The 57,671-nt window shown below is 34.4% G+C and carries 52 protein-coding genes and 2 tRNA genes (1 of these 54 only partly in view); 33 read left to right on the top strand and 21 right to left on the bottom strand.

Going from position 1 to position 57,671, the window contains the following annotated elements:
- Nucleotides 1-983 carry the 3' portion of a phosphoglucosamine mutase gene (gene glmM, locus VJJ03_RS03000; protein WP_323973735.1) on the top strand. It extends 403 nt beyond the left edge of the window, so only the last 983 of its 1,386 coding nucleotides appear in the window; the start codon falls outside the window, past its left edge; its stop codon occupies nt 981-983.
- 11 nt (nt 984-994) lie between these two features.
- Nucleotides 995-1,342, top strand: coding sequence for a DUF488 domain-containing protein (locus tag VJJ03_RS02995; RefSeq protein ID WP_009745817.1), 348 nt, complete (start codon nt 995-997; stop codon nt 1,340-1,342).
- A 130-nt stretch (nt 1,343-1,472) separates the two neighbouring features.
- Here VJJ03_RS02995 and pckA read toward each other — a convergent pair whose 3' ends face one another.
- The 12 genes from pckA to VJJ03_RS02935 form a co-directional block, all read right to left on the bottom strand.
- Complete coding sequence (pckA, locus tag VJJ03_RS02990) at nt 1,473-3,047, bottom strand: phosphoenolpyruvate carboxykinase (ATP) (protein ID WP_323973733.1); 1,575 nt, start codon at nt 3,045-3,047, stop codon at nt 1,473-1,475.
- A 192-nt stretch (nt 3,048-3,239) separates the two neighbouring features.
- Nucleotides 3,240-3,905 (bottom strand): outer membrane beta-barrel protein, encoded by a 666-nt coding sequence (locus tag VJJ03_RS02985; RefSeq protein ID WP_009745819.1) that lies wholly within the window; start codon nt 3,903-3,905, stop codon nt 3,240-3,242.
- Nucleotides 3,906-3,965: 60 nt separating this feature from the next.
- Entirely contained in the window at nt 3,966-5,957 is a 1,992-nt protein-coding gene (locus VJJ03_RS02980) for a TonB-dependent receptor (RefSeq protein WP_323973730.1), read from the bottom strand.
- A 9-nt stretch (nt 5,958-5,966) separates the two neighbouring features.
- Nucleotides 5,967-6,878, bottom strand: a complete 912-nt coding sequence (locus VJJ03_RS02975) for a hypothetical protein (protein ID WP_323973728.1) — start codon at nt 6,876-6,878, stop codon at nt 5,967-5,969.
- A gap of 120 nt (nt 6,879-6,998) precedes the next feature.
- Complete coding sequence (locus VJJ03_RS02970; RefSeq protein ID WP_040358059.1) at nt 6,999-7,376, bottom strand: hypothetical protein; 378 nt, start codon at nt 7,374-7,376, stop codon at nt 6,999-7,001.
- A gap of 15 nt (nt 7,377-7,391) precedes the next feature.
- Nucleotides 7,392-8,345 (bottom strand): signal recognition particle-docking protein FtsY, encoded by a 954-nt coding sequence (ftsY, locus tag VJJ03_RS02965; protein WP_009745823.1) that lies wholly within the window; start codon nt 8,343-8,345, stop codon nt 7,392-7,394.
- Nucleotides 8,346-8,354: 9 nt separating this feature from the next.
- Nucleotides 8,355-9,494 (bottom strand): AAA family ATPase, encoded by a 1,140-nt coding sequence (locus VJJ03_RS02960; protein ID WP_009745824.1) that lies wholly within the window; start codon nt 9,492-9,494, stop codon nt 8,355-8,357.
- Nucleotides 9,495-9,506: 12 nt separating this feature from the next.
- Nucleotides 9,507-10,190: a tRNA (guanosine(37)-N1)-methyltransferase TrmD gene (trmD, locus tag VJJ03_RS02955; RefSeq protein ID WP_323973726.1), complete on the bottom strand. Its 684-nt coding sequence runs from the start codon at nt 10,188-10,190 to the stop codon at nt 9,507-9,509.
- Nucleotides 10,191-10,811: a hypothetical protein gene (locus VJJ03_RS02950; protein WP_009745826.1), complete on the bottom strand. Its 621-nt coding sequence runs from the start codon at nt 10,809-10,811 to the stop codon at nt 10,191-10,193.
- 247 nt (nt 10,812-11,058) lie between these two features.
- A complete protein-coding gene (locus VJJ03_RS02945) occupies nt 11,059-11,412 on the bottom strand; it encodes a winged helix-turn-helix domain-containing protein (RefSeq protein WP_009745828.1) in 354 nt (117 codons plus the stop codon).
- A gap of 131 nt (nt 11,413-11,543) precedes the next feature.
- Nucleotides 11,544-13,445 (bottom strand): class II glutamine amidotransferase, encoded by a 1,902-nt coding sequence (locus tag VJJ03_RS02940; RefSeq protein WP_323973724.1) that lies wholly within the window; start codon nt 13,443-13,445, stop codon nt 11,544-11,546.
- A gap of 2 nt (nt 13,446-13,447) precedes the next feature.
- On the bottom strand, nt 13,448-14,377 hold the full coding sequence (locus tag VJJ03_RS02935; protein ID WP_323973722.1) for a PfkB family carbohydrate kinase: 930 nt from the start codon (nt 14,375-14,377) through the stop codon (nt 13,448-13,450).
- 336 nt (nt 14,378-14,713) lie between these two features.
- Between VJJ03_RS02935 and VJJ03_RS02930 the strand changes: the two genes are divergently transcribed.
- Nucleotides 14,714-17,086, top strand: a complete 2,373-nt coding sequence (locus VJJ03_RS02930; RefSeq protein WP_323973720.1) for an outer membrane beta-barrel family protein — start codon at nt 14,714-14,716, stop codon at nt 17,084-17,086.
- Between the two features lie 132 nt (nt 17,087-17,218).
- Nucleotides 17,219-17,338 carry an IS1 family transposase gene (locus VJJ03_RS11485; RefSeq protein WP_416377841.1) on the top strand — a complete coding sequence of 40 codons (120 nt, stop codon included), beginning with the start codon at nt 17,219-17,221 and terminating at the stop codon, nt 17,336-17,338.
- A gap of 84 nt (nt 17,339-17,422) precedes the next feature.
- Here VJJ03_RS11485 and VJJ03_RS02925 read toward each other — a convergent pair whose 3' ends face one another.
- Together VJJ03_RS02925 and ansB are read right to left on the bottom strand one after the other, a co-directional pair.
- A complete protein-coding gene (locus tag VJJ03_RS02925; protein WP_009745901.1) occupies nt 17,423-18,607 on the bottom strand; it encodes a porin in 1,185 nt (394 codons plus the stop codon).
- Nucleotides 18,608-18,696: 89 nt separating this feature from the next.
- Nucleotides 18,697-19,752 (bottom strand): L-asparaginase 2, encoded by a 1,056-nt coding sequence (ansB, locus tag VJJ03_RS02920; protein WP_009745900.1) that lies wholly within the window; start codon nt 19,750-19,752, stop codon nt 18,697-18,699.
- A 489-nt stretch (nt 19,753-20,241) separates the two neighbouring features.
- Between ansB and VJJ03_RS02915 the strand changes: the two genes are divergently transcribed.
- Both VJJ03_RS02915 and VJJ03_RS02910 read left to right on the top strand, forming a co-directional pair.
- On the top strand, nt 20,242-21,351 hold the full coding sequence (locus VJJ03_RS02915) for a hypothetical protein (RefSeq protein WP_323973717.1): 1,110 nt from the start codon (nt 20,242-20,244) through the stop codon (nt 21,349-21,351).
- The gene (locus tag VJJ03_RS02910) at nt 21,351-21,941 is read left to right on the top strand and encodes a hypothetical protein (RefSeq protein ID WP_009745898.1); all 591 of its coding nucleotides are present in this window, start codon (nt 21,351-21,353) and stop codon (nt 21,939-21,941) included. Before VJJ03_RS02915 ends, VJJ03_RS02910 begins: the two co-directional genes overlap by 1 nt.
- Nucleotides 21,942-22,025: 84 nt before the next feature.
- Here VJJ03_RS02910 and VJJ03_RS02905 read toward each other — a convergent pair.
- A tRNA-Ser gene (locus tag VJJ03_RS02905) sits at nt 22,026-22,110 on the bottom strand.
- 223 nt (nt 22,111-22,333) lie between these two features.
- Between VJJ03_RS02905 and pncB the strand changes: the two genes are divergently transcribed.
- The 4 genes from pncB (at nt 22,334) to VJJ03_RS02885 (ending at nt 26,796) form a co-directional block, all read left to right on the top strand.
- Nucleotides 22,334-23,521: a nicotinate phosphoribosyltransferase gene (pncB, locus tag VJJ03_RS02900; protein ID WP_009745897.1), complete on the top strand. Its 1,188-nt coding sequence runs from the start codon at nt 22,334-22,336 to the stop codon at nt 23,519-23,521.
- A 238-nt stretch (nt 23,522-23,759) separates the two neighbouring features.
- Complete coding sequence (gap, locus tag VJJ03_RS02895; RefSeq protein WP_009745895.1) at nt 23,760-24,761, top strand: type I glyceraldehyde-3-phosphate dehydrogenase; 1,002 nt, start codon at nt 23,760-23,762, stop codon at nt 24,759-24,761.
- A 103-nt stretch (nt 24,762-24,864) separates the two neighbouring features.
- A complete protein-coding gene (locus VJJ03_RS02890) occupies nt 24,865-25,725 on the top strand; it encodes an N-acetylglucosamine kinase (RefSeq protein ID WP_323973715.1) in 861 nt (286 codons plus the stop codon).
- 21 nt (nt 25,726-25,746) lie between these two features.
- Nucleotides 25,747-26,796, top strand: coding sequence for an FAD-dependent oxidoreductase (locus tag VJJ03_RS02885; RefSeq protein ID WP_323973713.1), 1,050 nt, complete (start codon nt 25,747-25,749; stop codon nt 26,794-26,796).
- Nucleotides 26,797-27,187: 391 nt separating this feature from the next.
- Here the strand turns inward: VJJ03_RS02885 and VJJ03_RS02880 are convergent, their stop codons facing one another.
- Together VJJ03_RS02880 and dnaA are read right to left on the bottom strand one after the other, a co-directional pair.
- The gene (locus tag VJJ03_RS02880) at nt 27,188-27,652 is read right to left on the bottom strand and encodes a low molecular weight protein-tyrosine-phosphatase (protein ID WP_323973833.1); all 465 of its coding nucleotides are present in this window, start codon (nt 27,650-27,652) and stop codon (nt 27,188-27,190) included.
- Nucleotides 27,652-29,079 (bottom strand): chromosomal replication initiator protein DnaA, encoded by a 1,428-nt coding sequence (dnaA, locus tag VJJ03_RS02875; protein WP_009745891.1) that lies wholly within the window; start codon nt 29,077-29,079, stop codon nt 27,652-27,654. The genes VJJ03_RS02880 and dnaA overlap by 1 nt, the downstream gene beginning before the upstream one ends.
- Before the next feature lie 159 nt (nt 29,080-29,238).
- On the opposite strand from dnaA, the gene VJJ03_RS02870 reads away from it, so the two are divergent.
- Nucleotides 29,239-29,643, top strand: coding sequence for an acyl-CoA thioesterase (locus tag VJJ03_RS02870; protein ID WP_009745890.1), 405 nt, complete (start codon nt 29,239-29,241; stop codon nt 29,641-29,643).
- On the opposite strand, the gene VJJ03_RS02865 is transcribed toward VJJ03_RS02870, so the two are convergent.
- A complete protein-coding gene (locus VJJ03_RS02865) occupies nt 29,630-30,226 on the bottom strand; it encodes a thymidine kinase (RefSeq protein WP_009745889.1) in 597 nt (198 codons plus the stop codon). The two genes, VJJ03_RS02870 and VJJ03_RS02865, sit on opposite strands and share 14 nt — an antisense overlap.
- A gap of 64 nt (nt 30,227-30,290) precedes the next feature.
- Here VJJ03_RS02865 and VJJ03_RS02860 point away from each other — a divergent pair, with 64 nt between their 5' ends.
- Nucleotides 30,291-30,884: a hypothetical protein gene (locus VJJ03_RS02860; RefSeq protein WP_009745888.1), complete on the top strand. Its 594-nt coding sequence runs from the start codon at nt 30,291-30,293 to the stop codon at nt 30,882-30,884.
- A complete protein-coding gene (rsmI, locus tag VJJ03_RS02855) occupies nt 30,884-31,555 on the top strand; it encodes a 16S rRNA (cytidine(1402)-2'-O)-methyltransferase (protein WP_323973710.1) in 672 nt (223 codons plus the stop codon). Before VJJ03_RS02860 ends, rsmI begins: the two co-directional genes overlap by 1 nt.
- A gap of 58 nt (nt 31,556-31,613) precedes the next feature.
- Here rsmI and fbp read toward each other — a convergent pair whose 3' ends face one another.
- Entirely contained in the window at nt 31,614-32,630 is a 1,017-nt protein-coding gene (fbp, locus tag VJJ03_RS02850) for a class 1 fructose-bisphosphatase (protein ID WP_009745886.1), read from the bottom strand.
- A gap of 169 nt (nt 32,631-32,799) precedes the next feature.
- Between fbp and VJJ03_RS02845 the strand changes: the two genes are divergently transcribed.
- The 18 genes from VJJ03_RS02845 to VJJ03_RS02760 all read left to right on the top strand — a co-directional run bounded on the left by VJJ03_RS02845 (nt 32,800) and on the right by VJJ03_RS02760 (nt 52,770).
- Complete coding sequence (locus tag VJJ03_RS02845; RefSeq protein ID WP_009745885.1) at nt 32,800-33,570, top strand: TatD family hydrolase; 771 nt, start codon at nt 32,800-32,802, stop codon at nt 33,568-33,570.
- Between the two features lie 58 nt (nt 33,571-33,628).
- Nucleotides 33,629-34,756, top strand: a complete 1,128-nt coding sequence (locus VJJ03_RS02840; RefSeq protein WP_009745884.1) for a 1-acyl-sn-glycerol-3-phosphate acyltransferase — start codon at nt 33,629-33,631, stop codon at nt 34,754-34,756.
- A complete protein-coding gene (locus tag VJJ03_RS02835; RefSeq protein WP_009745883.1) occupies nt 34,753-35,784 on the top strand; it encodes an asparaginase in 1,032 nt (343 codons plus the stop codon). The genes VJJ03_RS02840 and VJJ03_RS02835 overlap by 4 nt, the downstream gene beginning before the upstream one ends.
- A 69-nt stretch (nt 35,785-35,853) precedes the next feature.
- Nucleotides 35,854-35,941, top strand: a tRNA-Ser gene (locus VJJ03_RS02830).
- A gap of 38 nt (nt 35,942-35,979) precedes the next feature.
- Nucleotides 35,980-36,696: a MotA/TolQ/ExbB proton channel family protein gene (locus VJJ03_RS02825; RefSeq protein WP_009745882.1), complete on the top strand. Its 717-nt coding sequence runs from the start codon at nt 35,980-35,982 to the stop codon at nt 36,694-36,696.
- Between the two features lie 25 nt (nt 36,697-36,721).
- Nucleotides 36,722-37,138 (top strand): hypothetical protein, encoded by a 417-nt coding sequence (locus VJJ03_RS02820; protein WP_009745881.1) that lies wholly within the window; start codon nt 36,722-36,724, stop codon nt 37,136-37,138.
- Between the two features lie 2 nt (nt 37,139-37,140).
- Nucleotides 37,141-37,770 carry an ExbD/TolR family protein gene (locus VJJ03_RS02815; protein ID WP_009745880.1) on the top strand — a complete coding sequence of 210 codons (630 nt, stop codon included), beginning with the start codon at nt 37,141-37,143 and terminating at the stop codon, nt 37,768-37,770.
- A 5-nt stretch (nt 37,771-37,775) separates the two neighbouring features.
- Complete coding sequence (locus VJJ03_RS02810) at nt 37,776-38,258, top strand: ExbD/TolR family protein (protein WP_009745879.1); 483 nt, start codon at nt 37,776-37,778, stop codon at nt 38,256-38,258.
- Between the two features lie 112 nt (nt 38,259-38,370).
- A complete protein-coding gene (locus tag VJJ03_RS02805) occupies nt 38,371-39,588 on the top strand; it encodes an exonuclease subunit SbcD (protein WP_323973707.1) in 1,218 nt (405 codons plus the stop codon).
- A complete protein-coding gene (locus tag VJJ03_RS02800; protein ID WP_323973705.1) occupies nt 39,588-42,638 on the top strand; it encodes an SMC family ATPase in 3,051 nt (1,016 codons plus the stop codon). Before VJJ03_RS02805 ends, VJJ03_RS02800 begins: the two co-directional genes overlap by 1 nt.
- 66 nt (nt 42,639-42,704) lie before the next feature.
- On the top strand, nt 42,705-43,181 hold the full coding sequence (locus VJJ03_RS02795) for a CYTH domain-containing protein (RefSeq protein ID WP_009745876.1): 477 nt from the start codon (nt 42,705-42,707) through the stop codon (nt 43,179-43,181).
- A 93-nt stretch (nt 43,182-43,274) separates the two neighbouring features.
- Nucleotides 43,275-43,550 carry a co-chaperone GroES gene (locus tag VJJ03_RS02790; RefSeq protein WP_009745875.1) on the top strand — a complete coding sequence of 92 codons (276 nt, stop codon included), beginning with the start codon at nt 43,275-43,277 and terminating at the stop codon, nt 43,548-43,550.
- 19 nt (nt 43,551-43,569) lie between these two features.
- The gene (gene groL, locus VJJ03_RS02785) at nt 43,570-45,198 is read left to right on the top strand and encodes a chaperonin GroEL (protein ID WP_009745874.1); all 1,629 of its coding nucleotides are present in this window, start codon (nt 43,570-43,572) and stop codon (nt 45,196-45,198) included.
- Nucleotides 45,199-45,430: 232 nt separating this feature from the next.
- Nucleotides 45,431-49,888 carry a DNA polymerase III subunit alpha gene (gene dnaE / locus VJJ03_RS02780; RefSeq protein WP_323973703.1) on the top strand — a complete coding sequence of 1,486 codons (4,458 nt, stop codon included), beginning with the start codon at nt 45,431-45,433 and terminating at the stop codon, nt 49,886-49,888.
- A 192-nt stretch (nt 49,889-50,080) separates the two neighbouring features.
- A complete protein-coding gene (locus VJJ03_RS02775) occupies nt 50,081-50,275 on the top strand; it encodes a hypothetical protein (protein ID WP_323973701.1) in 195 nt (64 codons plus the stop codon).
- Between the two features lie 177 nt (nt 50,276-50,452).
- Nucleotides 50,453-51,391, top strand: coding sequence for a tetratricopeptide repeat protein (locus VJJ03_RS02770; protein ID WP_323973699.1), 939 nt, complete (start codon nt 50,453-50,455; stop codon nt 51,389-51,391).
- Nucleotides 51,392-51,634: 243 nt separating this feature from the next.
- Nucleotides 51,635-52,249: a hypothetical protein gene (locus VJJ03_RS02765; protein ID WP_323973697.1), complete on the top strand. Its 615-nt coding sequence runs from the start codon at nt 51,635-51,637 to the stop codon at nt 52,247-52,249.
- Nucleotides 52,246-52,770: a hypothetical protein gene (locus VJJ03_RS02760; protein WP_323973695.1), complete on the top strand. Its 525-nt coding sequence runs from the start codon at nt 52,246-52,248 to the stop codon at nt 52,768-52,770. The genes VJJ03_RS02765 and VJJ03_RS02760 overlap by 4 nt, the downstream gene beginning before the upstream one ends.
- 181 nt (nt 52,771-52,951) lie before the next feature.
- Here the strand turns inward: VJJ03_RS02760 and VJJ03_RS02755 are convergent, their stop codons facing one another.
- Both VJJ03_RS02755 and VJJ03_RS02750 read right to left on the bottom strand, forming a co-directional pair.
- Nucleotides 52,952-54,244 carry a glycosyltransferase gene (locus VJJ03_RS02755; protein ID WP_323973830.1) on the bottom strand — a complete coding sequence of 431 codons (1,293 nt, stop codon included), beginning with the start codon at nt 54,242-54,244 and terminating at the stop codon, nt 52,952-52,954.
- Between the two features lie 19 nt (nt 54,245-54,263).
- Nucleotides 54,264-55,181, bottom strand: coding sequence for a UDP-3-O-(3-hydroxymyristoyl)glucosamine N-acyltransferase (locus tag VJJ03_RS02750; RefSeq protein ID WP_323973693.1), 918 nt, complete (start codon nt 55,179-55,181; stop codon nt 54,264-54,266).
- 203 nt (nt 55,182-55,384) lie between these two features.
- Here VJJ03_RS02750 and VJJ03_RS02745 point away from each other — a divergent pair, with 203 nt between their 5' ends.
- Together VJJ03_RS02745 and ftsA are read left to right on the top strand one after the other, a co-directional pair.
- The gene (locus tag VJJ03_RS02745; RefSeq protein WP_253908266.1) at nt 55,385-56,104 is read left to right on the top strand and encodes a cell division protein FtsQ/DivIB; all 720 of its coding nucleotides are present in this window, start codon (nt 55,385-55,387) and stop codon (nt 56,102-56,104) included.
- Between the two features lie 76 nt (nt 56,105-56,180).
- Nucleotides 56,181-57,599 carry a cell division protein FtsA gene (gene ftsA / locus VJJ03_RS02740; RefSeq protein ID WP_040358411.1) on the top strand — a complete coding sequence of 473 codons (1,419 nt, stop codon included), beginning with the start codon at nt 56,181-56,183 and terminating at the stop codon, nt 57,597-57,599.
- The last annotated feature ends 72 nt before the right edge of the window (nt 57,600-57,671 follow it).

The raw sequence follows: 57,671 nt of genomic DNA, 5'->3' as shown, positions 1-57,671 counted from the left end.
GAATCACTCAAGAAAATGATTTTTCCTTTGCATCAGTAGATCATTTAGGTAAACTCTCCAATGATGATCGGTATATTGACCTTCATATAGAAAAAGTGCTTGCCTTACCATTGGTTACTCCCGAAGCTATACAGAAAAAGAAATTCCGTGTGGTAGTGGATGCGGTTAACTCCACCGGTGGGATTGCCATTCCAAGACTCTTGGAGCGATTGGACGTAGAGGTTATAAAGCTCTATTGTGAGCCTAACGGACACTTCCCGCACAACCCTGAGCCCTTAAAGGAACATTTAGGCGACATCTGCAAAAAAGTGGTAGAAGAAAAAGCAGATTTTGGTATTGTGGTGGATCCTGATGTGGATAGACTTGCTTTTATCACTGAGCAAGGAGAAATGTTTGGTGAAGAATATACCTTGGTAGCCTGTGCCGATTATGTGCTAAGTAAAACTAAAGGTAATGTAGTCTCTAACCTCTCCTCCTCACGTGCTTTACGTGATATTGCTCAAAAATATGGGGTAACTTACTCTGCTGCTGCTGTAGGAGAAGTAAATGTAGTTACTGAAATGAAACGCATTGGTGCTATCATTGGCGGAGAAGGCAATGGAGGCATTATCTATCCTGAATTGCACTACGGACGCGATGCTTTAGTAGGGGTTGCTTTATTCCTTTCCCTCTTAGCCGAGAGAGATAACAGCGTAAAGGATCTTAGGGAAAGCTATCCTGCTTACTTTATGAGTAAAAATAAAATACAACTCACCGAGCACATCAATCCTGATCTTATCCTCAAGGAAATGGAACAGAAATACATTGGAGAACAAATAACCACTATTGACGGATTGAAAATTGATTTTCCTGAAAGCTGGGTACACCTGAGAAAGTCCAATACAGAACCTATTATCCGTATCTATACTGAGGCTAAGACTCAAGAAGAAGCTGACCAATTAGCTCAGCGTTTTATTAAGAAAATAAAGAATATTATAAACTAAAAAAAGAGATTATGGAAATTCAACTAAAACGTATTTATCAGGCTCAAGAAGAATCAGATGGTTTTCGTATTTTAGTGGATAGGATTTATCCGCGAGGCATTAAAAAAGAAGATCTACAGGTGGACTTATGGGACAAAGAAATAGCTCCCTCCTCTACACTACGTAAGAGTTTTCATACTACTGGTGATTTTGAAACTTTTAAAGAAAGCTATTTGAAGGAACTCGCTTTAAATAAAAAAATACCAGAGTTTCTACAACTAATAAGGAAAGAACCTAAAATCACTCTTCTTACAGCAAGCAAGGATGTTAATCACTGTCAGTTACCTATCCTAAAGGAGTTTATAGAGAAGAATTTATAACTTTCTAGCTTTCTTTTACTCCTTCTTTGCTCTATATATAAAAAAGAAACAAAAGAGGCTAGCTCGTGGAAGCTAACCTCTTAAAAATCAATAAAGCCAATTAAATACTTATAAATTAGGCAACAAAATTTTACAATTTAGGAGCTCCTTTAAGTACTTCTGCATCGGCACCTGCTTCAAATTTCTTAAAGTTTTCTACGAAAGCCTCTGCCAATTCTTTAGATTTAGCAGCAAACTGAGCTTTATCTTCCCATGTGTTCTCAGGATTAAGAATGCTCTGGTCTGATACAGTTGCACAACTTTGAGGTACTTGAAAACCAAAGATAGGTAATTCTTTGAATTCTACTTTATTGAGTTCTCCTGTAAGAGCAGCAGTAATAAGAGCGCGTGTATCTTTCAAGCTACAACGTTTCATTTTTCCGTTATATCCTGTATTAACAAGCCATACATTTACTCCTGATTCTTTAATTTTTCCTGCTAACATCTTTCCATATTCTGCTGGGTGCAAAGGCATAAAAGCAGCACCAAAACAAGCAGAGAATGTCTTTTGTGGAGTAGTAATACCTACCTCTGTACCTGCCACTTTGGAGGTATATCCAGATATAAACTGATAAGCAGCTTGGTTAGGAGTAAGCTTAGAAATAGGAGGAAGTACTCCATAAGCATCAAAAGTTAAGAAGAAAATGTTCTTTGGATTGTGTCCTATAGAACCCGGTTGAATATTAGCAATATGATAAATAGGGTAAGAAACACGAGTATTTTCAGTAATATCGGTACGAGAGAAATCCACTACCCCCTTATCATCCATAATTACGTTTTCAAGGATAGCACCTTTTTTGATAGCACCGAAGATTTCAGGTTCTTTCTCTGCAGTAAGGTCAATTACTTTTGCATAACATCCCCCTTCAAAGTTAAATACTGTATTTTCAGGAGTCCAACCATGTTCATCATCTCCAATTAAGTGACGATTTGGATCTGCTGAAAGAGTAGTTTTACCTGTCCCTGAAAGTCCAAAGAAAATAGCTGTATCTCCATCTTTTCCTACATTGGCGGAGCAGTGCATAGGCATTGTATTTCTAAATACAGGAAGCACAAAGTTCATTGCAGAGAAGATACCTTTTTTGATTTCCCCTGTGTATCCTGTACCTCCAATAAGAACAATCTTACGGGTGAAGTTTAGGATAGCGAAGTTCCCTTGACGAGTGCCATCTACAGTAGGATCAGCAAGGAAGCTAGGAGCATTAATCACCAACCAATCTTCTTTGAAACTAGCCAGTTCGCTGTCTTCTATACGAAGAAACATATTGTTGGCAAAGAGGTTACTCCAAGGAAGTTCTGTGATAGTACGTATATTTGTACGATATTTAGGATCTGCACATACATAACCATCGTGCACATAGATTTCCTTACCTGCAAGATAAGCCACTACTTTATTATAAAGAGCATCAAACTTTTCAGGAGAGAAAGGAATATTGATTTTTCCCCACCATACACGGTCTTGGGTGATGTCATCTTTTACAATAAAACGGTCTTGAGGAGAACGTCCTGTAAACTTTCCTGTATTAACAGCAAGAGCACCAGAGGATGCTTCTCTACCTAAGCCTTTGGAAAGAGTTTCAGCATGTAACTCATCTGCTGAAAGCTGATAACGCACATTAGCGTTTTTAATTCCGTATTTTTCTACGGAAAGGGTTTTTGTACTCATAGAAAAAAATTTTATTTATGAATAAATTAGTTAAAAAGTAATCCATTTGATGGATTTTGTGTTGCACAAAGGTACAATTTTTTTCTGTTACACCAAATTTTTTTCCCTAAAATTTTTCTTTAATTCATAAAAAAACTTTGTCAGAAATTCCTCTGACAAAGTTAGTATAAATGTATGATAACCAAAATTCAATTAGAATTTGTATCCAACTCCTGTTTGTAGAAAAATGTTATTTACTTCTCCTCGTGTAGAAAGATTTATAATTCCCACATTACAATTCACATCAAAGAAAAGCCCAAAAGGCAAGTGATACTCTACTCCTGCCCCTACTCCAAAATCAATATCAGAGTTACGGTACTTATCTTTCATTGTATAAGTGTATCCATCTCTCTTCTCCTTAATAGTAGCTATATAACCTATATAAGTTCCTATTTTAGGACGTAATCCGGCTATTACGTTGTATTTTAACCAAATAGGAAAATTAAGCTGAGAGATTAATACTTTGTCTCCCTCATAGCTATAGTCCCTATTAACACTTGAATGTCTTTTATTGTATATCTTCACATAGTTATACTCAGTGCCCAATACAGTAAAACTTATTCCTGGCTCCAAATAGAACTTATGTGGTAAAGCTATTTCTACAAAACCATCAATATGTCCTGTAACAAGAACGTCTGTCGAATAATCCGTTCTTGTATTACTAGAAAATCTATTGCCCGTATCAAATCCTCGTCCATCTATGATTAAATCAGCAAAGGTAAGTCCTGCTCTCAAACCAAAATGAGCCTTTCTTTGCCCATAAACAACAGGAACTAAGAGTAATAGCATTAAAGAAAGAAAAAAATTCTTCATTTTCATATTTTTTTAATATGAGGCAAATATACAAAAACTTTACTAAACCACCATAAAAATTCTTTTTTAAAAAGAAAAACCTATACTAGTGAAAATATTACGACCCATGCGGGGAATATTTCCCCAATCAGCATAAGTACTATAGTAATTATTAGTTATATTTTCTATTCCTAACTCTATTTGTAGATTGTTATCTCCTATAGGGAAACGATAATTAGCAGAAAGATTATACACTATATACGCTGGTGTACGGTCTTCACCATATTGTGGAGAATAAGCCGTCTGTGTAAAATCTCCATTAAAGGAAAAAATGCAGGCAAAACGGTCTTTGCTATATTTTATACTAGTTTGATAACTTACAGGACGAATAAATGGCAGGTTTTCTTCTTTAAAATCTATTCCTCTTGCGTAATTTATACTTCCCTTCCAATGAAATTTTTCTAAGAAATAGTAGCTAAGATTAAGAGAGGTATTGAATATTTTAGCATATTCTAAAGCCTCATATTTTTTCACTCCCACAGAAGCAGCATTCATAGGGAAGGCTATATTAAGAATCTTTCCAAGAATATAATTCTCAATATAGAAGTAATTAGCCTTTGCCTCAATAATCAGTGATTCATTTTCAAAACTTATACTTCCATTCAGTTCGTAGGATATTTCATTCTTGAGGTTAGGACTACCTATATAATCATATCGGTCAAAACTATTATAAATATAATATCCATAAGCCTCCGATACGGAGGGTGCCCTGTGACCATATCCTGTACCTAAAGAAAAGGTAAAGGGATTCACCTTCATTTGATAAGAAGCATGTAAGCTAGGTAAGAAGCGTGTTCTATTTTGAGGTGAATCAGCCGTATTTTGGTTAAAAACACGGATAAAATCTAGGTATTTTATATGATTGTGATTTACGCCCAATGTTCCTCCCAATATTAATTGCTCTTTATCATTTAATTCCCATTGATTATTTACAGAAAATCCTCCATAATTAGTTGTTACTCCAGGCCAGGTAAAAGCAAAACCACTCACTCGGCTCCTATCACGTGGATACATAGTCATTTCTGCTAAAGCGTAATTAGAGTATCCATTCAGTTGAATATCAGCTGTATAATTATCCTTTTTAAGAAGAATTTTTGAGGTAAGTCCATAAGTAGTACTCCAACCAGGCATATCCATGTGTACAAGGTTTTCAGCACGTGTAGTATCATCCATATAGTGTTCTATGGCATTGAAGTAAAACTTTGAATCCCACACCTTAAATATGCTATTTTCAAAAAATTGCTTGAATGATAGTGATGTTATCAAAGCACGAGCAAGCCAAGTATCCATAGGCAAAGCAGGATATCCTACATCTTTAGCCACATCAAAGATAGCATCCGCTTTTAAAGAAGAAAGTCCACTCGTTTTGTAAGCTAATCCTAAAGAAGTATTATATTTTTCAAACTGTGAATGTTTCACAACATTCCCATGACCATCCTTATAACTATCAGCTTTACGATAAGCGGCTGTCCCATCAGCTACAAATTTTTCAGAAGAATAATAAAGGTCTGCTAATCCAAAGCGGTGTATATTATTGCTTTGAAACCCCACTTGAGCAGAGCCTCCAAGATTTGGCATATCTGAGAAAGAAACACGTTTTCGCTTCAGGTCAATAGCTCCTGCTATAGTTGCCCCATGCCTTCCTCCTTCTTGTCCAGAATGAATGTCTATCTTAGAGAGGTTATTTGTTTCTACATAAGAGGTTACGGGATCCATCTTATCTGTACAGGCTCCAAAAATATGCATTCCTTCTATAGTAATAGAGGAGCGTTCTGTATTCATATTATTAAGCATTGGCTCCCAAGCGTATGCACCTCGCTTGATGAAACTAATATTATCAGAGGTAGCCAGATATTCATCAACAGAACAGGAAAGTTTGACTCCTGCCTGAATCTGTTGTTTACGAAATTTATCAGCAAATACCACTTCTTTGAGCTTAATAATGCTATCTTTTTCTTTTGTTTGCCCAAAAGAAAAAATACTGGATAAAAGCAATATATACAATGTATACTTTTTCATACCTAACCTTTAGAATAAAATGTCAATATGAAGATCGCTTTGTTCTCCAAATACGCCCATTTGTACCTTTTTAGATACTTGAGTCCCCTTTACTATATTTCCAAAGGAATCCTTAAGGATAAAGTTCAATGTCCAATAGCCTTGCATCGTATAATTCACTTTTCCATGATAAAACCCATCATTTTTCTGAGTAAGATCTTGGTTATCAGGAGAAGAGTGATTCCCCATATCTTCTCCAGGCATACGTGGATCAAGCTCTAGTACATAGTTATTCGCTACTTCATAAGTGTTATCCGATTTCTCTACCCATATACCTGCTACAAGATTATTGACAGCCACTTTAGGAATTTCAGGAGCTATAAGAGCTATATAGTATTTCTTTCCATCTTTTCCTTGAAATTCAGTCATGTTCAAGTTAGGGTTACGAGTATCCAAAACTTCTATCTCCTTCTGAGCTTGATAAGTAACTCCATCTATTTTATAGGTGAGAGCTATATTCCAAGGAGTTTTAATACCAGTATGGGTAGCATTCAATACTGAATAATCTTTAGGAGTATCAAAAACAGCAAAACCTTTAAAAATACGGTTATCCTCACTATTGTTAAGGAGTTTGCTATACGGGGCTGAGAGTACTCTTCCCTGTTTATCCGTATGAGTAATAGAAAGTTGCACTTCCTCTACATTAAGTCTTTCTAATGTATTGGCAGTTACTATTTTTATTGCCAAATCATTATATCCTCGAAGGAATTCTCCATCAGAAGCCTCTATGGAGATATTATGTCCATTTTCTTTTATATAGGTTACTTCTTGTAGAGAACCACGAGAGGCAAAATTAAGACGATTTCCAAAAGGTGTTTTTTCCACGGTACAAGAAAAAAGAAAAACAGCCATCATAAGGCTTGTATATTTTATAAATCTCATTTTTTTATTTTTTAGTTATAATATTAACAGGAATTCGTAAGAAAGTTTATTATAGCATATACCCTCCTCAAAGTTATATAGACAACTTTGAGGTGAAAATATAAAATTCCTTGAAAAGTACTATAACATAGGAGGACGTGATACTTCTCTTGAAACATTTTCCCAAAAAGGATATCGGTAATAGAAAGGGGAATTTTTTAGAAGGAATTCTGTAGAAAAAGGTACAAAAGAAGGAACTTCCATATAGAAAACTTCTGTTTGTAGCTTAGTGAAATCAAATTTCACATCCGTTTGCTCAGAGGTGTTTTCAGAGGATATCCTTGCTAAGAAGCATTTACCATTGCAATGTTTCTTTACATCAGTTTTATTTTCGCAAAAAAGAGTTATAAAATGGGTTGGATTTAATAGATAATAAGAGAAAAAAAGACCGCTCCGTATAGCACTAAGTAATACTATACATGAAAGAAGTATGAGATAAAAACGAGCTGATCTGTTCACTATTAAGTCTAATATTTATTTGAAAAATGAATCTACAAACTCATATTTGTTGAATACCTGTAGATCCTCTATTCCCTCCCCTACTCCAATATATTTTACAGGGATTTGGAATTGATCAGAGATACCAATGACAACGCCTCCCTTAGCTGTACCATCCAACTTAGTAATAGCCAATGCATTTACTTCAGTGGCTAAAGTAAATTGTTTTGCTTGTTCAAAGGCATTCTGTCCAGTAGAACCATCTAATACTAAGAGTACCTCATCAGGGGTATTGGGTAAAAGTTTCTGCATAACACGCTTCACCTTGCTGAGCTCATTCATCAGGTTAACCTTATTATGTAGACGCCCTGCTGTATCTATTATCACAACATCAGCATTCTGCGAAAGGGCTGAGGAGAGGGTATCATACGCCACCGATGCAGGGTCGCTTCCTGTTTGTTGTTTTACTAAAGGTACTCCTACCCGATCTGCCCAGACTTGTAGTTGGTCAATAGCAGCCGCTCGGAAGGTATCAGCAGCACCCAAAACTATATTCAATCCTTTCTTTTTTAGTTGATAAGCTAATTTCCCGATAGTAGTAGTTTTTCCGGCTCCATTAACACCAACTACCATAATTACATAAGGTTTTTTGCCGGTTGGAATAGAAAAATCCACTTCTTCTCCTCGCTGAGTTTCAGAAAGCAAAGCAGCTATTTCCTCACGTAAAATTTTATTAAGCTCATTTGTTCCCAAATATTTTTCCTGATACACACGTTTTTCTATGCGATCAATAATTTTTAAAGTAGTATCTACCCCTACATCACTACTTACCAAAATTCCCTCTAACTCATCTAAAATAGTATCATCTACCTTTGATTTTCCTGCAATGGCACGAGCTAACTTATCAAAGAAAGAAGTTTTTGATTTCTCTAAACCTTTATCTAAAGTTTCTTTCTTATCTGATGAAAATAGTTTTTTAAAAAAATTCATAGCTGTTATTTATTTAAATCCTATTTTAGGAATATTATTTTCTTCTCTTAGGGATTTAGTTTCCATATTAGTAAGCTCTGCTAAGGAGCAAGGTTTAGTAATATTAGCTTCTTTTCCTAAAGAACGCAGATAATTATTACATTTTTCCACTGTAAGTTCTCTAAACTTATATTCGGCGATAAGTCGCCCTTTTCTCAGTAATGCTGAATCAATTTTTGATATGTCTGAGTTAAAGGTACAAATAAGTTGACATTCAAGTACATCGGATAGCATTCCATCAGCAATATTTAGGATGGAGGATACTACATCTGTATTACTATTATAAGCAGTACGCTCGGCTATATAATTCTCACAATCTTCTAGAACCAATACTGAATTCTTATGATCAATAAGTACTCCTATGAAGGAAGGATCTGTAAGGGAAGCTATCATAGAAGTAGGTACAAAAATGAATTTTTTACTAGGAATTTGACTGGTTAGCCACTTGATATAGTTTGTTTTTCCAGAGCCTGCTATGCCGTGAAAAAGCACAACTCCTTTATTCTCATTAGTAATACTTTGCCTTACACGATTATGTACTTCTATAAAATCATCATTATACATCTTATCAAAATCAATGCGGTAAGGCTTAATTATATGTGTTTTTACATCAAAACCATTTTTATCCTTTAAAAGTATAGAAACTTTTGCTCTTTTTGGCTGATACTTTTCCAAATATTCTGAGAAAATAATCCTAAGATTTTTTGTAATAGAAGAGTTGCGATTATCATAAAATATATAATTTACCTTATATAACCCCTCTTCAAACATCTCTGAATCATAATCATTAGAAAGATTATGAGAGATAAGAATAAATACCTCTAATTCAGGATGAAAATAGCATTCCTCATCTTCATAAAGCCTATTACTTTTGGAGGCATAGCTAATAGTATAGAAATCTGTACATTTTTCAAAATATTGCAACTTATCTCTAGAAATTATTAAATCATCATCTTCTAAATAAATATCACATAGAATATCTCTCAGTAAAGTTTCATAAGGGGCTCTAACTCTTTCATAACGATGTTTGTCAAATAGTTCTATTTCATCATCTGCATTAACTCTTAATATATTTACTTCTCTGTAAAATTTCGAATCAAATATCTTCATTAATTATTTTTACTAATTTTCTTTCTTTAACAAATCGGGTCTGCGTTCTTCTGTACGTTTATAAGCCTGCTCTTCTCTCCAATTTTCAATCAAAGGGGTATTTCCACTTAGGAGTATTTCAGGCACTTTCCACCCTTTGTATTCGGAGGGACGTGTATAAATAGGAGGTGCCAGAAGGTTATCTTGAAATGAATCTGTAAGAGCAGATGTTTCATCTGAGAGCACACCAGGAATAAGGCGAACAATAGCATCACTAAGTACTGCTGCAGCTAATTCTCCTCCTGAGAGAACATAATCTCCTATGGAAATCTCTTTAGTTATAAAGTGCTCTCTAACCCGTTCATCTACACCCTTATAATGCCCACAAAGGATAATAATATTTTCTTTAAGAGAAAGTTGATTTGCTATGCGTTGGTCTAAGGTATGTCCATCAGGGGTAAGATAGATTATTTCCTCATAGGAACGCTCTGCTTTAAGAGCTGAAATACAAGCGTCAATAGGTTCTATCATCAGTACCATACCTGCTCCTCCTCCAAAACTATAGTCATCTATTTGCTTATAATTTCCTAACCCATACTGACGTAAATCATGAAAATGTACACTTGCTAATCCCTTCTCTATAGCTCTCTTAAAAATAGAGTGCTCAAAAGGGCTACGGAGTAATTCAGGAACAACAGCTATAATATCAATTCGCATCTAAGAACGATGTTTGTTAATTTCGTCTTGCAATTGCCTGCGTACTTTCTGTTCACGTTCAATAGCTTTAGTGCGATACTCTTCATATTCATTTTGCAGATTTTCAAAATCCCTCAAAGTACTTTGGGTAATATTGTTTGAACGTGTAAACTTAGAAATAAATAATATTAACAGTATAGCCAACACAATAATAATTCCCCATACAACTGCTGAGTATAATCCCTTATCTAAAGGAATTCCAAAGAAGTCTATGCTATTTTTCTGACGCATTTCCTTTTCAAGATCACTTTCTACGGATTGTATTTTAAGGTTCAATTGTTTTATTTCAGAAGCTTGATGGGCAATGGTATCCAATTTTTCTCTTAACAAATCCTTTTGCACACGAACACTGTCAAGCATATTCTTTTTAATAGCATAGAGTGTCTCTTTCTTTACTACCTTATATTTTTCCCAATTTCCAGATTTTTCTATCATCTGGTCAAATTGTCCTTCTATAGTTTTAGGATATTGCTTTTCCTCCTCTTGTGTAGTTCCTGTATTTCCTTGTTGAGGTTCACTCTGTGCTATAGCCCATAAAGGAAAAAATAGTCCAAGACTAATAATCAAAATTTTTCTTTTCATTTGATGTATTTATATTTTTATTTCAACGGCAAAAATACTATTTTTTTTACACATATATGCTCCCTCTGCTCATTATTAACAAAAATTTGTTGGTTTGAATAATCGATAGTTTCCTTATCATATATATTCACATTATACATGAGAAAAGAGAAACAAGGTATTCCTCTGAATCAGAATATCTCTTGCTTCTCCTGTTTTTTATTCAATTATTAAGTAATCATTTTTATAGTTAAGCAGTGGAATTCCCCTATGCTTCTTTCCAGCCTGTAAAGCAGTCATTTTCTCCTTTACCATATTGCTTTAAACTATCATTTACGTCCTTGAAGAGCTGAAGAATATCTCTCCCTTCCTCTGTAAGGATACTGTGTCCTCCAGTCTTCCCTCCAGCTTCTTTTGCTACAATTTCAAAAGAAGAACTTCTATTCATCTCTTGAATCATCCCCCATGCTCGGCGATAGGGGATATTCAGTACCTTAGCTGCCTCTGAAATAGAACCTAACAAATCAATCTGTTCCAATAGCAATGCTTTTATCACATTAATTTCCAAACCTGTATCCGTTTCTATCCAGATATTTCCTCTTATTTTTAGATTATTTTCCATATCTTTTTGAGCTAAATTTGTAATTCAGTAAACTATTTTTAGCCTAAAACAAAGGGCTTTATCTTTTTTCGAAATACAAGGCAAATATACATACTTTTTTTGAAAATACAAATCTTTTCGTCTATTAAATTTTAATAGGCTCTTTCTTTGTTTCCTTCATAAAAGTTAATAAAAGCTTGGTTTACTACTCTATTTCCTCCTGGAGTAGGATAATCTCCTGTAAAGTACCAATCTCCTAAGTTCTTAGGACATGCCTTATGTAAGTTATCCACACTTTGGAAAATAATCTCCAAATTACATTTCATCGTTTCAGGACGTAAGAGCTCTGTTATTTTCTCAGAGATTTGCTCAGAGGAAAAAGGAGCGTAAAGTTCTTTTACATAATTGATAATCTCTATATCTGGTTTTCCTTTTTGGTCTAAACATTTCTGGTAGATCTCTTTTACAATTGTATAGGTACCCATTTGCTTATGTAGGGCAAGAGTAGCTTCAAAAGCAATAAGATTTTCCAAGCGTGCCATATCAATGCCATAGCAATCAGGGTAACGTATTTGTGGAGCTGAGGAAAGTACCGTAATTTTCTTAGGTTCTAACCTGCTTAGAATATTAAGAATACTCTTCTTAAGAGTTGTTCCACGTACAATACTATCATCTATTATTACTAGGTTATCCTTATTCTTACGTACTGAACCATAAGTAATATCATATACATGAGCTACCATATCCTCCCGTCCTGAATCTTCTGTAATAAAAGTACGAAGTTTTACATCCTTAATAGCTACTTTTTCTATTCGGGGTCGTACAGAGAGAATTTGGGTAAGTTGTTCCTCCGAAAGGAATTTCCCTGCTTGAAGGATTTGTTCTTTTTTCTGTTGATTAAGATTGTTAGAAACAGCCTCTATCAATCCATAAAAAGAAGTTTCTGCCGTGTTAGGGATATAAGAAAAAACTGTATTAGTAAGATCATTATCTATAGATCTCAATACCTTTGGTAATAACAGGGCTCCTAATTTCTTTCTTTCTAAATAAATCTCTTGATCACTTCCTCGTGAGAAATATATACGTTCGAAAGAACAAGCCTTACGCTCAACAGGAGTAAGTATTTGTTCTGTATAGGTAGTTCCATTCCTCTTTATTAAAAAAGCTGCTCCTGGAGGAAGTTCCTTAACTTCTTGAAATTCTGTATTGAAAGCTGTTTGTATTACAGCACGTTCAGAGGCAACTACGGCTATTTCATCATCTTTATAATAATAGGCAGGGCGAATACCAGCAGGATCACGTATAACAAAAGCATCACCATGTCCTATGATACCTGCCATTGCGTATCCTCCATCCCAACGATGGGCAGCCTTTTTAAGAACCCTTACCATATCCAGTTGTTCCATAATTAGGGAAGAAGCCTCTCTCTTGCTGATTCCTTCTCTCTTAAGTTTAAGATAACATTCTTCTACTTCATCATCCAAGAAGTGCCCAATACGTTCCATAATAGTAATAGTATCTGTCTTGGCTATAGGATGCTGTCCTAATTCCACTAACCTATTGAAAAGCTCCGGAACATTTGTTAAGTTAAAGTTTCCTGCTAAGATAAGGTTACGATAGATCCAATTATTCTCCCGTAGAAAAGGATGTACATTTTCAATACTATTTTTCCCAAAAGTACCATAACGTACATGCCCTAGATAAACCTCCCCAAGATATGGGATAATATGTTTGAGTTGTAGAATATTCTCTTTGGCTTGAGGATATTCCTCTAATAGGTTATTAATATGCTGATTAATCTGTTTAAAAATATCTTGAATAGGTTGTGTATCATTGGAGCGAACCCTACTTATATAACGCTCACCAGGTAACATATTAAGCTTAATATTTGCTATTCCAGCACCATCCTGACCACGATTATGCTGCTTCTCCATAAGCAAGTACATTTTATGGAGACCATAGAAAGGGGTCCCATATTTTTCCTTGTAATATTCTAATGGCTTTAGAAGACGTAATAATGCTATTCCACATTCATGTTTGATGGTGTCACTCATTTCTAAACAATATTTATATCAAATTGGGTTAGTTCTTTTAGATAAAAAAGCCGACGAAGGACTTCTTCCTTAGTAAGAGTAAGGAGCCGTTCAGTACCTATTTTCTCTACACAGAAGGAAGCTAAGGTAGATGCATAAGCTAAAGCATTTTTCATATTTTCAAAAGAAATATCCCCTGTCTTTGCCATATAGCCTATGAATCCTCCAGCAAAAGTATCCCCAGCCCCTGTGGGATCACATACCTCTGCTAAAGGAAGAGCCGGAGTGAAAAAACTTTTATCTTCATGAAAAAGCATAGATCCATGCTCTCCCTTCTTAATAATTATATAATTAACTCCTTTAGCCTGTAATTTTTCTACTGCTTTTAAAAAATTAGTCTCTCCTGTAAGGGCACAGGCTTCTTCATCACTTACAGTAAGAATATCTATTTTCCGTATAGCCTCATCCAAAAGTTCTGGAGTATTCTCTATCCAATAATTCATTGTATCCAAAACAATGAGTTGAGGTCTCTCACAGAGCTGTTCCAATACTTGCAGCTGTACTTTGGGATGAAGATTTCCTAAAAGGATAAAAGAGGCTCCTGCAAAATCTGATGAAAGTTTGGGTATATAATTCCTTAATGCATTTTCTTGAGTCTCAAGAGTTACTCTTTCATTCATATTAGTAGCATAACGTCCACTCCAAAAGAAAGTCTGTGCTCCTTTGACTATCTCCACTTGTGAAATATCTACCTCACGCTCAGTGAGCACTTCCAAAAAAGAAGATGGATAATCCTCGCCTACTACGGATACTACTGCTTGTTCAACATCAAAAACAGCAGTTGCCAAAGCACTATAATTAGCAGCTCCCCCCATAATTCTCTCTGCCTTAGTAAAGGGAGTCTCTATAGTATCAAAAGCTAATGTTCCTACTGTAAGTACTTTATTATTCATTTCTTGACAAAAATATTTTTCTATTATTAAGGTACAAAGGTACTACTTATTTTTGAAATGACAAGGTGTTTTTTAACCTACAACAATGCCGCAATTTCCATCTATAAGGATTAAAACATTTGAAGTTTTTCCTTTTTTGTGATGTTAATAAGCAACACTTTGGGTTGCCTTTTTGCTAAAAATTATAAGATATAAGTTTGGTTGTGAAATCAATTTTTTGTATCTTTGTGAGATGAGTAATCTATTTTTGTATATTTTTGATTTTCAATACAATATTACAAAAAATAATCAAATTTTCTTTTTTAAAAGTTTAAATCACTTCATTAGATATTAGAAATGCAAACTGAAATGATAAATTCTCATATTTTCAAAAACGTCTTCTCTATATTAAGTAAGGAAGTGAAGCTTGAATGCTTATTAGTTCTTGTTTTGTTGTCCATACAAAATTCTTATGGACAGCAGGTTTTGGGAATAGTACAACATGACAACAATCCGATAGAGTATTGTAATGTGGTGGTAAAAACCGCAGAAGATTCTGCATTTGTTACAGGAACAGTAACAGACCAATTAGGATCCTTCATGATTGACAAGATAGATGTTGGGAGCTACTTTTTAGAAGTTTCATGTGTAGGATATGAAAAACAGAGACTCCCTTTTACAGTTACTTCTGAGCAGACTGTTCATTTGCAAGTGGAGCTTCCACTTAGTGAAAATTTCTTAACCGGAGTTACAATTACCGCTTCTCATAAAATTTGGGAGAGAACGAATAATTCATTAGCCATGAAAGTCGAAGGGACTCCGCTTGCCGATATGATTTCTACTATTGATGTCTTAGCATATATGCCAGGAATTATAGCTGATAATTCTGGTATAAAATTAATCGGAAAAGACAATCTGCTTATTTTGATAGATAATCGTGTAGTATCCTCATTTTCAGAGGTGGAAAACCTAAGTGTAAACTCAATTAAAACAGTTGCTCTCGAGAAAAATACAGGCGTGAGATATGACAGCAAGTATAAATCTGTCTTGCGAATTACCACAAAGAAAAGTAGTAATAATGCAGTAGAAATAAGCCAAAGGACGAAAGTGGGTAGGAAAATTTCAAATACTGAAAACGCCAACTTTTATCTCGGATCAAGTAAAATAATACTTAATGGTGGAGTAGTTACGAATTTCCGTAACGATTTGAATCATTACACTGTGGAGACACAAAATGTAGAAAATAATGCCCAATACATTAGTCAGCAGTCAATACAGAACAAACGAAAAGGCTTCGATACTTCACTTGGACTTAAATATGAGTTCAGTGACAACCATTACGTGCAGTTTTATAATGATTTCTATTATGCGGGAAACAAGCCTATTAACAAAAGTACTACGGAGTATCTTGAAACAAACTTGCATGAGCAGCTATTTACAGAGATAACATCAAACTACAATGAAAAGAATAATCGGTTGAACCTCTTCTACAACCTACCACTATTGAAAAATAGTCATTTAGAATTAAATCTTGACTACATATACAAATCTTCTAATGACAAGCAAGCAATCAAAGACTCCAATAAACAAAAAACAAATGATTATCACATAACTTATAAAGGGAATTATAACGTTTATTTGGCTCAGTTAAACTATTCAGGCATATTTTGGCGTTCATTCGATGGAAACTTGGGCTTAGACTATATGAATTTGGCGAATAATACCTCTTCCTATAATAGCTCGGAAATGGCGAATGCGATAAATAACGAGGGAAAGCATAGAGAACAACAGATTGCGTATTACATCAACCTGAAAAAGCAATTAAATAAATTTGGGCTTCAAGCAGGTTTCAGATACGAATCGGTTTGGCTAAAATATAAAGACACGAAAGAGTATGCTGAACAAACAAAACGAATCAATAACTTTTTTCCATTTATATCTTTAGATGTAAATTTATTTTCTAAATGGAACCTTTCCTTGGCGTACGACAGAAAGATGAACCTTCCTTCTTATCAGCAATTAAACCCCATCATAACCTATTATGACAAGTATAGTTATAGAATAGGAAATCCAAATTTGGAACCAGTCTATTTTAACAACTTCTCATTAAATGCATTATACAACAATATTTTGAACCTTTATGTGGAATACTCCTTTATAAGGAACCAAATACAGGAAGTACCAATGCCTGATGCTACTAACCAACAAGTGATTAAAGTAATTCCTATCAATATAGCGAAGAATCATCAAATAAGTATCGGAGCAAACCTGACGAAACGATTGGGGAAGCATCAGTTAGGTTTCCATAGTGCACTTTTAGCTCAAAAAAGTCAATTAGATAATTTAATTGTTGATAAAAATCGCTTTTTTCCTTTTTTATATGTATCAACTAATTATGACTATCGTTTACGGGATAATATAAACTGTTATGTGAGAATAAATTATACTAGTAAAACAGAAAATATCATTTTTAAACAGTATCCGTCATTTAGTACTAGTACAGGCATTACTTTCAGCTTCTTTGATAAAAGAATGCAACTGAATATAGTCTGCAACGACCTTTTTCGTACAGAGGATTCTGATTGGGAAGTAAAGTATTTAAACATCAATAATTTACAAAAGAATAATGTAGACTCACGATTCTTTTCTATTCTTCTTAAATACAATATCAATAAGGCTTCTCATAAGAATGAAGTAAAGAATTTGGATGATGTATTAAATAGGTTGTAATGGCGACATTGCTTCTGTCCTTATGACAAACAATAGAAATTATAACTTACATTTGGGATAAAAGAAGCAGAGAGAACAGGTAAAAAGCTAAGGAAATAACTTAAAGAACTTGATATCACCTATGGTTCTATAGTGACTGATGTTTGGAAAAGTTTTAAAACAACTTTTAAAGAGGATAAACATCGAATTAGGGAAAAATATACTGTTGAAATAGAAGAAAATAATTGCAAATTGCAATATAGAATAAAATGAACTTTAATAAAATACACTATTCTCAAAAGTGTATAATAACTTTCAAGAACAGTGTATTCTTTTAATGTAATTAATCGTCTCTAATTAAAAGGCTTTAATACGATACATCATACCAAGACTAATACGATTGGTATTTACTGTATTATCTGTCAATTTATTTTCACGGCTTCTCCCTATATAAGCTAAAAAGAAACGTAAATCTTGATCTTTAAAAGGCATATACTCTACTCCCGCAAAATAGCCTAATCCCACCATTTTGTTGTTAGCTAAACTATTTTCTGCTGTTTCATAAATCCCCTGTGCAAATACATTAAGCATAGGTATAGGTTGGTATTCCCCCTTGAGAACCAAACTATTATATTTTGCATCTTTTAAAAGTGGATCTGCACTACTATTAGGAGTGTATTTAAGTCTGTCCAATTTTTCATCAGCTCTCATATAATCAAAATAAGCTTGGAATTTAGGCAAATTGAGCTTAGTACCTAACATCACCATAGTATTATTATAACCATCAGCTTCACTTTGTAAACCTACTGCATAACGAGTTTGAAGTACTCCATCAAAAAGATTTCCATTCCAATTGAAAATATAAGTAAGAGGAGCTTTGCTTGCCTTGATGTCTGCAGGAGTCCCATAAATATCAGAGAACTTAGCATTACGAACATCTGTAATTTGTAAGTTAAACTCGTGATTGGCATTAGGAGCAAAAGTAATCATACCTCCAAGCATGAAATTATCCATATTCTCTATAAAATCAGTATATTCATAGATATTCATTGGGTTAAGGTCAAACTCAAATCCGCCCCATGTTTGACACATTTTACCTACAGTAAGAGCCCACTTATCATTCAAGCGAAAACCAGCATAGAGCATATCCGTTGCTTTTGCTAAATTATCCAAAGAGGTAGCTGCATTAGGTTTATTCAAGCGGTGACGAAAACGATAAAAAATACGGTCAGTAATATCACCTCTCATTTCTAACCGTAATTGTCTGGCTTTAAATTCTGCTTTATTGGTATCTCCTTCATCGGGAAGAAGAGCGTCAAAGCTAGATTGGAAATTAAAGAAAAGATTAAACTTCTTATTAAGAGGATTTTCTCCCTCTGTTTGTGGCATAGAAGGTGACTCAAGCATAAGAGCCTGCGTAGGACGAGACATTTTAAGCTGTTCCAATTCTGACTTTAGCTGATTTATTTGCCCTTGTAAATCCTCCTGTGCAAAAGCTACTGCTGTAGAGAGAAATACTATAGATACTATTAGTCTTTTCATTTTTCTAAAAATTTATTTGTTAATAAAAAATCAAGGTAAAAAGTAATAAATCTTGAATTACTTTTTACCTTACTAGCTAACTTTAAAAATTAGTATTCATTAAAATATTGTTGGATTTGTTGCCAATCCTTAGTCTTTGTAAGAGCTAACATGAGTAATACACGAGCTTTCTGAGGATTAAGTGCTTGGGAAGCCACAAAATGATATTTAGCATCATCTACTTCTGCATCTTGAGTGGTGGCTCCTGTAGGAACACGTGAGGAACGTACAATTTGAATACCTTTTTGTTGTGCTTTCACTGCTAAATCCAAAATAGTATGATAAAAGTTTCCATTACCTACCCCTGCATGTACAATACCATCAAACTTAGCATCAATAAAAGCTTTCATAGGAAGTTCTGATACGTTGGAATAACTATATACAATGCCTACTTTAGGAAGAGATTTAAGATTATCTACATTGAAAATAGATTGAGTTGTATGCTTGTTAGTAGGAGTACGACCAAAGAAGACCTTACCATTATGAATATAAGCTAATTTTCCATAATTAGCTCCTTTGAAAGTTTCTACTGCAGTAGTATTAGTTTTGATAACGTCCTTAGCATCCAAAACAATATCATTCATACATACCATGACTCCTTTTCCTCGTGCATTTTTATCAGCAGCTACTGCTACGGCATTATATAAGTTTAGAGGTCCATCCGCACTCATCCCTGTTGCAGGACGCATAGCCCCAACTAACACCACAGGTTTGTTACTATGCACTGTAAGATTTAAGAAATAAGCTGTTTCCTCCATAGTATCAGTACCATGAGTAATAACTATACCGTCATAACCTTCTTTATTAAGAAGTTCATTGATACGCTTAGCAAGTTTAAGCCATACATCATCATTCATATCTTGAGAACCAATCTTCACAATTTGTTCACCAGATACATCAGCTAAGTTCCTTACTTCAGGAACTGCTTGTAAGAGTTGATTAATCCCCAATTCACCTGCTTTGTAGTTTGTTTCAGTAGCAGACTTACTCACTCCTGCAATGGTACCACCTGTTGCGAGAATACGTACTTTCGGCTTTTGTGCGAAAGCTACCACAGACATCATTATTAATAATGTAAGGGCAATTTTTTTGAATGTTCTTTGCATTTTGTATTTATTAATGATTAAATTATATTCAAAACATATTAAAATTCAGAATACAAAATTAAATCCTTTTTTAAAAACAAACAAAAAAAAGTGTTTTTTTAATAATTATTTAATATTTATTATACTTTAATATACTAAAAAGTAGGCTATTGTCTTAATATATAAACAAGAATTATAAACAGTATAAGAGTTTTAAATCCTTATGTGATAAGCTGTTTTAATATAGTGTAAATTATTGATCACTTAATATCAATTTTATTGTCAGAGCATTACTTTTATAACTACATATTAGCATTTTATATTGAAATTGGTATCTTTTTGTATCTGCATTGAACAAGAGTTTGAAACTCTACCTACATGAATTAAAGTCTTTTGGGATAATTCTTTACAAGTATCAAAAAGTAAGATTATAAAATTTTGTTAATTATTATTTTAAATAAAGAAAAAAATATACTTTTGCGAGCAAATATTAATTGATAATTAAATAAAATGAATTTAAAGAAATTTTCTAAAAATGCAGTACTTGCTTCTATAGCTACAGTACTTTTTGTATCATGTGCTAAGAACAATGATGAACATAAGAACAATGATGAACATGTGTATACTCCAGAAGAATCCAAGGCTATAGTACAAGCTACAATGGATAACTTCTATGACTGTATGAAAAAACTCAATGATGGAGGTTTTGCAGATTTCTTTTACAATGCTTTTTTTAAAAAAACTGTAAATAATAAAGGGGAAAATCAGTTTTGGTCGACTTACCTAAGTGAAAAATTTGATGCTCAACACTTTGCTGATGCTCTACAAAATACAAATGGCTTTAACTACCAATCTCTTAAGGGCACTTACTCTTGGAACAAAAATAAAGAACTTTGGGAGAAAACAGCCAATAATAATAACATCACCTTTAATTTCCCTGCTACTAAAGAAGCGACCTCTAATAATGCAGTATTCACTGTAGACCAATATGAAGATTTTGAAGCTTCTTACAAAGATAAAATCTACCGACTTCCTGTCAAAGGGCATGCTGTAGCTACTATAGATGGAGTAAAGGTGTTTGAACTAACTATCAAAAACGCTACCTATGATAAAAAGACTAATTTCACTATGCCTTTAACCGCAGATGTTAGTATATACACAAACCCTTTTACTACTACTATCAAATGGAACAGACAAACTCCTGAGAACTTTATCTTTAATTTTTCCTTCTCTTCCAATGAAGGATGCGCTACTACACTGCGAGCTGATATAAAACTCAATACTTCTGATTATGGAAATATAACTAACATGAAAGCTATTGACAATATCTCATTCGTAGCAACTCAAAGTGAATTACGTATTGTAGGTAATGTTGATGTAAAGAGTATTAACAAAATAGAAGGAAGAGAAATCACAACAGAAGAAATTAATACTTTTATAAGAGCAGATTTATTCAAAGGCAATAGTAAGATTGCAGATGTAAAGTATGAAAAAGAAAAGGACAGTGGAGTTATCTACTTTATCTTTTCAGATGGATCTAAAGAAAAAGCTGAAAAATATATTAGTGATTTTGAAGAAAAAATAACTAATATCTTTAAGCGATTTGATAAAAATAACTAATGAAAAGATACTTCCTCATTCTATTTTTTAGTAACATTGCTCTCGCACAAGAGAGCAATGTTACTTTTTCTTCTATTGATTCTCTATCAGAAAGCTCCTCCCTTTCTTCTTGCAAACACCAAATAGGGATAGGACTTTCTAAGTTTGTTAATTCTGCATTCCCAAGTGATAGCAATGCTTTTTTGTTAGAATATCGCTACCTAAAGACTCCTGCTGTAGCCTATCGGGCAGGAGGGGATTATCATATAGAATCTACTAAGGATAGCCGCTATGAGGTTGCTTTAAAGATAGGAATTGATAAGCTCTTTAGAAATTATAAGAAATGGAAATTTTATTATGGAATTGACCTCGGGGGTCGTTATCTATACTACAAAAATAGAGAACAATATTTCATAAGTACAACTCTCAATCCCTTTATAGGGATACAATATCAATTAAGCCAAAATTTTTCTATCTCCACAGAACCTGGGTTTTTTCTAAAATATAATTTTCGGAAGGATTTAAAAAGTTTTGATTCACAGAATCAAACTAATTGGTGGGAAAGTCGATTAGCTAAAATAGGCTTCCTACAGTTAAATTTTCATTTTTAATCCTTATTCTGATAAATAAAAAAGTCTAAGATAAACCCCTTTATCTTAGACTTCCATAACTAAACCTTAAAAATCAATGTGTTGCGGAGAAAGAGGGATTCGAACCCCCGGAGGTGTTACCCTCAACGGTTTTCAAGACCGCCGCATTCGACCGCTCTGCCATTTCTCCAGAAATAATCATCTTAATTGGTTGATTGCGGGTGCAAAATTATAACTTTTTTCTTATTCTGCAAAGAAAAATCACACTTTTTTTGATTAGCAAATTTAAACTACTTACTGTCAAACATTTATATACTCCTTATAAAAATAAATTCAAAAAAAGTTTTTTTACTTGAAATAATTTTTTACCTTTGTGTGATTTTAAGGAAAAATACTATTTATAATTTATAGTTATGCTAGCACATCCTATCCATATTTTCAACTCTATCTTAGATAATGATTTTTATAAATTCACTATGCAATGTGCTGTAGTAAAACTCTTTCCTTCAATAAAAGGAAGATATGAGTTTATTAACCGTGGAAAGCACAAATTTCCAGAGGGCTTTGCCAGCGCAATGCAAGAATCTGTCAATCAGATGAGTCAATTAAAATTATCCAAAGAAGAGAAAAATTTCTTAAGAACATCTTGTCCTTATTTGAATCCTGCTTATATTGATTTTTTGGAAGGTTATCGCTATGACCCTTCTGAGGTACATATTTCTCAAAAAGGAAATGAACTTAAAGTAAGTGTTGAAGGGTATTGGTATAGAACTATTCTATGGGAAGTGCCTCTATTGGCTACTATCAGTGAGCTTTATTACAAACTAACCGGTGCAGTGGCTTGGAGTGATGAACAAATAGAAAGCAATACCTCTCACAAAGCACATGATTACGAATCACTGGATGTTATTTTTGCCGAATTCGGTACACGCCGAAGACATTCATACCATGTACATGATATTGTTATGCGAACTCTGACCAAATCGCATCGCTATAACTTTATAGGAACAAGTAATGTTCATTTTGCTATGAAGTACCAAGTAAAACCTATTGGTACTCATGCTCATGAATGGTTCATGTTTCACGCAGCAGAATATGGTTTTAAGATGTCTAATGCCATGTCCTTAGAGCATTGGGTAGATGTGTATCGTGGTGATTTGGGAGTTGCTCTTTCTGATACTTATACTACAGATGTCTTCTTCAAACAATTTGATACCAAGTTCGCCAAACTATTTGATGGAGTACGCCATGACAGTGGAGACCCTATTGAGTTTGCTAATAAAACCATAGAACACTATAAGAAATTCGGTATTAATCCTCTTTCCAAATATATCATCTTCTCCGATGGGTTGACTCCTGAAAAGGTTGAAGCCATTACCAAATACTGCCGTGGTAAAATAGGTTTTTCCTTCGGTATAGGCACCAACCTTACCAATGATGTAGGACTGCAACCTATGAATATTGTCATGAAACTCACTGAAGTACTTACCTCCGACCACGAATGGGTAAAAACCGTTAAACTCTCTGATGAACCACTCAAGCACACAGGAGACCCACGGATGATAGAATTGGCAAAGGAATTATTACGTATTCACTCTTAAAAAACGACTATGAGTATATTGAAGAAAACAAATATAATTGCCTATACTCTAATGATCTTGGGAGTATTATTGTTATACTTACAATCTAACAAAGAATATCGGTATTTCCAGGAACAGTATGTACTTATTGCAGGGCTTGTTTTATTAGTAGTAGGTATATATATGTTATCAAAGAAATTAACCCCGAGAGAACACAAATAAATCAAATATTCGTAAATAATTTAAAAACCAAAATTTTATGTCAGTATTAAAAATTGGAATCAACGGATTCGGACGTATTGGACGTTTAGCTTTTAGAGCTATCTCAAAACGTGCCAATATAGAAGTAGTAGGAATCAATGACCTACAAGACGTAGAGTACATCGCCTATTTACTAAAATATGACTCTGTTCATGGCACTTTCCCTTTGGATGTAAAGGCTGAAAATGGACACCTCGTAGTAGATGGAAAAACTATTCGTATTACAGCTGAGAAGGATCCTAATAACCTTAAATGGAATGAAGTAGGAGCCGATGTAGTACTCGAATGTACAGGGCTTTTTACTACTTTGGAAAAAGCAAAAGCACACCTTAACGCAGGTGCTAAGAAAGTAGTTATCTCTGCTCCTTCTGCTGATGCTCCTATGTTCGTAATGGGAGTAAACCACAAAAGTGTAAAACCTACTGATACTATCGTATCCAACGCTTCATGTACTACTAACTGTTTGGCTCCTATTGCTAAAGTTATCAATGATAACTTTGGTATAGATGAAGCTCTTATGACCACTGTACATGCCACTACTGCTACCCAACTTACCGTAGATGGACCTTCTAAAAAGGATTGGAGAGGTGGACGTTCTGCCCTAATCAACATTATTCCTTCTTCCACAGGAGCTGCTAAAGCAGTAGGTAAAGTAATCCCTGAATTGAATGGTCGCCTTACAGGTATGTCCTTCCGTGTACCTACTGCCGACGTTTCTGTAGTGGATTTAACTGTAAAAACTAAAAAAACTACTTCTCTTAAGGAAATTAACGAGGCTATGAAAAAAGCTTCTGAAGGAGAACTTAAGAACATTTTAGCCTATACTGAAGAATCTGTTGTATCACAGGACTTTGTAGGATGTACTAATACCTCCATCTATGATGCTAAAGCAGGTATTGAACTTAATGACCACTTCTTTAAAGTAGTTTCTTGGTATGATAATGAAGCTGGCTATTCTAATAAGTTAGTAGATTTAGCTCAACATGTAGCATCTCTTTAATTAAGTATGCCTCACTAGTTCATGAAAAAGACGTGTGATTTTTTTGATAAAAGCATACGTCTTTTTTAAAAAATATCTTTTCTTAACTTAATACCTTAAAATTATGATTCTTATAGTAGATAGTGGTGCTACCAAAGCTGATTGGACAGCACTGAATGAAAAGGGGATGAAAGAGTTTGGCACGCAAACTCTTGGTCTTAACCCTGAAGTACTTACTGAAGAAATAGTAATGGAACGACTTACTACTAATGAGCAACTCAATGAAAATCGCAAACGTGCCCGTCATGTATATTTCTATGGGGCTGGTTGTGGAACTGAGCGTCTCCGTACTTTTCTCCATGCTATTCTGCAACGATTTTTCTCTAATGCTACTATAGTAGTAAAAGAAGATACTTATGCAGCTGTACATGCCACCACAGCAGATGGAGAAAAAGCTATTGTTGGAATTTTAGGAACAGGTTCTAACTGCTCCTATTGGGATGGTAAAGAACTCTATCAAGCAGTAGATTCCTTGGGATATTCCCTTATGGATGAGTGTAGTGGTAATTTCTTTGGGAAAAGGCTTATTGTAGATTATTACTTTAAAATTATGCCAGAATCCCTAAGAAGCAAGTTTGAACATCAATATGAACTTAACTCTGATGTTATCAAATCTCACTTATATAAGCTCCCTAATCCTAATAGTTACTTGGCTACCTTTGGTCGTTTCTTGGTAGAAAATAAGGAGGATAACTATTGTAACCGTATTATCAAAGAAGGGTTACAACTTTTTATAAATCACTGGGTAGTACAATATGAAGTACGCAATGAAGTACCTATTAATTTTGTTGGAAGTATTGCTTTTTACTTGCAAGATATGGTAAGGGAGGTATTCGCTGCTAATGGATTAAAAGTAGGAAAAATCCTTCGTAAACCTATTGACGGTTTAGTGGAATACCATCTTCATCATGGAAATAGGAAATAATTCTCTTTAACAAAATCAAGAATGAAAGATTATATTATTGTAGGATTTGGCTTTGCAGGAAGTAGTCTTGCTCATCTATTAGAGAAGAACCAAAAATCCTTTGTTATTTTCAATGATAATCCTGCTCCTGTAACTACTGTTGCAGGAGCTATGTTCAATCCTGTTATCCTTAAGCGATTTACTCCTGTATGGAGAATACAAGAACAAATGCAATTACTTCTCCCCTTTTTTAGCGAAATAGAGAAGAAACTACATACTTCCTTTATCTATAAAGTACGTGTGTTCAGAAAATTCGCTTCGGTAGAAGAAAAGAACAATTGGTTTGTTGCCTCTGATAAGCCTATTCTATCAGAGTATCTTTCTACAAAAATACTTAACAAGGTTTCTCCTTATGTAACAACTCCCTTTGGGTTAGGAGAGGTACTTCATACAGGATTGGTCAATACCCGAATCCTTATTCCTACTTATCAAGAGAAACTACAGAAAGAGGGAATCTTCTTTGAAGAAAAGTTTAATTATAATGCTTTAGAAATCAAAGAAGAATACGTACATTATAAAGGTATTGATGCCAAGCGAATTGTTTTTTGTGAAGGATATGATATGGTGCGCAATCCTCTTTTTAAAGCATTACCTATGGTAGGAAGTAAGGGAGAATTACTTAGTTTTGAATCTGATGCTCTCCAACTAAGTGGAGTTATCAAGTCTGATGGCTTCATTGCTCCTTTAGGTGGAAATGCTTTCAAAGTAGGTACTACTTATGATAATGATGACAAAGATCCCTCTCCTACTCTACAAGGTAGAAAAATTCTTATTGAAAAACTAGAGCACCTTATATCCTGTCCATATCGTATTACAGGACAAATGGCAGGTATCCGACCCACCGTAAAAGATCGTCGCCCCTTAGTAGGAGTCCATCCAAAATATAAGAACTTATTTATCCTTAATGGATTAGGTACTCATGGTGCTTTTCTAGCTCCTTATACAGCTACAGCACTTTATGATTTTATAGAAAAATCTATACCTTTAGACAAGGAAATGAATATAGAACGTTATTATCGGTATTTTGTATAAATAGCAAGTAAAAAAAATTCATTTTTCACTTTTTATAAATGAGATAAAAGATGGATTTTTATAATTTATCTTTTCTAAATCTTTATCTTCAAAATAATATATAATATTTGACAACTGCTACAAAGCAATTCCTATATGGAAAAAACGCATTACTTAATTGTACAATAATAGTAATATTCACTATCTGAGTGCTCTCTTCTATATAATTACTAACTTATTATACTCTACAAGGTCTTTAGTTCCAAAGAATACATAATAATATTTGATATAGTACCTTAAAAATCCAGAAACAAGAGTTTTCTCTTAATAATCTTTTCTTCATTTCAAAAATTAAAATGTCCCAAAAACCAAATATTTTGGGACACTTTTACACTTTTTATCAAGAAATATCCTATAATTGTAACTTCCTTGCTATCTCCTTACAAGCCTTTTTAATTTCCAAATAAGTAAAAATAAAGTCTTTTTCACTTCCATAATAAGGATCTGGCAATTCTTTCATTTCCATTGGGTAATCCAAAGTATCTAAAAGAAAAGAAACTTTTTCTCTTTGCTTTTCTGACTTAGCTAAACTGAGAATATCTTTATAATTACTTTTATCCATTACAAAAATATAGTCAAACTTATCAAAATCCTCTGGAGTAAAAATCCTACCTTTTAATGAAGATATATCTATTCCATATTTTTTCGCTACTAAGATAGAGCGATTATCGGGAGCTTGACCTATATGATATCCTGCCGTTTCAGCAGAATCTACTTCAAAAAAATCCTTATCAAGCATAGAACGCAATACTCCTTCTGCTAGAGGTGAGCGACATATATTACCTAAACATACCATTAAGATACGTGTAGAAGGAATCATCGGTTACTTATCTTAGTATTTAGATCTGTAAGGAATTTGCGGAATTGTTTGTCTGTTTCATTGAGATTATCAACAGTCTTACAAGCATGTAAGACCGTAGCATGATCTCTTTTACCTATATACTTTCCTATATTAGCGAGAGAAAGTTTAGTATATTTCTTAGCAAAGAACATAGCTAACTGTCTGGCTTGAACTACATGACGTTTTCTTGTCTTAGATTGCAATTCCTCTATAGTAAGTTGGAAATACTCTGAAACAATTTCCTGAATATATTCTACAGTAATTTCTTTTTTAATGTTCTTTACAATCTTATCAACAGCTTTTTTGGCTAAATCAAGTGTAATTTCTTTCTTATTGAAGAGGGCTTCTGCCATAAGAGAGGTGTTTACTCCCTCTAATTCACGAATATTTGTCTTGACATTTTGAGCAATATAATCTACTATTTCCTCACTCATTTCTACTCCATCACGATATAAAATAGAATTTAAGATATTTTTACGCATCTGGTAATCAGGAGCTTGTAATTCTGCTGACAATCCCCATTTAAAACGAGAAAGTAATCGTTGTTCTACGTCTTGTATATCCACAGGAGCCTTATCTGACGTTAAGATAAGTTGCTTTCCATTCTGGTGTAAATGATTAAATATTTGGAAAAAAACATCTTGAGTTCCCTGCTTGGAAGCAAAGAACTGTACATTATCTATAATAAGAACATCTATTTGTTGGTAAAAATGAATAAAATCAGTACGATTATTATTTTTAGCAGCTACTGCATATTGTTTTGTAAAATCCTCAGCTTCAATATATAAAATTTTCTTTTTGGGAAACTTTTCCTGTATTTCATTTCCTATAGCATGAGCTAAATGTGTTTTTCCAAGCCCTACCCCTCCAAATATAAATAATGGATTAAAAGAAGTACCACCAGGACGTTGAGTAATTGCCATTCCTGCAGAACGAGCTAAGCGATTGCTTTCTCCTTCAATAAAGTTATCAAAATTCTTATTAGGATTCAGTTGAGAGTCCACTTTAACCTCTACAAGTCCTGGTACAATATAGGGATTAAATGATTCCTGAGGTTTTTGTCCATATCCTAAAGCCTCCATATTTGTCGCTTTTCGGTTAGCACTTGGAAGCTGTTCTGTTGCTTGCTCAGCCTTATTAGGATTATTCTCCATCTTAATATTATAGATGAGCTTGGGACGTGTTCCTAATTCTTTAGTTAAAGCACTCCAAATTAAATTAATATAATGATCCTCCAACCATTCCATGAAGAACATGCTAGGTACCATTATTACTAAGGTATTATCTTTGGTTAACTCCACAGGTTCTATTGGCTTGAACCAGACATCAAAGACATCAGATGTTACATTATCCTTAATAAAGGACAAGCAATTTTTCCAAATATTCTGTACATCAGTATTCATTAGTTGTAAGAAATTTTATATATTTGCGTTTTAAAAATAGAGGTGCCGAATTACAGGGCAAAAATGCAACTTTTTTTTGAATAAAAAAAATTTTTCAACACTTTTTTACCTCTTTTTTTAATCAAATATTATCTCATTGACTATTAAATGTTTACATCTATGGAAAACAACTTCATTTTTCAAATTCGCACTCGGTATGGAGAAACAGATCAAATGGGAATTATATACTATGGTGTATATCCTCAATATTTGGAGGTAGCTCGTGTAGAATGGCTCCGCAATTTGGGAATATCTTACAAAGAATTAGAAGAAAAAGGAATTATGCTTCCTGTCATTTCCCTCCAAATTGATTACAAAAAACCCGCTCTTTATGATCAGTTGCTCTCCATTGTCCTCTCCTTAAGAGAAAAACCAACCTCAAAAATAATTTTTAACTATCAAATTTTCAATGAAAGTAAAGAATTACTTATACAAGCAAGTACTACACTCGTTTTTGTAGATAAAATAACCTTCAGACCTATCAAATGTCCTAATTTTATTCTAGAAAAGATTAATTTTCATTAGAATTATTCTTTTCAACCATTGCCTGATAATAGGCTGCTCGGCTCAAAGGTTCATATTCTTCCTTTTCTCCAAGAAGGAATTGGGACTGTTCCGATGCTTTTCTAAAACTATAATGAGCCAAATTACCTGTGCGTGTACAGATTGCATGTACCTTAGTAACATATTCCGCAATAGCCATAAGAGCAGGCATTGGACCAAATGGACGTCCTAAGAAATCCATATCTAAACCAGCTACAATTACACGAACACCACTGTTTGCCAGATCATTACATACCTCCACAATATCCGAACTAAAAAATTGTGCCTCATCTATGCCTATAACCTCACAGTTTTGAGCTAAAATTCGTATATTTGTCGCCGATTGTACAGGTATAGCCTTTATTTGGGTAGTATTATGAGAAACAATGCATTCCTTACGAAAGCGTGTATCTATTTCAGGCTTGAAGATGGCTATCTTTTGCTTGGCAAACTCGGCTCTACGGAGCCTACGGATGAGTTCCTCTGTTTTCCCAGAAAACATAGAACCACATATCACCTCTATCCAACCAAATGTATTGGAAATCTTAGTATTTTCAAGAAACATAATACTTTTTTAATAGAGAACAAAGATACAATAATTATCACACATACAACAGAAAAATATTTTTATGAAAGAAGAAATACAACTAGAAATTGTGCAAATTGCACAAAAGATACTTACAAGTCCTGCTCTTTTGGATAATTCTGATTTATTACTCAAAGAATTACACAAATTATATGAACGTGCTTTGATATTTCATTTCTTGGAAAAAAACCTTCCAGAAGTCTTAGAAAAGAATTCAACAAACACTAACCATTCAAACACTTCGGAAACCACTATAGAAAAAGCTCCTGAACCTATTATTTCTACTTCTGGTAGTGGTTGGGATGAAATTCGTTCCCAAGCTCCTGAAAAAGATATCATTTTTGAACAGAAAAATACTTCTTCTATACAAAAAGATACGGGACGAACTCTCAATGATAGTATCTTCAGCAAGCAATTACAAATAGGATTAAATGACCGTATTGCTTTTGTAACACATCTTTTTAATGGAAGTATTGATGAATATAACAAGACTATTGCTATGATTAATAATCTGCATACTCCCGATGAATGTTGGGATTTTATCCTTCACAAAGTGAAACCTTCCTATAATAATTGGCAAGGGAAAGAAGAATATGAGGATAGATTTTTTTATATTATTTCTAAACGTTTTGGATAATGGGAAAACTATATTTAATTCCTACTCCTATTGGTAATCTGCAGGACATTACCTTAAGAGCTTTACAAGTGCTCAAAAAAGTAGATATTATCTTAGCAGAGGACACACGTACTAGTGGAAAATTTCTACAGCATTATCAAATAAATATTCCAATGCTCTCCCATCATAAGTTCAACGAACATCAGACTTTAGATAGCCTTATCAGACAACTTAAGGAAGGAAAGCAAATGGCTCTTATTAGTGATGCAGGAACCCCCGCTATTGCAGATCCAGGATTTTTATTAGTTCGTGCCTGTATAGCAGAAGATATCCCTGTAGAGACCCTTCCGGGAGCAACAGCTTTTATCCCTGCCTTAGTAAACAGCGGTCTTCCTAATGATCGTTTTGTATTTGAAGGATTTCTTCCTGATAAAAAAGGAAGACAAACACGTTTGCAAAACTTAATAGAAGAAAATAGAACTATGATATTCTATGTTTCTCCACATAAATTACTAAAAACACTTACTGAATTCATAACTTATTTTGGTGTTCATAGAAAAGCAAGTATTAGTAGGGAGCTCACAAAAATTCATGAAGAAACTCTCAGAGGAGAACTTTCAGAGTTGTTAGAACATTTTCAGAAAAATACTCCCAAGGGAGAATTTGTCCTTATTCTTGCTGGAAAAGAATAAATAAGGGCGATTTCTACTGAAAATCACCCTTAAAAGTACAAAGTTATCCAAAAAATTTTTATTCTTGAGCTTCCCTCATAAAGGCTTCTATAGTATCCACCATTGAACGACTGCCACAAAAGAAAGGAACACGCTGATGCAATTGAGAAGGTTCTATTTCTAATATACGATTGAACCCATCTGAAGCCTTTCCTCCTGCTTGCTCTGTAAGAAATGCCATAGGATTACATTCATAAAGCAAACGCAATTTCCCTTTAGGTGATTGAGAAGTAGATGGATACATATAGATCCCTCCCTTTATCATATTTCTGTGAAAATCAGATACTAAAGAGCCTATATAACGAGAGGTATAAGGACGATCTTCCTTTTCCTCTTGACAATATTTTATATAATTCTTAACTCCCTGAGGAAATTTTATATAATTTCCCTCATTAATAGAATATATTTTTCCTTTCTCAGGATATTTCATATTAGGATGGGAAAGATAATAACTACCCAACGAAGGATCTAAGGTAAACCCATTCACACCTTTACCTGTCGTATAAACAAGCATAGTGGACGAACCATACACTATATATCCTGCAGCTACCTGATTTATCCCTTTCTGAAGAAAATCCTCCAGTTGAACAGGTGTATTTTCTGGAGTAATTCTACGATAAATAGAGAAAATGGTGCCCACCGAAACATTTACATCAATATTGGAAGAACCATCTAATGGGTCAATAAGGACTACGTATTTACTTAATTCTGAGTTCTCTCCACTCTTTATTTCAATAAAATTATCATTTTCTTCAGAGGCTATTCCACAAACTACCTCTCGCTGGGAGAGGGACTTGATAAAGGTTTCATTGGCAATAACATCCAATTTCTGCTGTTCTTCGCCCTGTATATTTTGGTTTCCTACTGCTCCTAATATATTAGCAATACCTGCTTTATTAATGGCACGATTAACCATTTTTGAAGCAATTTGGATGCAACTAATAAGTCGTGATAATTCACCTGTGGAATACTTAAAATCACGCTGTTTCTCAATAATAAATTCCCCTAAAGTAGGTAAGGTTTTTTCTTCTTTCATCTTAATATCTCTTTATATTGCAGTGCGAATTTACAATTTTTTTTTCAAATAACTCATTATTTCAATTGTATTATAATAATTTTAACATTTAATTTTACTTAAAAACATTACTTTTGTATTCTATTAAAATCCTTCAACGATAACAATCAAGAAGATAAAAATATTATTTATGATTATTGATACACATACACACCTATATGTAGAAGATTTTGATACAGATTACCAGGAAGTAGTCCTCAGAGCTATGGAGCAAGGAATTAAACAATTCTTCTTACCTGCCATTGATTCTCAGTATACTCAGAGAATGTTTCGTTTGTATAAGGAGTTCCCTAATCAAATGTTTCTCATGAATGGATTGCACCCTTGCAGTGTAAAAGCTAATTGGGAAGAAGAACTAGCACATGTTACAGCCTTAATGCAATCTCATCCTAAAGATTTTTACGCCATTGGAGAGATTGGGATGGATCTTTACTGGGATAAAACTTTTTTAGAAGAACAGAAAGAAGTTTTTCGTAAGCAAATAATCTTAGCCAAGAAATATAACCTTCCCATAGTAATTCATTGCAGAGAAGCTTTTGAAGAAGTTCTTAAAATACTTGAAAAGGTAAATGATGAAAAGCTCTTTGGTATTTTCCATTGTTTTACTGGAAACAAAGAGCAAGCTCAAAAAATTATTTCTCTTGGATTAAAACTTGGTATCGGAGGAGTTGTTACTTTTAAAAATGGAAAAATAGATACTTTTTTACATGAAATTCCTCTGGACAACATTGTATTAGAAACAGATGCTCCTTACTTAGCCCCTGTACCCTTCCGTGGAAGACGCAATGAAAGTGCCTATCTCATTCATATTATTAAGAAACTTGCAGAAGTATATAATCTCTCTGAAAATGAAATTATTAAACAAACAACTATCAATGCAAAGAAAATTTTTAATCTATAAATTCTTCTTTAATTGATAAATTTTACGTAACTTTGCCGAGTAATTTAATCTAAATATTTTGACAGATTTTTCTCAAATACGTCCTTTTCACGACAGTGAGGTTTCTGAAATATTAGCTTACATTAAGGACAACCCTACCATACACCAATTATTGCAATTTGGTTTTCCTAATCTTAGTGAGGAAGAACAAATGCAAATATTACTTTCATGTAGAAAAATAAGAGATTTCCAGTCAAAAATAATGTATCCCATTATTAAGAATGCTATTAACAAAAGTGTAACACAATTTTCAGATGATGGATTTGAATTATTAAACCCTTCTCAAGCATATTTATTTATTTCCAACCACCGAGATATTATATTGGATACTTCTTTTCTCAATGTATTATTATATGAGAAAGGTTTTAAGATGACTGCCTCAGCTATGGGAAGTAATTTAGTAAACACCCCTTTCTTACTTGCTTTTGCTAAATTAAACCGTAATTTTATTATTCACAGAGGACTTCCACCGAGAGAAACTTTACAAAAATCGCAAATTGTCTCTAAATTCATTGCTCGTTGTCTTATTGAAAAAAATCGTTCTGTGTGGATTGCACAGCGAGAGGGACGCACTAAAGATGGAGATGACCGAACCCAACAAGGAGTTATTAAAATGTTATCCATGAATTGTCCAAAGAGCACTTCTCTTATGAATTATTTCAAACAATTACATATTGTTCCTATGGCGATCTCCTATGAACTTGACCCTACTGATATACTAAAAATACCTGCTTTATTAGCCCAACATCATGGAGTGGAATATGTAAAACAAGAAAATGAAGACTATAATAATATAGTGCAAGGCTTTGTAGGGCAAAAAGGATGTGTTCACATTTCAGTTGGAAAGCCTTTATATGAGGAATTGGACATAATAGCTCAAGAAGAAGAACATAGCAATCGGCAAATACAAGCACTCGTAGAATTATTAGATGAAAGAATTCATTCTCAATACAAACTATTTCCTACCAATTATATTGCTTATGATATACTCACAGAATCTGATAGATTCTCTGATAAATATACAGAAAAAGAACTAAGACAATTTGAGAGACGAATAGAAAATAGAAGTAATTCTGAAGGAAATATTTCACGAAAAAAATTTTTAGAAATGTATGCCAACCCCGTCATTAACAAATTAAAATTATGACTAATAAAACAAAAATTCTCCTCATTTATACAGGAGGTACCATCGGAATGGTGAAAGATTATGAAACAGGGGTTCTTCGTCCTTTTCATTTTGAAAAAATCAAAGAACGACTCCCTGAACTCTTTCAATTAGATAGTGACATCGAGCATGTTTCATTCGATCCTCCTATTGATTCATCTGATATGAACATTGCGCATTGGAAAAGGATTGCTCAGAGTATTGAAGAGAATTATAATAAGTTTGATGGTTTTGTAGTTCTTCATGGTAGTGATACTATGGGATATTCTGCCTCTGCGTTAAGTTTTATGCTTGAGAACTTAGATAAGCCAGTAATCTTTACTGGATCACAACTCCCTATTGGAGATTTGCGTACTGATGCAAGAGAGAATCTAATTACCTCCATCCGCTTAGCAAGTTTAAAAGAGAACAACCAATCCGTCATCCAAGAAGTTTGTTTATATTTTGAATACAAACTATATCGTGGTAACCGCACCACTAAAATAGATGCTGAGAACTTCCAAGCTTTTGATTCTCCAAACTATCATATTCTTGCTGAGAGTGGTGTACATTTAAAAGTGTATAATGAATATCTAAAGCATAAAGAAAATAAAAGTACAAAATTAAATCTTTTCACAGACTTTAATCCAAATGTTACTTTTTTAAAAATATTTCCCAATATCACGGAACCTATCTTAGAAGGTATTCTAAACATCCCTTCACTCAAAGGGGTAGTTATGGAAACTTTTGGATCAGGGAATGCACCTACTTCTGAGTGGTTTCTTAAAACTATTGAAAAAGCCATAAAGAGAGGGGTTGCTGTAGTCAACATTACACAATGTATACGTGGTTTTGTACTTCCTAACACTTATGAAGCAGGTTCTCATTTTGAGAATATAGGTGTTATTAATGGAAAAGACCTTACCAGTGAGGCTGCTATTACTAAGTTAATGTACTTATTAGGTAAAGAAATAAGGCACAAAGAACTGAAAATCAAATATGAAAAAGAAATTCAGGGAGAAATATCATAAAGTTTTCTAAAAACAATTTGTAGGGTTATTTTTTTGTTATAATTTTACGTCTTGTTAAAAGATACTTATAGAGAGGTGTCCGAGTGGTCGAAGGAGCACGCCTGGAAAGTGTGTATACGCCAAAAGCGTATCGAGGGTTCGAATCCCTTCCTCTCTGCTTCAAATATAAATTGTTACTGATTAAAATTGAAAAAAATGAAAAAAAGGTACTCAAAATTGGTGTTAGCCGCATTATTTTTCATAAACTTTGCCACTGTTTTTGCACAGGAAGCAGAAAAAGAGACGAGCATTCATCAAAGTTTCAAGGAATATTTTATAAAAGGAGGTCCGGCCTATATGGCTCCTATTCTTTTGTGTCTTATCATTGGGCTTGCTGTTGCCATTGAACGTATTATTTACCTTACAATGGCTACCACAAATACTAAGAAATTACTAGAGAATGTGGAAGATGCCCTTAAAAATGGAGGAATAGAAGCCGCTAAAGAAGTTTGCAGAAACACTCCTGGTCCTGTAGCCTCTATCTTCTATCAAGGACTTGATCGCGTAGATGAGGGTATTGATATTGTAGAAAAATCAGTAGTATCTTATGGAGGAGTACAAATGGGACTCCTAGAAAAAAATGTCTCATGGATATCTTTATTTATTTCAATTGCCCCAATGTTAGGATTCATGGGAACTGTAATCGGGATGATTCAAGCCTTTGAAAAAATTAGTTTAGCAGGTGGGTTAGATGCTTCCTTGATTGCTGGAGATATTCAAGTAGCACTACTTACTACTGTATTTGGACTTATTGTGGCGATGATATTGCAAGTTTTCTATAATTATATTGTAGCCAAAGTAGATAGTATAGTAAATAATATGGAGGATGCTTCTATCTCTCTTGTGGACTTATTAGTGGACTACAAAAAGTAATTATTAACCTCTAAAATCTCTATTTATGCATGAAACAAAAATAGTAGGACTTATAGCAAAAATAGTAGCACTTATTTTCGGTATTGCTGGAGTAGTTCTTTGTGGTTGGCTTATGTTCAGTTCCAATGATGTGAAAAATAATATCGGAAATATTCCTATGAGGGGAATGTTCTTTGTAACTTATCTGCTACTTATTTTTGGATTAGCAGCGGTTATTCTATCTGCTACAAAAAATATACTATCTTCTCCAAAATCTCTTAAAAAGATATTAATTTATACAGGAGTTTTTCTAGGTATCTTAGTGATCTCTTACCCACTCTCCTATGTACTTTTTGGTACAGATAGTACTTATCAGTGGATAAGTGCAGGTATTATGGCAACTTATTTACTCTTACTTATTTCATTAATTTCTGTAATCTATTCAGTAATTAAAAGAACTTAAAGATGGCAAGACGTTCAATACCCGAAGTAAATGCTGGTTCTATGGCGGACATAGCTTTTTTGTTACTAATATTTTTCTTAGTAACAACCGACATAAGTTCCAATGCGGGCATAACTGCAAAATTACCTCCTAAAGTTCCTCAACAAGAACAACAAGAGCCTCCTATTAATGAACGAAATCTTTTTGTTGTATTGGTTAATAAACAAAATCAGTTATTAGTAGAGGACAAATTGATGAATATCAAAAATCTTAGAAAGGCAGCTGTTGAATTCTTAGATAATGGAGGAGGTAGCGCAGATGAAGCCTGTAGTTATTGTCAGGGAAAGCATGACCCAACTTCATCAGATAATCCCAATAAGGCTGTAATCTCCTTACAAAATGATCGTGAAACTAATTATGATACATACATAGTCGTACAAAATGAATTAGTAGCAGCTTATTATGAACTAAGAGAAAGAGAAAGAAAAAGATTATATCCTAATGAAGTTTCCTATAAGGAAATGGATGCAGAATTTAATGCTGCTAAGACTTCCGATAAGAGGAAAGAGGAATTAAGACCAAAATTAGAAAAGCTACAAGAGCTATTTCCAAAGAAATTGGTGGAAGCAAGTATAAAAAAAGATAAAAATTAATAGTGATGGCAAAGTTCAATAAGAAAAAAAGTGAAGGAGTACCTCCTATCTCAACTGCATCTCTGCCTGATATTATTTTCATGCTTCTGTTCTTTTTTATGACAGTAACTCAATCCAAGGATGGAGAAATCATGGTAACCAATGATCTACCTACTGCTAATCAAGTGCAGAAATTAGATAAAAAGGATCCTGTAATATACGTATATGCTGGAGAGCCTTTACAAAGATATCAAGAAAAATATGGAAAAAATGCAAGATTACAAATAAATGATGTATTTGTAGACGTAGATAAAATAGGAACTCCTATCCTAAAATATAAAGAAGGTTTACAAGAGAGATATAAAGAAATATTTATAACTTCTTTAAAGGTAGATAAGCATACTAAAATGGGAATTATTGGAGACTTAAAAGAGAAGCTGAGAGATATTAATGCACTAAAAATTAATTATATAACAAAAGAAGGAACTCCTTCTGTGTTAAGTGATTAAGTGTAGTAATGTGAAAATTGTAGTTTTTATAGTTTATATTATTTTTTATCAAATCCGTAAAATATATGTTTTTGCGGATTTTTTCATACCCGCAAATTAGTAAATTTAAATTATGAGAATTCTGCATACTGCCGATTGGCACTTGGGAAAAAAATTAAATCAATTCTCTCGCATGGAGGAGCAATGTGCTGTAATGGATGAAATCATTAAAATAGCCAATAGAGAGCATGTTGATGTTGTAATTATTGCAGGAGATTTGTTTGATAATTTCACTCCAAATACGGAATCTATAGAGCTTTTCTACAGAACATTAAAGCGATTATCCCCTAATGGTATTCGCCCTATTATTGCCATTTCAGGAAATCATGACGCTCCTAAACTTATTGAAGCTCCTGACCCTTTAGCTCGTGAATGTGGAATTATCCTTATAGGTCAACCCAATGTTCAAGTAACTCCCTTTGAAACAGAGCATTTCAAAGTCCTGCGATCAGCTAGGGGATTTATAGAACTTCAAATAGAAAAATATAACTATCCTCTAAGAATCTTACATACTTCTTATGCCAATGAATCACGATTGAAACAAGATTTAGGTGAAGATAAACCATTAGGAATTAATAATTTATTAGCCAAAAACTGGGAATTATTAGCACATGAATTCTGTGACAATAAAGGAGTCAATATTCTTACTGCACATCTATTTATAAATCCAAAAAATGGAGAACCTTTAGAAGAACCTGAAGGAGAGCGACCTATCAGAATAGGAAATGCTGATATGATTTATTCCGATGCTATTCCTAGTGAAATACAATATACAGCTTTGGGTCACTTGCATAATTTCAAAAATATTGGTAGCAAAGAAAAACCTATTGTATACTCCTCTTCTCCTCTCTGTTATAGTTTTAGTGAGGCAGGTCAAGAAAAATATGTAGTTATCGTTGATGCTCAGCCCAATAAAGAAGTGACTTTTTCAAAAGTTGCTTTGCATAGTGGAAAACAATTAATACGCAAAACCTTTCATACAGTGGATAATGCTATAAGTTGGTTAGAGAAACATCCAAATACTTGGTTGGAACTAACCATTGAATTAAAAGAATTTCTAAAGGCTGTAGACAGGAAGAAACTCTACAATGCTCATTCAGGAATTGTATATCTCATTCCAAAACTCCTTACGGAAGAATCCAATAAAATTCACAATGGATTAACTTTTCAAGATATTAATTTTCAAAATGTCATTCCTTTATTTGAAAAATATTTCAAATACAAAAATAATGGCATTGCTCCTAATAAAGAAATTATTAATTTATTTAAAGAAATTCTATCAGCTCAATAATGTTACCTTTATATCTTACCATAGAAGGGATTTATTCCTATCAAAAAAGACAAGAAATTGATTTTTCTCTACTTACAGAAGCTGGATTATTTGGTATTTTTGGAGCAGTAGGTTCAGGAAAATCCTCTATCTTAGAGGCTATTACCTTTGCTCTTTACGGACGAACTGAACGCTTAAATAGTGTTAATGATAAAAGAAATTATAACATGCTAAATCTCAAATCAAACCGTTTCTATATTGATTTTGAGTTCCTTAATTTTGAAAATAAAATATTTCGTGTAGTAAGAGAATATAAGCGTAACAGTAAGAATTTCAATGATGTAAAAAGCCCTACTGTACAGTTCTATGAAAATAAGAACAAACAATGGATTCCTTTAGAGAATGCTAACCCACAGGATATCATAGGATTAAGCTATAATAATTTCAAGCGAACTATCATTATTCCTCAAGGACAATTTAAAGAATTTTTAGAACTTGGCGCCAAGGATAGGACTGAAATGATGAAGGAAATCTTTAATCTACAAAAATTTGATTTATCAGAAAATATAGCAAAAATAAAGAAAGAAAATGGCGAAAAACTAAGTTTTAAAGAAGGACAACTTAAGGGACTTGATGAAATAAATGAAGAAAATATCCAATTTCAGAAAGAAAAACTTGATTTAGAAAAAGAAAAACAAAAAACCTTAAAAACACAATTCATATATATAAAAAGCCAATATGAACAACTCAAAATTCTGAAATCAGATTATGAACTCTTAAACAAAAAAAAGGATGAATTTTCTTCCCTTGATAAACAAAAAGTTATTATTGATGCATTAGAGATAAAAGTAAATACCTACGAAAGAATAGAAAGACTATTTAAAAACTTATTAGATAATAAAGAAAAGATACAAAATGAAGTAAATTCATATAAAGTTAAAAAGGAGACAGAAGTTACTAAACTTAAGGAAATAAGAGAAAAAATTGCGAACCTTAATCAAAGAATTGAATCCATACAAAAGAAATTTAATCAACTCTCTCAAACAAAAATAGTAGAAGATGATTTAAAACAAATACTATCTATCATTCCTTTACAAAAAGAACTAATAACTGAGGAAGAAAATGCCCAAAAAGGAAAGAATATAATTGAGGAAGAAGAAAGAATGCTTAAAGAGCAGAAAAAAACTATATCTTCACTTGAAATTAATATAGAAACTCTTAAGAAACAACAAATAGATAATAAAATACTTTTAGAGGTAGGTAATTGGTATGAAAAGTATCATATTTTAAAAGAAAATAGAAATAAGCAAATAAATAAGATAAGTACTTTAAAAAAACAATTACAGGATATTTCAAAGGATTTAGATACATTTACTTCATTAAAAAATGAGATTCCCTCAGATTATAAAGAAAAAATAGATAAAAGAAAAGAACTCTTACAGAATGAGAAACAAACTCTTAGCCAGAAAATAAGCCAACTTGAAGTACAATGTCAGTTAGCACATTATTCACAAGGACTTCATAAGGGAGTTCCTTGCCCTTTGTGTGGTTCATTAGAACATCCTCATATTCCTCTTTTTGAAGATGTAAGTAATGAGATAGCATCTGCTAAAGAATCAATAAAAAATATCGAAATAAAACAGGAAAGGTTACAACAAACACTCTTTCAAATAGAAAAATATATTGATAGAAAAAAAATATTTGATGCTCAACTTTCTTCAGAGAGGAATATATTTACACAAATAGAGAAAGACATTTCGGAACATACTAGAAATTTTACATGGAAAGAATTTTCTATTGATGATCATTCTCTTTACTTACAAAAGCAGAAGCTTGCAGCTGATCTTGAAAGTAAAATCGAAGAGAAAGAGACATCCCACAAAAAAATATTAAAAGAAGTAGAAAACCTTCAGGAAAAATTAAAAAAATATAGAGATAGGCTTAGCAATATTCACAAAAATATAGCTTCTTTACAAGGAAATATTTCAAGTAAAAAAGAAAATATCAAGATACTTTCCTTTAATGATTATCTAAAAAAAGAATATACCTTGATTGAAAAAGAATATCAAGAGAGGTCTCTTTCAAACAAACAAACAGAGGAAATATACCTAACATTAACAGAGGAAAAAAATAATATAATTCCTTTAGAATCACAGTATGATGCACATTTGAAAAATACTAATGAACTCCTTGACAAATGGGAGGAAGAACTCTCTTCCACGGAAAATACTTTAGAAAAAGTACTCAAACAAGAGCAGATAAAGTTTGAAGATGTAAAAACTATCCTAAGTACACCTATAGCTATTGAAGAGAATCAAGTAAAAATACAAACATTTCGGGTTCATTATAAATCATTGCAAGAGCAAATCAAAGAATTAGAAATGAAATTTAATCAAAAATCATTTAGTTACCAAGTATTTAATGATATAGAAAGCCAATATTCAAGTAAAGAACAAGAGATAAAGATTAATAATGATACCTGCGTAAAAATAGAAAGTGAATTGGAACGCTTGAAAAAAGCCTACATTACAAAGAAAGAGATTATAAAATCTGTAGAATACTACAAGCAACGTAATGAAAATATAAAACTCTTAGATAATATTTTCAGAGGACAAGGATTTGTTCAATATATTTCCTCTATTTATCTGCAGCAACTTTGTGAATATGCTAATATACGTTTTCAGCAAATGACTCGAGGTCAATTAAGCTTACAGCTAAATGAGAATAATGAATTTGAAATAATAGATTATCTCAATGAAGGACGAAGCAGAAGTGTGAAGACTCTCTCTGGAGGGCAGGCTTTTCAAGTTTCCTTAAGTCTTGCTTTAGCTTTAGCTGAAAGTGTACAAAGCAATGCCAAAGCAGATAAGAATTTCTTTTTCATAGATGAAGGTTTTGGTACTCAGGATAGTGAATCTATTAATATTGTATTTGAAACAATCACTAATCTATTGAAAGATAATCGTATCGTAGGAATTATCTCTCATGTGGAAGAACTCAAGGAGCGTATCCCTATTTCACTAACAGTTACAAAAGATTCTGAGAAAGGTAGCCTTATAAATATGTCATAAATAGTCTTCGATGACACAAAAAGAGAAATTTTGTCAGTTAAATTCCTATATTTAATAGTAAATACCATGAATTTTATTGAAATTGAACGAAAATTTTTAGTTAGAAATACAGATTTTATTTCTCAATCACACAAAAACACCCAAATTATACAAGCTTTTCTCAATACAGACCCCTGTAGAACAGTACGGGTACGATTAAAAGGAGAAAAAGGATATCTTACCATTAAAGGAGAAAGTACTAATGGAATCAGCAGGTTCGAATGGGAAAAAGAAATTTCCGTTAATGATGTCTACACTTTATTACCTTTATGTGAACCTTTCTCTATTGAAAAGACTCGTTATGAAGTACTCATCAATCATTCTCTTTATGAGGTAGATGTATTTCATGGTGAAAATGAGGGGCTTATTATTGCTGAAATAGAATTAGACAATGAGTATCAATTCTTTGAAAAACCTTCTTGGATTGGCTTAGAAGTTACTGGAGATACTCGTTATTACAATAGTTATTTAAGCAAAAATCCTTATAAGAATTGGAAACAGTAGCCCTATATAATCACTGACAAATTGACATATTTGTTAGGTTGGCATACTTTATGCTTACAGAGAATACAGATTTATAAAATAAATAGAATAAATATGAGTGTAAAATTAAAACCATTAGCCGATAGAGTGCTAATAGAACCAGCACCCGCTGAAACGACTACCGCTTCTGGAATTATTATTCCTGATACTGCTCAAGAAAAACCACAAAGAGGAAAAGTGGTTGCTGTAGGAGCAGGAACTAAAGAAAATCCTGTAACCCTTAAAGTGGGAGATGAGGTTCTTTATGGGAAATATGCAGGAACCGAACTTAAATTGGAAGGGAAGACTTACCTTATCATGCGTGAGAGCGATGTATTAGCAATTGTATAAATTTAAAAAATAAAAGAATATGGCAAAAGATATAAAATTTGATATTGATGCACGTGATGGCTTAAAAAAAGGAATAGATGCCCTTGCCAATGCAGTGAAAGTAACATTAGGTCCTAAAGGACGTAATGTAATTATTAGCAAATCATTCGGTGCCCCTACGGTTACTAAAGATGGAGTTACTGTAGCTAAAGAAGTAGAACTTCCTGATGCTCTTGAAAATATGGGAGCACAAATGGTAAAGGAAGTAGCCTCTAAGACCAATGATCTTGCAGGTGATGGTACTACTACTGCCACTGTACTTGCACAGGCTATTGTAAGAGAGGGGCTTAAAAATGTAGCTGCAGGTGCTAATCCCATGGATTTAAAAAGAGGTATTGATAAATCCGTAAATGCTATCGTAAATGAATTAGCGAAGCAAAGTCAAAAGGTAGGTGATTCTATTGATAAAATTCGTCAAGTAGCTGCTATCTCTGCTAATAATGATGATACTATAGGAGAACTTATTGCTGATGCATTTAAAAAAGTAGGTAAAGAAGGAGTTATTACGGTAGAAGAAGCTAAAGGAACTGATACTTATGTGGATATCGTTGAAGGTATGCAGTTTGATCGTGGCTACCTCTCCCCTTACTTTGTAACCAACTCTGAGAAAATGATTGCAGAGCTTGAGAATCCTTTTATCCTTCTATATGATAAGAAAATATCTGCTATGAAGGATTTATTACCTATCCTAGAACCTGTTGCACAATCTGGTAAGTCACTCCTTATTATTGCAGAAGATATTGATGGTGAAGCCTTGGCTACTTTAGTAGTAAACAAACTTCGTGGTGCCTTGCGTATTGCCGCTGTAAAAGCTCCTGGTTTTGGTGACCGTCGTAAAGCAATGCTTGAAGATATTGCTATCCTAACAGGAGGTACCGTAATTGCTGAAGAAAGAGGATTCACACTTGAAAATGCTACTATAGATATGCTTGGTCATGCAGAACGTGTATCTATTGACAAAGATAATACCACTATCGTAAATGGTGCTGGTAAGAGTGAAGATATTCAAGCTCGTGTAGGGCAAATTAAAGCTCAAATAGAAGTAACTACTTCTGATTACGACAAAGAAAAACTTCAAGAACGTTTGGCTAAATTAGCAGGCGGAGTAGCTGTCCTTTATGTAGGAGCTCCTTCTGAAGTAGAAATGAAAGAAAAGAAAGACCGTGTGGATGATGCTCTTCATGCAACTCGTGCAGCTGTAGAAGAAGGTATCGTAGCTGGTGGTGGAGTAGCTCTATTACGTGCTAGAAATGTACTTAACAAAATTAAAACAGACAATAGTGATGAAATTACCGGTATCCAAATCGTATACCGCGCTGTAGAATCTCCTCTACGTACTATTGTAGAAAATGCTGGAGGTGAAGGTTCTGTAGTGATTGCCAAAGTATTAGACAGCAGAAATTCTTTTGGTTATAATGCTAAATCAGAAAAGTATGTAGATATGTTCCGTGCTGGTATCATTGATCCTAAGAAAGTTACCCGTGTAGCTTTGGAAAATGCAGCCTCTATAGCTGGAATGATTCTTACTACCGAATGTGCCTTAGTTGATATTAAAGAAGATACTCCTGCCGCACCTCCTATGGGTGGAGGTATGCCTGGAATGATGTAATCAATACATCATATATAAATCTTAAAACCCGTCATTCCTTTGGCGGGTTTTTCTTTATGAATTAAGAATCAGTCTTTTTTACTTTATTATCTTTAACAAATTATTTACAATAACAAGATGGAAAAATAAAAAAAATATAGTATTTTTGTTTCTCAAATTTATTATATATAATACTGATAATCAATATTACACCGTATAGTATTAATTATCAATTATCTAAAAAGACTTTTTTATGTACTTAATCTTTGATACGGAAACTACTGGACTCCCTCGCAACTACAATGCTCCCATTAGCGATAGCGAAAACTGGCCTCGTGCAGTACAAATTGCTTGGCAATTGCATGACCATAAGGGACAGCTTTTAGAACATAAAGATTTTCTGATAACTCCTGATGGCTTTACCATTCCCTACGATGCCGAACGTATCCATGGTATCTCTACAGAATTGGCTACGAAGCGGGGGGTGAGTATCCATCATGTATTTGAGGAATTCGAGAAGGCTCTCGCCAAGACACAGTACATAGTAGGACAAAATATAGGTTTTGATATCCATATCATGGGGGCAGAATTCTATCGTTATGGAGTAAGTTCTGTCCTATCCAAACTCCCCGTACTTGATACCTGTACCGAACTCACTGCTGAGTTATGTAGAATTCCCGGAGGACGTGCTGGAAAGTTTAAATATCCGAACCTTACCGAACTACATGAATTCTTATTTGGCACTCCTTTTGCTGAAGCACATAATGCTACCGCTGACGTAGAGGCGACTGCTCGTTGTTTTTTTGAACTTCTTCGTAGAGGCGAAGGATTCTCCCCCTCACAAGTTTCTGAACAAGCAATAAGGCTTATTCAGGAAAAATATCTCTCCCCTATTCCCCTTTGGGGCTTACATCATATCAACTTGAAAGTAGCCTCAGAGAAATTAAAAAGCAAGGAAGATATCTCATTATCAGCAACAGAACTTACCGAGAACCTTACTCTCTTACAGTCTGCTCCTTTTGCACACTTACATAACCACTCTCAACATTCTGTATTACAGTCTACTGCCTCCATAGCCGATTTGGTAACAGCAGCTGCCAAAGAAAACATGCCTGCTGTAGCTCTTACTGATCATGGTAATATGATGGGGGCTTTTCACTTTACCAAAGAAGTAGCCAAGCATAATAAAGAAGCTAAGGCTAAAAATGCCAAATTGGAGGAGGAAGGAAAACCTGCCACCCATACCTTAATCAAGCCTATTATAGGTTGTGAGTTCTATATATGCGAGAATCACTTAGATAAGACTAAGAAAGACAATGGATATCAGGTTGTTCTCTTAGCAAAGAACAAAGACGGATACCAGAACTTAATCAAAATGGCTTCTATTGCTTATACAGAAGGCTTCTACTATGTTCCCCGTATAGATAAAGGAATTGTAGAACAGTATAAAGATCAATTGATTGTCCTCTCCGGAAACCTACAGGGGGAAATTCCTTCTAAGATACTGAATTTAGGAAACCGACAAGCGGAAGAGGCTCTACTGTGGTGGAAGGAACACTTCCAAGAGGACTTCTATATAGAACTTATGCGACATGGACAAGAGGACGAAAACCGTGCCAATGCCGTTCTTATAGAATTGGCTAAAAGGCACGGAGTCAAATTGGTTGCTACCAACAACACTTATTATATCAGCCCTCAGGATGCCAATGCGCATGACATTTTACTCTGCGTGAAGGATGGGGAAAAACAAGCCACTACCATTGGACAGGGACGCGGCTTCCGCAATGGGTTGCCTAATGAAGAGTACTACTTCAAATCCTCCCAGCAGATGAAAGAACTCTTCAAGGATATCCCTGAAGCCATTCTTTCTATTAAGGAAATTATTGATAAGATAACCCCTTATGAATTGGCTCGCAATATTCTCCTTCCTAAATTTTCCATTCCCAAGGAATTCCAAGTGGAGAGCGACCCTACTGGCAAGAAGGGAGAGAACAAATACCTCAGACATCTTACCTACTTAGGCGCCAAAAAACGATATAAAGAACTCACCGATGAGATTCGAGAGCGTATTGATTTTGAACTTTCTATTATAGAAAAAACAGGATATCCTGGTTACTTTCTCATTGTGGAGGATTTCATCACTGCCGCACGCAATATGGGTGTTTCGGTAGGACCTGGTCGTGGTTCTGCTGCAGGCTCTGCTGTGGCTTATTGTTTAGGAATTACCAATATTGACCCTATTAAATACGATCTGCTTTTTGAGCGTTTTCTCAATCCTGACCGTGTAAGCATGCCCGATATTGATATTGACTTTGAGGATGACGGACGTGGACGTGTTTTGGACTATGTGATTGGCAAATATGGTGCCAATCAAGTTGCTCAAATAGCCACTTATGGAACTATGGCTGCAAAGTCCTCTATACGTGATACTGCTCGAGTTCTGGACTTGCCGCTGAAAGAAGCCGACCAGATAGCCAAACTGATTCCTAATATCTCTCTTAAGAAAATCTTTTCCCTTACCGATGAGGAACTTAAAGAAAAGGTAGGTAGTGACTTACCAAAAATTGATAAACTCAAGAAAATCGCTGAGGGACATGACCTCTCAGCCAAAACTGTCCAACAGGCTTGTATCTTGGAAGGATCAGTACGCAATACAGGCATCCATGCCTGTGGAGTCATCATCACCCCTGACGATATTACCAACTTTGTTCCTGTGATGCTCGCCAAGGATTCGGACTTATTTGTTACTCAGTTTGACAACTCTGTCGTAGAGAGTGCAGGTCTCTTGAAGATGGACTTCTTGGGACTGAAAACCCTTACCATTCTCAAGGATGCCGTATCTTTAATCCAAAAACGACACGGATTTGAGTTAGACATAGATCATATTCCCTTGGATGACAAGCCTACTTATGCCCTTTTCCAACGAGGTGAGACTATAGGAATTTTCCAATATGAGTCCCCCGGTATGCAAAAATATATGCGTGAACTTAAACCTACCGTCTTCGCCGACCTAATCGCTATGAATGCCCTCTACCGTCCGGGACCTATGGACTATATTCCAAGTTTTATCCATCGCAAACAAGGTATAGAGCCTATCACCTATGACTTGGCTGATATGGAAGAATACCTCAAAGACACCTACGGTATCACCGTATACCAAGAGCAGGTAATGCTTCTTTCCCAAAAATTAGCAGGATTCACCAAGGGAGAAGCCGATAAGCTAAGAAAGGCGATGGGAAAAAAACTCAAAGATGTCTTAGCTGAAATGAAGCCTAAGTTTATTGAAGGTGGCCGAAAAAAAGGGCATCCTGCTGAGGTCTTGGAGAAGATATGGAAGGACTGGGAAGCCTTTGCCAGCTACGCCTTTAACAAATCACACTCTACTTGCTATGCGTGGATTGCCTACCAAACGGCTTATCTCAAGGCAAATTATCCTGCCGAATTCATGGCGGCAGTACTCTCCAACAATATGAATGACATCAAGTCCATCAGCTTCTTCCTTTCTGAATGCCATCGTATGGGTATCAAGGTGCTCAGTCCTGATGTGAACGAATCCGAGTACAAGTTTACTGTCAACAAAGAGGGGGCAATACGCTTTGGAATGGGAGCCGTCAAGGGATTGGGTAAGGCTGCTGTGGATACTATCGTAGAGACACGAAAATCAGGAGCTTACCAATCCATCTTTGATATGGTAAAGCGCATAGACCTCAAGTCGGCTAACAAGAAGGCTTTCGAGAGTCTAGCCTTAGCTGGTGGGTTCGATTCCTTCCCTGAGGTACACCGCGCACAATTCTTCCACCAAGAGCCTTCGGAGAATATGGTTTTCTTAGAAAAAATACTCCGCTACGGTGCCAAAGCACAAGAAAGCGCCAAATCCATACAGTTAAGCCTCTTTGGAGACAGCCCTGAAACACAAATCCCTGAACCAAAAATGCCCTATACTGAAGAATGGAGTCCAATGGAAAAGCTCCGTCGAGAAAAAGAAGTAGTGGGTATCTATATCTCTGGACACCCTTTGGATATCTTCAAATACCAACTGCAATATCTCTGTAACAAAGAAGTGATAGAACTATCTGGGGGGCTTGAAGGACTGGAAAACCAAGTAGTACGATTCGGAGGTATCATCACCAAGACAGAACATAAGACCAGCAAGACAGGTAAAGGATGGGGAATCTTCACCATAGAAGACTATAGCGGTGTAGCTGAATTTCGTATCTTTGGCGAAGAATATCTTAAGTTTCGCCATTTCCTATCCGAAAATCAATTTGTCTTCATCAAGGCTTACATCTCCACAGGTTATATAAACAAAGAAGGACAACAAAGTGCCCCTAAGATAAACTTTACTTATATTGATTTCTTAGAAAATGCACTAAGTAATATTCATAAATTACAAATTGCCACAGATGTCCAACAGGTTAATAAAGAGAATTTAAATTTTTTCAAGAGTTTTCTAAAAGAATTCAAGGGAAATACTCCTATTAGCTTTCTTATTATAGGAAGAAATGGTGAAAAAGAGATTGAACTACCCTTAAATAGCTACTATTCTAAGGTAACTATCAGCAAAGAACTCTTTGACAGGCTCTCGGCTACCACTATGCTATATCGTATTAATGATGAGACACGTTGGTTGAACAAAATACGAGAGGAAGAAGAAATCACTCCCTTAGAAGAAGAATTCATAATGGAAGAGAACTTTGAAAGTGAAGAATGAAGAATGTCCGGCGCCACCTCTATAGTTACAGTAACTATTGGATGTCGTACGGTCCAAAAACAGCCCTAAGAAACCATCCCAAACACTATTTCAAGAATCCTATTAAAATTTAACATTAATTCCTAATTAAATTCAAATATTTTCATTATTTTTGCTGTCTAAAGACACCTAACTATAAAATTTAATTTTTCTATGATAAATTTGCGTAACTCACTGAAAATTCGTAACTTTGTTATTCTAAATAATCTTTATTTAGCACAGCACAGCACAGCACAGCACAGCACAGCACAGCACAGCACAGCACAGCACAGCACAGTTCAGCACAGCACAGCACAGCACAGCACAGCACAGTTCAGCACAGCACAGTTCAGCACAGCACTTTATTAAGTAGCTGGTTGTCAGTGTATATTTTAACGAGTAAGCCTGCTCGCGGAATTTCCTGCGAGTAGGTTTGCTTTTTTTATTATCTAAAGAATCTAACATATCCGTTATCCGAAGGACGAAAAGGTTATAAAAGGCGTATCCCGAAAAGCCTATAAGAGAGTAGGGATATTTTATTAAGTTATGAATTCTAAAAGTAACATTTCTTCCTTACAAGAAGCTGTCAATCAGATAGAAGAAGAGAAACTATTAATACAAATCAAACAACTTATACAGCAAGAAAATTATGTAGAAGCATTCCCTACTTTAGAAAAAGCTTCTATATTAGGAAATGCAGAAGCCATGTATATATTAGGCGAGTTATATTTTGAAGGTAAATATATAGAAAAAGATTTATCAAGAGCCTTTGAATATTACAAGCAAGCAAGTGAGAAAAAATATCCTAAAGCATTATATGAATTAGGAATGCTATATTTAAGAGGAGAAATAGTCAATAAAAATATAGCTAAAGCTGAAGAATTTATTAAAAAATCTGCAAAATATGGAGATAAAAGAGCTTTAGAGATACTCGATAGAATGGGAGTTAATATAATGAATATATCTGTTGAATCTTCTCAAAATGATGAAGAAAAATATGATATTATACAAGAAAAAGACACAATAGAATCAGATAAAAAAGGTACATTAAGTAATGTATTTATCTCAACTTTTCTTTTAGCTATAGTCATTTTCTTTGTTATTTTCTCATTAGGAATACCTTTTTTAAGTTCTAATAAAGTAGATAGTTATGGAAACAACAGTATCTATTTGGATCATAGCAAAATAAGAGAAGATGCTGCTCTTATTGCCCTTGTTACTACTCTTATAGGAACAGGTATAGGTTTTATAGGTATGCTTATTGTATATTTTAAGCCTAAAATATCTGTAATAAATTATGTTTTTTTCGTTTTTGTTGCCATATGGTTACCTACTTTTACGATTTTTTATATAAAGGATGGTTTTTCAAACAAAGATGATACAATGGCTTTTGGGGGATTAACTTTTATCTATTTGATAGTACTTACTATTACAAATTTATTTATTAAAATATCTAAATACAAAAAACCTATTATCAAGTTCTAATATATAATTCACTTATAAAATAAATCTTAGAAATGGCAGTAAGTAGTACTAAAAAACTTCCTATTTTAAAAATCCAACTAGCTGAAAAAGAATATTATTTAAGATAATTATGAGTAAGTCTGTTTTAGAAATGGAAGCTAATCAGGCAAGAGCTTTTATTGGTATGAAAAATCCTGCGAACCGGCTCATTTTAAAGAACTCTCTATAGGGTGTAAAATTTAAATAATCTAAAAAATGAATAATATGTTGAACAATTTTTCTGGTCAAACATTTGTTGCCTTTATTGATATTTGTGGATTTAAGGCAATGATGAATGAAAATAAAGCTTTTTATGCTTTAGATAAGTTTTATCAAATTGGTTATGATGAATTACAAACCTGTCGTGACATAAATGGAATTTTTATTTCTGATTGTGGTACTTTATATGTTACAAGAGATACTTCAAAAGAAGAGAAATTAGAAATTTTATTAAGAATTGTAAAATCAATCAATCTGAAAATGTTGGAAGCCAATTATATGCTAACAACAAATATTGCCTATGGTGATTTCTCCTATCAGGAGAGAAGAGGATTTAATGGAATATCAAAAAACCTTATGATGGGGTATGCTTATGTGAAGGCTTTTTTAGATAGCCAAGCAAAGCCTAAAATAGATGTAGGAGAATGCAGAATTTTGAAAGAAGATATAGAAGAAGATTTTTTTGATAACCCTCATTTATGTCCAAGAGGGAAATATTTCTACTATTATTGGAATGTAGAAGATCCTGAAAAAATTGATCTATTCAAAAAAGATTATAAAGATAGTAGATATATTGGAGCTTTACAAGTATTAAAGGATTATTCAAATAGAAGTTTATGAAAACTATTACAATTATTCTTAGTTTTTTACTCACAACCTCTCTTTTCTCCCAAGTGAAGAAAGAGGTAGATAATGGTGTCTGGGTTACTTTCCCTAATACACCTATATACCAGACAGAGCAAGGAGCTCGGCAATATATAACCCAAACAGATAATGCTATTTTTATGGCTATCATAGCTGATGTCCCTCGTAGAGCGGAGTATCTTATGGCTGAGAAAAACTTCTCTGAAGCTGAGAAAAAAGAGGTTGCAGAAAGTTTTCTTAATCATTTTATACAAGGAGCTTTAGCTAATTCTGAAAGTGAACCTGAAATACAATCTATCAAAAAAGGTAAGTTCTATGGGAAAAAATATAGTTTTTCTGCAATTAATCCTATGAATGGAGAAGTTACTAATAGGGGGAATGTTATTCTATTTGTCCGCGGTAGGGCTGTCTCTTTCCAATGTATTCTTATGAATGACAGTCAAAAAGCTTATACAGAAAAGAATACTTTCCTAAGCTCTATTTCAGTAAAACAATAAAGAAGACAAGAGAAAGAACTTATCAAAATATATTGGAATAACGGAGGATGGTTAGATGGCAGCCATTTATTCCCTATTGATATCAGCGATGGTACAGCTTTTTTCATAGATGATAGGGGCTACAAATATAGAGTGGAATTGGATTAATCTACCTACTAAAAATATCATTTTTTTACTCCCTTTAGCCTTTTCCTCTCTCCAAAATCACCTCACTAAGCTTTTGGGTAAGTGCCTTTCTATGATAGGCACCAAGGGAGGTGGGCTGGGTATGGAGTTGATTTGCCTTATATAGGGTATAGTAATGGGTAAGGGCTTGCTTAATAGCGGGAGCATCGGTTACCAAAAGAGTAATACCCGTATGGGTCTGAGCGATGATTTCTCTCACATCCCACTGCGAGTAGCCCAAGGCAAGAATAGGACGTTGTGCAGCCATATACTCAAAGAGCTTTCCTGGAATAATGCCTTCTGTCTTAGGGTGATTGATTTCCAAAAGAAGTAATAACTGAGAGCTTCGCTGTAGCGCCAGTGCGTCGGTATGACTTAGATACCCCTTGTACTCCAAGGAGGAGCTAAGCCCATATTTCTCTATGGTAACAAAGACTTCCTCACTTACCTTCCCCGCCAAGCATATACGTAAATCCTGCCTAAAGGCAGGGCTTTCTGCTGCCATGGCTCCCAATACCTGCCAAAGGGTTTCTGGGTTGCGCTCTGAGAGTAAGGAGCCTATGTGGGAGAGCATAAAGTAGGGAGATAGGGGAACTTCCTCCCCGAAGGTATCATCATAGCCATTGGTGATAAGTACAATGGGCTTTGAGGTCTTTGCGGTAAATTCCCGCTGGGTGCTGGGACTGGTTACGATAATAGTATCGGCGCTCTGGAGTACCTTGCGCTCTAAGGCGAGGTGCTTCTGGGCTGACCTCTCGGTAAGTCTAAGTTGGGAATGGTAACCTATATTCGTCCACGGGTCGCGAAAGTCGGCTATCCATCGTAGGGTAGGGTATTTTTCTTTTAGGTGTAACCCTATGAGGTGTATGCTATGAGGGGGCGCTGTGGTGATAATAGTATCTATGCCCTGAGTAGTAATATAGTCAGACAAATACTTCACTGAGGGACGTACCCATAGTACCCGAGCATCGGGGATAAAGAGATTCCCACGTACCCATAGCAGACACTTGTCCACCCATGAGAGCTTCTTGGTAGGGATAATCCCTGCACTGATCTTCTTTGTTTTCTCTTTGGAAAAGAGGGAGGCCAAGCCGTAGGGTTCCCATATCTTCGTCCGAAGTAAAGTCAGGTCTTGGGGTAGGTCATCGGCTATATGGGCATCTACCATAGGATAAGTAGGATTTTTTGGGGTATATATGATAGGTTCTATCCCAAAATCACGTAGGTACTTGACAAATTTTAGCCAACGCTGTACGCCAGGACCTCCTGCTGGCGCCCAATAATAGGTGACTATCAGTACTTTTTTCATCTGCGGCATGCCCTAATGGCTAATGTGTTTCGGCAAAATTTCTTACAGAAGCTAGTTCCTTATATTTTTTACGGGCTTCTTCAGCAGGAGAACCAAAATAAGTCTGGTTGCCTTCTAAGGATTTGGTCACACCACTCTGCGCCAGAATAACTGCTTTTTCGCCTATGGTCACCCCGCTGGTGATACCCACCTGTCCCCATAGGGTTACCCTATCCTCTATCACCACACATCCTGCGATGCCCACTTGGGAAGCAATTAGGCACTCCTCCCCTACTACCGTATCATGACCTACATGCACATGGTTATCTATTTTCGTTCCTCGCTTGATAGTGGTATCGCCTGTTACACCTCTATCTATCGTACAGAGTGCTCCCAAGTCCACATGATCTTCTATCACTACACGCCCGCCAGAGAGAAGCTTATCAAAGCCTTCAGGTCGTTTTTTATAATAAAAAGCATCGGCACCAAGAGTGGTTCCTGAGTGGATAGTTACCTCATCACCTATCACACAATGGTCATAGATAGTAACATTAGCATGGATGAGACAGTTCTTACCTATCACTACATGGTTACCTATGAAAGCCCCTGGTTGAATGATAGTATTTTCACCTATTTTTGCAGTGGTTGCTACAAGGGTGGTTGCTTTCTCAAAAGGCCTAAAGAAGCGGGTGAGCTTATTGAAATCACGAAAAGGATCCTCGGAAATAAGTAAGGCTTTTCCCTCAGGGCAAGGTACCTCCTTGTTAATGAGTACTACAGTAGCCTTGGATTGTAGCGCTTTATCATAGTACTTAGGATGGTCTACAAAGACAATATCTCCCTCCCGCACTACATGTATCTCATTCATCCCCAATACGGGAAAATCTTTATCACCTATATAGCGGCTGCCAATAATCGTGGCTATTTGTTCTAAAGTATAGGGTTGCGGAAATTTCATTTTATTTCTTGCTATTTGGGTACAAAGATACAGAAAATATAAATACATAAATAGTGAATTTTTTATTAAAAAAAGTGATAGATTATTGTTAATAAATTTAGTTTACTTACCTATTACTTTTAATTTATTTATCACTACCTTTGCTAAGAGAATGCGAGTGTTTTTTATCAATGAATAGTAAAAGGAATAGAATCATTAATATATTGAAAATCAGTATTATTATTGGTTTTCCTATCATATTACAATCTTTTGCTAATCATCGTAACAATATTAGGAAAATTCAAAAAGTGGACATTACTCGCTTAGGAAGTCCTAAGAACATTCAGTATATTACCAATGATGCTATTGAAAATTTGCTGTTTTCAATAAAGAATCCAGAAGAATACCTTACTAAGGAGATAAATATCAACTTATTAGAAAAAAGATTGGATGCTAATCCTATGGTAGAAAATGCTGATATCTACTTAACTATTGATGGTATTGTAAAGGTTATTGTAAAGCAGCGTGAGCCTATTGCAAGAATCGTCAATAATGATCAATTCTACTATATGGATATGCAAGGTAAGCAGATGCCTCTTTCAAATGCTTATTCTGCAAGAGTACCCATCGTTCGTGGCATTACAGAAACTGTATGGGAAGACACTCATCTTATTCTCTCCTATATATACAAGGATAACTTCCTAAAAGAGAATATAGTAGAAGTTATTGCCGATAAAGGAGTGTTCTATGCCAAACTAAGAGGAGCCGATTTTTTAGTCTGCTTAGGAAACGCTCAAGATATTTCCCTAAAATTCAATAATCTGAAAGCTTTTTATAGAAAAGCCTCCAAAGATCATTTCTTAGACAGATATACAATGATAAATCTACAATACAATAATCAAGTTGTTTGTACAAAGCCCTCTTCAGCAGAAGAGGATAATTAGTGAATTTGTTAAAAAACACAAAATATAATTTAAGGAAACGCAAAAATAATTATCAGAGATGAAGATAGATGCTAAAATGAATCAGAAAAAATATATTGCAGGAATTGACATAGGAACTACTAAAATCGTTGCTATTATTGGTAGCGAGAACCAATATGGTAAGTTAGAAATTTTAGGATATGGCAAAGCTAAAAGTCAAGGTATTGCTCGTGGCATGGTAGGCAATATCGGAAAAACCATTGACTCCATACAACAAGCTGTCGCACAAGCACAAGCCAAAGCAGGAGTTTCCATCTCAGAAGCATACGTAGGAATTGCTGGACAACATATCCATAGTGATAAAGCCTCTGATTACATTATTCGAGAAAATGCTGATGAGATGATCACTGTTAAGGATTTAGAAGCTCTTTGCTTACGTGTAATGAGTATGAAAAATATGTTTCCTGGTGAAGAAGTAATCCATATTCTCCCTCAAGAATACAAAGTAGATGGGCAGGATGATATTCATGATCCTATTGGCATGGTTGGTTCTCGCTTGGAAGGAACTTTCCATATTGTTACAGGACAAGTGGCTCCTATCAAGAATATTCACCGCTGCGTAACCAAAGCTGGTGTTGAACTAAAAGGGCTTACTTTAGAGCCTATAGCTTCTTCTGCTTCTGTATTAAGCGAAGAAGAGAAAGAAGCAGGGGTAGCTTTGGTAGATATAGGTGGAGGAACTACTGACTTGGCTATTTTTAAAGAAGGATACATTCGCTATACTGCTGTAGTTCCTTTTGGCGGAAATATCATAGATAAAGATATCAAAGAAGGTTGTGGAGTCTTTGACAAACAAGCAGAATTATTGAAAATTAAGTTCGGCTCTGCTTGGCCTGAATATACTAAGGAAAATGAAGTTATCAATATTCAAGTTCTCAAAGATAGAGAACCCTTAGAAATACAAGTAACGAACTTAGCTCGTATTATCCGTTGCCGTATGGAAGAGATTATTGGAGCTATTTTCAATGAAATTAAAAACTATGGTTATGATCAACCCCGAAAAAAACTAATAGCAGGAATTGTCCTCACTGGAGGAGGAAGTGAGTTAAAGGATTTGCGACAATTAGTAGAATATGTAACCGGACTTCCTACACGCATTGGACTTCCTAATGAACACTTAGCCAGCAATACCTCTACTGAATTGGAATCACCTATCTATGCTACTTCCATAGGGTTATTGTTAGATGCTATAGAAAGAGAACGCTCAGAAGGACAACGTATTGATTTCTCTCAAATACATGGAGAGCTTACTTCCAATGAAGCACATACTGTACTGACTCCTGAAATGGAGCAACCTAAAGAGGAAACTCCTATTATCCCTCCTACTATAAATAATATTTCTGAAATGGAAAAAGAGGAGAAAAAAGAAGAGGAAGAAGAAAGTAAATCCGAGAATAAGAACTTTTTAAGATCAATATCTGAAAAATTTACGGAATTCTTTAAAACAATGGAGTAATTTTGGATTAATTTGCATGACTAAATACAAAAAGATAGTGGATTGTACTTGTTTCTATACAATATAATCCCT

The sequence above is a fragment of the Capnocytophaga sp. G2 genome (assembly GCF_035282625.1).
Lineage (GTDB): Bacteria > Bacteroidota > Bacteroidia > Flavobacteriales > Flavobacteriaceae > Capnocytophaga.
The sequence above is the reverse complement of the archived record's forward strand: the minus strand, read 5'-3'. Positions and strand labels throughout refer to the sequence as shown.

Excerpts from the sequence above, each read along its gene's own strand:
- VJJ03_RS02950 (WP_009745826.1), bottom strand. The coding sequence starts at position 10,811 with ATGAAAAGAAAAATTTTGATTATTAGTCTTGGACTATTTTTTCCTTTA.
- groL (WP_009745874.1), top strand. The coding sequence starts at position 43,570 with ATGGCAAAAGATATAAAATTTGATATTGATGCACGTGATGGCTTAAAA.
- VJJ03_RS02865 (WP_009745889.1), bottom strand. The coding sequence starts at position 30,226 with ATGTTTCTTGAAAATACTAAGATTTCCAATACATTTGGTTGGATAGAG.
- VJJ03_RS02925 (WP_009745901.1), bottom strand. The coding sequence starts at position 18,607 with ATGAAAAGACTAATAGTATCTATAGTATTTCTCTCTACAGCAGTAGCT.
- VJJ03_RS02910 (WP_009745898.1), top strand. The coding sequence starts at position 21,351 with ATGAAAAGATACTTCCTCATTCTATTTTTTAGTAACATTGCTCTCGCA.
- VJJ03_RS02940 (WP_323973724.1), bottom strand. The coding sequence starts at position 13,445 with ATGAGTGACACCATCAAACATGAATGTGGAATAGCATTATTACGTCTT.
- VJJ03_RS02980 (WP_323973730.1), bottom strand. The coding sequence starts at position 5,957 with ATGAAAAAGTATACATTGTATATATTGCTTTTATCCAGTATTTTTTCT.
- VJJ03_RS02835 (WP_009745883.1), top strand. The coding sequence starts at position 34,753 with ATGACTAATAAAACAAAAATTCTCCTCATTTATACAGGAGGTACCATC.
- ansB (WP_009745900.1), bottom strand. The coding sequence starts at position 19,752 with ATGCAAAGAACATTCAAAAAAATTGCCCTTACATTATTAATAATGATG.
- VJJ03_RS02915 (WP_323973717.1), top strand. The coding sequence starts at position 20,242 with ATGAATTTAAAGAAATTTTCTAAAAATGCAGTACTTGCTTCTATAGCT.
- dnaE (WP_323973703.1), top strand. The coding sequence starts at position 45,431 with ATGTACTTAATCTTTGATACGGAAACTACTGGACTCCCTCGCAACTAC.
- VJJ03_RS02750 (WP_323973693.1), bottom strand. The coding sequence starts at position 55,181 with ATGAAATTTCCGCAACCCTATACTTTAGAACAAATAGCCACGATTATT.
- VJJ03_RS02805 (WP_323973707.1), top strand. The coding sequence starts at position 38,371 with ATGAGAATTCTGCATACTGCCGATTGGCACTTGGGAAAAAAATTAAAT.
- gap (WP_009745895.1), top strand. The coding sequence starts at position 23,760 with ATGTCAGTATTAAAAATTGGAATCAACGGATTCGGACGTATTGGACGT.
- VJJ03_RS02820 (WP_009745881.1), top strand. The coding sequence starts at position 36,722 with ATGCATGAAACAAAAATAGTAGGACTTATAGCAAAAATAGTAGCACTT.
- VJJ03_RS02945 (WP_009745828.1), bottom strand. The coding sequence starts at position 11,412 with ATGGAAAATAATCTAAAAATAAGAGGAAATATCTGGATAGAAACGGAT.
- dnaA (WP_009745891.1), bottom strand. The coding sequence starts at position 29,079 with ATGAATACTGATGTACAGAATATTTGGAAAAATTGCTTGTCCTTTATT.
- VJJ03_RS02960 (WP_009745824.1), bottom strand. The coding sequence starts at position 9,494 with ATGAAGATATTTGATTCGAAATTTTACAGAGAAGTAAATATATTAAGA.
- VJJ03_RS02885 (WP_323973713.1), top strand. The coding sequence starts at position 25,747 with ATGAAAGATTATATTATTGTAGGATTTGGCTTTGCAGGAAGTAGTCTT.
- rsmI (WP_323973710.1), top strand. The coding sequence starts at position 30,884 with ATGGGAAAACTATATTTAATTCCTACTCCTATTGGTAATCTGCAGGAC.
- VJJ03_RS02775 (WP_323973701.1), top strand. The coding sequence starts at position 50,081 with ATGATAAATTTGCGTAACTCACTGAAAATTCGTAACTTTGTTATTCTA.
- VJJ03_RS02930 (WP_323973720.1), top strand. The coding sequence starts at position 14,714 with ATGCAAACTGAAATGATAAATTCTCATATTTTCAAAAACGTCTTCTCT.
- VJJ03_RS02825 (WP_009745882.1), top strand. The coding sequence starts at position 35,980 with ATGAAAAAAAGGTACTCAAAATTGGTGTTAGCCGCATTATTTTTCATA.
- pckA (WP_323973733.1), bottom strand. The coding sequence starts at position 3,047 with ATGAGTACAAAAACCCTTTCCGTAGAAAAATACGGAATTAAAAACGCT.
- pncB (WP_009745897.1), top strand. The coding sequence starts at position 22,334 with ATGCTAGCACATCCTATCCATATTTTCAACTCTATCTTAGATAATGAT.
- fbp (WP_009745886.1), bottom strand. The coding sequence starts at position 32,630 with ATGAAAGAAGAAAAAACCTTACCTACTTTAGGGGAATTTATTATTGAG.
- VJJ03_RS02870 (WP_009745890.1), top strand. The coding sequence starts at position 29,239 with ATGGAAAACAACTTCATTTTTCAAATTCGCACTCGGTATGGAGAAACA.
- VJJ03_RS02810 (WP_009745879.1), top strand. The coding sequence starts at position 37,776 with ATGGCAAAGTTCAATAAGAAAAAAAGTGAAGGAGTACCTCCTATCTCA.
- VJJ03_RS02795 (WP_009745876.1), top strand. The coding sequence starts at position 42,705 with ATGAATTTTATTGAAATTGAACGAAAATTTTTAGTTAGAAATACAGAT.
- ftsA (WP_040358411.1), top strand. The coding sequence starts at position 56,181 with ATGAATCAGAAAAAATATATTGCAGGAATTGACATAGGAACTACTAAA.
- VJJ03_RS02760 (WP_323973695.1), top strand. The coding sequence starts at position 52,246 with ATGAAAACTATTACAATTATTCTTAGTTTTTTACTCACAACCTCTCTT.
- VJJ03_RS02800 (WP_323973705.1), top strand. The coding sequence starts at position 39,588 with ATGTTACCTTTATATCTTACCATAGAAGGGATTTATTCCTATCAAAAA.
- VJJ03_RS02755 (WP_323973830.1), bottom strand. The coding sequence starts at position 54,244 with ATGAAAAAAGTACTGATAGTCACCTATTATTGGGCGCCAGCAGGAGGT.
- VJJ03_RS02790 (WP_009745875.1), top strand. The coding sequence starts at position 43,275 with ATGAGTGTAAAATTAAAACCATTAGCCGATAGAGTGCTAATAGAACCA.
- VJJ03_RS02845 (WP_009745885.1), top strand. The coding sequence starts at position 32,800 with ATGATTATTGATACACATACACACCTATATGTAGAAGATTTTGATACA.
- VJJ03_RS02860 (WP_009745888.1), top strand. The coding sequence starts at position 30,291 with ATGAAAGAAGAAATACAACTAGAAATTGTGCAAATTGCACAAAAGATA.
- VJJ03_RS02770 (WP_323973699.1), top strand. The coding sequence starts at position 50,453 with ATGAATTCTAAAAGTAACATTTCTTCCTTACAAGAAGCTGTCAATCAG.
- VJJ03_RS02975 (WP_323973728.1), bottom strand. The coding sequence starts at position 6,878 with ATGAGATTTATAAAATATACAAGCCTTATGATGGCTGTTTTTCTTTTT.
- VJJ03_RS02935 (WP_323973722.1), bottom strand. The coding sequence starts at position 14,377 with ATGAATAATAAAGTACTTACAGTAGGAACATTAGCTTTTGATACTATA.
- VJJ03_RS02985 (WP_009745819.1), bottom strand. The coding sequence starts at position 3,905 with ATGAAAATGAAGAATTTTTTTCTTTCTTTAATGCTATTACTCTTAGTT.
- VJJ03_RS02995 (WP_009745817.1), top strand. The coding sequence starts at position 995 with ATGGAAATTCAACTAAAACGTATTTATCAGGCTCAAGAAGAATCAGAT.
- VJJ03_RS02890 (WP_323973715.1), top strand. The coding sequence starts at position 24,865 with ATGATTCTTATAGTAGATAGTGGTGCTACCAAAGCTGATTGGACAGCA.
- ftsY (WP_009745823.1), bottom strand. The coding sequence starts at position 8,345 with ATGAATTTTTTTAAAAAACTATTTTCATCAGATAAGAAAGAAACTTTA.
- trmD (WP_323973726.1), bottom strand. The coding sequence starts at position 10,190 with ATGCGAATTGATATTATAGCTGTTGTTCCTGAATTACTCCGTAGCCCT.
- VJJ03_RS02765 (WP_323973697.1), top strand. The coding sequence starts at position 51,635 with ATGTTGAACAATTTTTCTGGTCAAACATTTGTTGCCTTTATTGATATT.
- VJJ03_RS02815 (WP_009745880.1), top strand. The coding sequence starts at position 37,141 with ATGGCAAGACGTTCAATACCCGAAGTAAATGCTGGTTCTATGGCGGAC.